The sequence below is a fragment of the Comamonas resistens genome, assembly GCF_030064165.1.
GTDB classification, from domain to species: Bacteria; Pseudomonadota; Gammaproteobacteria; order Burkholderiales; family Burkholderiaceae_C; genus Comamonas; species Comamonas resistens.
Window position 1 is genome coordinate 3,813,272 of sequence record NZ_CP125947.1, and the last position, 55,586, is coordinate 3,868,857.

The 55,586-nt window shown below is 61.5% G+C and carries 53 protein-coding genes, 1 pseudogene and 1 riboswitch (2 of these 55 running past the window's edge); of the genes and pseudogenes, 30 read left to right on the forward strand and 24 right to left on the reverse strand.

Going from position 1 to position 55,586, the window contains the following annotated elements:
• The 6 genes and pseudogenes from QMY55_RS17720 to QMY55_RS17745 all read left to right on the forward strand — a co-directional run.
• Positions 1-108 carry the 3' portion of a helix-turn-helix transcriptional regulator gene (locus tag QMY55_RS17720; RefSeq protein ID WP_283485466.1) on the forward strand. 858 nt of this gene lie to the left of the window's left edge, so only the last 108 of its 966 coding nucleotides appear in the window; its start codon lies beyond the left edge, outside the window; the stop codon is at positions 106-108.
• Positions 109-144: 36 nt separating this feature from the next.
• Positions 145-957, forward strand: coding sequence for a PD-(D/E)XK nuclease family protein (locus QMY55_RS17725; protein WP_283485467.1), 813 nt, complete (start codon positions 145-147; stop codon positions 955-957).
• Positions 958-971: 14 nt separating this feature from the next.
• Positions 972-1,604 (forward strand): hypothetical protein, encoded by a 633-nt coding sequence (locus QMY55_RS17730; protein ID WP_283485468.1) that lies wholly within the window; start codon positions 972-974, stop codon positions 1,602-1,604.
• Between the two features lie 74 nt (positions 1,605-1,678).
• Positions 1,679-2,464, forward strand: a pseudogene (locus QMY55_RS17735) (cell division protein FtsZ); the annotation flags it as partial.
• Positions 2,465-2,489: 25 nt separating this feature from the next.
• Complete coding sequence (locus tag QMY55_RS17740; RefSeq protein WP_283485469.1) at positions 2,490-3,791, forward strand: DUF262 domain-containing protein; 1,302 nt, start codon at positions 2,490-2,492, stop codon at positions 3,789-3,791.
• A complete protein-coding gene (locus QMY55_RS17745; RefSeq protein ID WP_283485470.1) occupies positions 3,788-5,710 on the forward strand; it encodes a DUF262 domain-containing protein in 1,923 nt (640 codons plus the stop codon). Before QMY55_RS17740 ends, QMY55_RS17745 begins: the two co-directional genes overlap by 4 nt.
• Before the next feature lie 50 nt (positions 5,711-5,760).
• Here QMY55_RS17745 and QMY55_RS17750 read toward each other — a convergent pair whose 3' ends face one another.
• The 3 genes from QMY55_RS17750 to QMY55_RS17760 form a co-directional block, all read right to left on the reverse strand.
• Positions 5,761-6,225 carry an FtsZ/tubulin family protein gene (locus tag QMY55_RS17750; RefSeq protein ID WP_283485471.1) on the reverse strand — a complete coding sequence of 155 codons (465 nt, stop codon included), beginning with the start codon at positions 6,223-6,225 and terminating at the stop codon, positions 5,761-5,763.
• A 104-nt stretch (positions 6,226-6,329) separates the two neighbouring features.
• On the reverse strand, positions 6,330-6,530 hold the full coding sequence (locus QMY55_RS17755) for a hypothetical protein (protein ID WP_283485472.1): 201 nt from the start codon (positions 6,528-6,530) through the stop codon (positions 6,330-6,332).
• A gap of 78 nt (positions 6,531-6,608) precedes the next feature.
• Entirely contained in the window at positions 6,609-7,553 is a 945-nt protein-coding gene (locus QMY55_RS17760; protein ID WP_283485473.1) for a LysR family transcriptional regulator, read from the reverse strand.
• Positions 7,554-7,750: 197 nt separating this feature from the next.
• On the opposite strand from QMY55_RS17760, the gene QMY55_RS17765 reads away from it, so the two are divergent.
• The 3 genes from QMY55_RS17765 to QMY55_RS17775 all read left to right on the forward strand — a co-directional run bounded on the left by QMY55_RS17765 (position 7,751) and on the right by QMY55_RS17775 (position 11,532).
• The gene (locus tag QMY55_RS17765; RefSeq protein ID WP_283485474.1) at positions 7,751-8,944 is read left to right on the forward strand and encodes an acyl-CoA dehydrogenase; all 1,194 of its coding nucleotides are present in this window, start codon (positions 7,751-7,753) and stop codon (positions 8,942-8,944) included.
• A 256-nt stretch (positions 8,945-9,200) separates the two neighbouring features.
• Positions 9,201-10,451: a CaiB/BaiF CoA transferase family protein gene (locus QMY55_RS17770; protein ID WP_283485475.1), complete on the forward strand. Its 1,251-nt coding sequence runs from the start codon at positions 9,201-9,203 to the stop codon at positions 10,449-10,451.
• Positions 10,452-10,563: 112 nt separating this feature from the next.
• Positions 10,564-11,532: a tripartite tricarboxylate transporter substrate binding protein BugE gene (locus QMY55_RS17775; RefSeq protein ID WP_283485476.1), complete on the forward strand. Its 969-nt coding sequence runs from the start codon at positions 10,564-10,566 to the stop codon at positions 11,530-11,532.
• Positions 11,533-11,753: 221 nt separating this feature from the next.
• On the opposite strand, the gene QMY55_RS17780 is transcribed toward QMY55_RS17775, so the two are convergent.
• The 3 genes from QMY55_RS17780 to QMY55_RS17790 form a co-directional block, all read right to left on the reverse strand.
• A complete protein-coding gene (locus QMY55_RS17780; RefSeq protein ID WP_283485477.1) occupies positions 11,754-12,971 on the reverse strand; it encodes a sugar transporter in 1,218 nt (405 codons plus the stop codon).
• A 111-nt stretch (positions 12,972-13,082) separates the two neighbouring features.
• Positions 13,083-13,586, reverse strand: a complete 504-nt coding sequence (locus tag QMY55_RS17785) for a DUF2127 domain-containing protein (protein ID WP_283485478.1) — start codon at positions 13,584-13,586, stop codon at positions 13,083-13,085.
• Positions 13,587-13,721: 135 nt separating this feature from the next.
• Positions 13,722-14,381: an NAD(P)-dependent oxidoreductase gene (locus QMY55_RS17790; protein WP_283485479.1), complete on the reverse strand. Its 660-nt coding sequence runs from the start codon at positions 14,379-14,381 to the stop codon at positions 13,722-13,724.
• A 106-nt stretch (positions 14,382-14,487) separates the two neighbouring features.
• Between QMY55_RS17790 and QMY55_RS17795 the strand changes: the two genes are divergently transcribed.
• Positions 14,488-15,405 carry a LysR family transcriptional regulator gene (locus QMY55_RS17795; RefSeq protein ID WP_283485480.1) on the forward strand — a complete coding sequence of 306 codons (918 nt, stop codon included), beginning with the start codon at positions 14,488-14,490 and terminating at the stop codon, positions 15,403-15,405.
• A gap of 163 nt (positions 15,406-15,568) precedes the next feature.
• Here QMY55_RS17795 and QMY55_RS17800 read toward each other — a convergent pair whose 3' ends face one another.
• The gene (locus QMY55_RS17800; protein ID WP_283485481.1) at positions 15,569-16,705 is read right to left on the reverse strand and encodes a branched-chain amino acid ABC transporter substrate-binding protein; all 1,137 of its coding nucleotides are present in this window, start codon (positions 16,703-16,705) and stop codon (positions 15,569-15,571) included.
• Between the two features lie 247 nt (positions 16,706-16,952).
• Positions 16,953-17,495 (reverse strand): 6,7-dimethyl-8-ribityllumazine synthase, encoded by a 543-nt coding sequence (locus QMY55_RS17805; RefSeq protein ID WP_283485482.1) that lies wholly within the window; start codon positions 17,493-17,495, stop codon positions 16,953-16,955.
• Between the two features lie 91 nt (positions 17,496-17,586).
• Positions 17,587-17,755: riboswitch (FMN riboswitch) on the reverse strand.
• Between the two features lie 260 nt (positions 17,756-18,015).
• Here QMY55_RS17805 and QMY55_RS17810 point away from each other — a divergent pair.
• Together QMY55_RS17810 and QMY55_RS17815 are read left to right on the forward strand one after the other, a co-directional pair.
• Complete coding sequence (locus QMY55_RS17810) at positions 18,016-18,537, forward strand: hypothetical protein (RefSeq protein ID WP_283485483.1); 522 nt, start codon at positions 18,016-18,018, stop codon at positions 18,535-18,537.
• A 134-nt stretch (positions 18,538-18,671) separates the two neighbouring features.
• A complete protein-coding gene (locus tag QMY55_RS17815) occupies positions 18,672-19,340 on the forward strand; it encodes a DUF4124 domain-containing protein (protein WP_283485484.1) in 669 nt (222 codons plus the stop codon).
• 92 nt (positions 19,341-19,432) lie between these two features.
• On the opposite strand, the gene QMY55_RS17820 is transcribed toward QMY55_RS17815, so the two are convergent.
• Positions 19,433-20,389 (reverse strand): SDR family oxidoreductase, encoded by a 957-nt coding sequence (locus tag QMY55_RS17820; protein ID WP_283485485.1) that lies wholly within the window; start codon positions 20,387-20,389, stop codon positions 19,433-19,435.
• A 108-nt stretch (positions 20,390-20,497) separates the two neighbouring features.
• Here QMY55_RS17820 and QMY55_RS17825 point away from each other — a divergent pair, with 108 nt between their 5' ends.
• Together QMY55_RS17825 and QMY55_RS17830 are read left to right on the forward strand one after the other, a co-directional pair.
• Positions 20,498-21,544 (forward strand): CDP-6-deoxy-delta-3,4-glucoseen reductase, encoded by a 1,047-nt coding sequence (locus QMY55_RS17825; protein WP_283485486.1) that lies wholly within the window; start codon positions 20,498-20,500, stop codon positions 21,542-21,544.
• Positions 21,545-21,665: 121 nt separating this feature from the next.
• Complete coding sequence (locus QMY55_RS17830; protein ID WP_283485487.1) at positions 21,666-22,634, forward strand: Bug family tripartite tricarboxylate transporter substrate binding protein; 969 nt, start codon at positions 21,666-21,668, stop codon at positions 22,632-22,634.
• A gap of 27 nt (positions 22,635-22,661) precedes the next feature.
• Here the strand turns inward: QMY55_RS17830 and QMY55_RS17835 are convergent, their stop codons facing one another.
• The 5 genes from QMY55_RS17835 to hda form a co-directional block, all read right to left on the reverse strand.
• Positions 22,662-24,119, reverse strand: coding sequence for an ArnT family glycosyltransferase (locus QMY55_RS17835; RefSeq protein WP_283485488.1), 1,458 nt, complete (start codon positions 24,117-24,119; stop codon positions 22,662-22,664).
• 319 nt (positions 24,120-24,438) lie between these two features.
• On the reverse strand, positions 24,439-24,960 hold the full coding sequence (gene folK, locus QMY55_RS17840) for a 2-amino-4-hydroxy-6-hydroxymethyldihydropteridine diphosphokinase (RefSeq protein ID WP_283485489.1): 522 nt from the start codon (positions 24,958-24,960) through the stop codon (positions 24,439-24,441).
• Positions 24,953-26,521 carry a polynucleotide adenylyltransferase PcnB gene (gene pcnB, locus QMY55_RS17845; protein WP_283485490.1) on the reverse strand — a complete coding sequence of 523 codons (1,569 nt, stop codon included), beginning with the start codon at positions 26,519-26,521 and terminating at the stop codon, positions 24,953-24,955. Before pcnB ends, folK begins: the two co-directional genes overlap by 8 nt.
• A complete protein-coding gene (locus QMY55_RS17850) occupies positions 26,518-27,222 on the reverse strand; it encodes an HAD family hydrolase (RefSeq protein ID WP_283485491.1) in 705 nt (234 codons plus the stop codon). The genes pcnB and QMY55_RS17850 overlap by 4 nt, the downstream gene beginning before the upstream one ends.
• 78 nt (positions 27,223-27,300) lie before the next feature.
• Positions 27,301-27,999: a DnaA regulatory inactivator Hda gene (gene hda / locus QMY55_RS17855; RefSeq protein WP_283489004.1), complete on the reverse strand. Its 699-nt coding sequence runs from the start codon at positions 27,997-27,999 to the stop codon at positions 27,301-27,303.
• Positions 28,000-28,356: 357 nt separating this feature from the next.
• On the opposite strand from hda, the gene purM reads away from it, so the two are divergent.
• Both purM and QMY55_RS17865 read left to right on the forward strand, forming a co-directional pair.
• Positions 28,357-29,409, forward strand: coding sequence for a phosphoribosylformylglycinamidine cyclo-ligase (gene purM, locus QMY55_RS17860; RefSeq protein WP_283485492.1), 1,053 nt, complete (start codon positions 28,357-28,359; stop codon positions 29,407-29,409).
• Between the two features lie 36 nt (positions 29,410-29,445).
• Complete coding sequence (locus QMY55_RS17865; protein ID WP_283485493.1) at positions 29,446-30,507, forward strand: AI-2E family transporter; 1,062 nt, start codon at positions 29,446-29,448, stop codon at positions 30,505-30,507.
• A 46-nt stretch (positions 30,508-30,553) separates the two neighbouring features.
• Here QMY55_RS17865 and QMY55_RS17870 read toward each other — a convergent pair whose 3' ends face one another.
• Both QMY55_RS17870 and murJ read right to left on the reverse strand, forming a co-directional pair.
• Entirely contained in the window at positions 30,554-31,402 is an 849-nt protein-coding gene (locus tag QMY55_RS17870; RefSeq protein WP_283485494.1) for a SirB1 family protein, read from the reverse strand.
• A 103-nt stretch (positions 31,403-31,505) separates the two neighbouring features.
• Positions 31,506-33,071 carry a murein biosynthesis integral membrane protein MurJ gene (murJ, locus tag QMY55_RS17875; protein ID WP_283485495.1) on the reverse strand — a complete coding sequence of 522 codons (1,566 nt, stop codon included), beginning with the start codon at positions 33,069-33,071 and terminating at the stop codon, positions 31,506-31,508.
• Positions 33,072-33,303: 232 nt separating this feature from the next.
• On the opposite strand from murJ, the gene rpsT reads away from it, so the two are divergent.
• From rpsT to QMY55_RS17890, 3 genes are all read left to right on the forward strand, one after another.
• Positions 33,304-33,597, forward strand: coding sequence for a 30S ribosomal protein S20 (gene rpsT / locus QMY55_RS17880; protein WP_218240562.1), 294 nt, complete (start codon positions 33,304-33,306; stop codon positions 33,595-33,597).
• A gap of 329 nt (positions 33,598-33,926) precedes the next feature.
• On the forward strand, positions 33,927-35,621 hold the full coding sequence (gene mqo / locus QMY55_RS17885; RefSeq protein ID WP_283485496.1) for a malate dehydrogenase (quinone): 1,695 nt from the start codon (positions 33,927-33,929) through the stop codon (positions 35,619-35,621).
• Between the two features lie 110 nt (positions 35,622-35,731).
• Positions 35,732-37,147: an MATE family efflux transporter gene (locus QMY55_RS17890; RefSeq protein WP_283485497.1), complete on the forward strand. Its 1,416-nt coding sequence runs from the start codon at positions 35,732-35,734 to the stop codon at positions 37,145-37,147.
• Between the two features lie 50 nt (positions 37,148-37,197).
• On the opposite strand, the gene QMY55_RS17895 is transcribed toward QMY55_RS17890, so the two are convergent.
• The 3 genes from QMY55_RS17895 to gabT form a co-directional block, all read right to left on the reverse strand.
• The gene (locus tag QMY55_RS17895; RefSeq protein WP_283485498.1) at positions 37,198-38,676 is read right to left on the reverse strand and encodes an NAD-dependent succinate-semialdehyde dehydrogenase; all 1,479 of its coding nucleotides are present in this window, start codon (positions 38,674-38,676) and stop codon (positions 37,198-37,200) included.
• A 52-nt stretch (positions 38,677-38,728) separates the two neighbouring features.
• Entirely contained in the window at positions 38,729-40,168 is a 1,440-nt protein-coding gene (locus QMY55_RS17900) for an amino acid permease (protein ID WP_283485499.1), read from the reverse strand.
• Positions 40,169-40,275: 107 nt separating this feature from the next.
• A complete protein-coding gene (gene gabT / locus QMY55_RS17905; protein ID WP_283485500.1) occupies positions 40,276-41,595 on the reverse strand; it encodes a 4-aminobutyrate--2-oxoglutarate transaminase in 1,320 nt (439 codons plus the stop codon).
• A gap of 245 nt (positions 41,596-41,840) precedes the next feature.
• On the opposite strand from gabT, the gene QMY55_RS17910 reads away from it, so the two are divergent.
• Positions 41,841-43,265, forward strand: coding sequence for an aminotransferase-like domain-containing protein (locus QMY55_RS17910; protein WP_283485501.1), 1,425 nt, complete (start codon positions 41,841-41,843; stop codon positions 43,263-43,265).
• 4 nt (positions 43,266-43,269) lie between these two features.
• On the opposite strand, the gene QMY55_RS17915 is transcribed toward QMY55_RS17910, so the two are convergent.
• On the reverse strand, positions 43,270-43,590 hold the full coding sequence (locus tag QMY55_RS17915; RefSeq protein ID WP_283485502.1) for a DUF3579 domain-containing protein: 321 nt from the start codon (positions 43,588-43,590) through the stop codon (positions 43,270-43,272).
• Between the two features lie 249 nt (positions 43,591-43,839).
• On the opposite strand from QMY55_RS17915, the gene QMY55_RS17920 reads away from it, so the two are divergent.
• From QMY55_RS17920 to QMY55_RS17935, 4 genes are all read left to right on the forward strand, one after another.
• On the forward strand, positions 43,840-45,036 hold the full coding sequence (locus tag QMY55_RS17920) for an aspartate aminotransferase family protein (protein WP_283485503.1): 1,197 nt from the start codon (positions 43,840-43,842) through the stop codon (positions 45,034-45,036).
• Between the two features lie 20 nt (positions 45,037-45,056).
• Positions 45,057-45,980: an ornithine carbamoyltransferase gene (argF, locus tag QMY55_RS17925; RefSeq protein WP_283489005.1), complete on the forward strand. Its 924-nt coding sequence runs from the start codon at positions 45,057-45,059 to the stop codon at positions 45,978-45,980.
• Between the two features lie 40 nt (positions 45,981-46,020).
• Positions 46,021-46,284 (forward strand): hypothetical protein, encoded by a 264-nt coding sequence (locus QMY55_RS17930; RefSeq protein ID WP_283485504.1) that lies wholly within the window; start codon positions 46,021-46,023, stop codon positions 46,282-46,284.
• A 123-nt stretch (positions 46,285-46,407) separates the two neighbouring features.
• The gene (locus tag QMY55_RS17935) at positions 46,408-46,773 is read left to right on the forward strand and encodes a YkgJ family cysteine cluster protein (RefSeq protein WP_283485505.1); all 366 of its coding nucleotides are present in this window, start codon (positions 46,408-46,410) and stop codon (positions 46,771-46,773) included.
• A gap of 178 nt (positions 46,774-46,951) precedes the next feature.
• On the opposite strand, the gene QMY55_RS17940 is transcribed toward QMY55_RS17935, so the two are convergent.
• The 3 genes from QMY55_RS17940 to QMY55_RS17950 are packed head-to-tail and all read right to left on the reverse strand — an operon-like array spanning position 46,952 to position 49,495.
• Positions 46,952-47,143, reverse strand: coding sequence for a hypothetical protein (locus tag QMY55_RS17940; protein ID WP_283485506.1), 192 nt, complete (start codon positions 47,141-47,143; stop codon positions 46,952-46,954).
• Between the two features lie 28 nt (positions 47,144-47,171).
• Positions 47,172-49,142, reverse strand: coding sequence for a ferrous iron transporter B (gene feoB, locus QMY55_RS17945; protein WP_283485507.1), 1,971 nt, complete (start codon positions 49,140-49,142; stop codon positions 47,172-47,174).
• A gap of 5 nt (positions 49,143-49,147) precedes the next feature.
• Positions 49,148-49,495, reverse strand: a complete 348-nt coding sequence (locus tag QMY55_RS17950) for a FeoA family protein (RefSeq protein ID WP_283485508.1) — start codon at positions 49,493-49,495, stop codon at positions 49,148-49,150.
• Between the two features lie 238 nt (positions 49,496-49,733).
• Here QMY55_RS17950 and QMY55_RS17955 point away from each other — a divergent pair, with 238 nt between their 5' ends.
• Positions 49,734-50,054: a YkgJ family cysteine cluster protein gene (locus QMY55_RS17955; RefSeq protein ID WP_283485509.1), complete on the forward strand. Its 321-nt coding sequence runs from the start codon at positions 49,734-49,736 to the stop codon at positions 50,052-50,054.
• 13 nt (positions 50,055-50,067) lie between these two features.
• On the opposite strand, the gene QMY55_RS17960 is transcribed toward QMY55_RS17955, so the two are convergent.
• The gene (locus tag QMY55_RS17960; protein ID WP_283489006.1) at positions 50,068-50,811 is read right to left on the reverse strand and encodes a Stp1/IreP family PP2C-type Ser/Thr phosphatase; all 744 of its coding nucleotides are present in this window, start codon (positions 50,809-50,811) and stop codon (positions 50,068-50,070) included.
• Positions 50,812-51,083: 272 nt separating this feature from the next.
• Here QMY55_RS17960 and QMY55_RS17965 point away from each other — a divergent pair, with 272 nt between their 5' ends.
• The 5 genes from QMY55_RS17965 to kynU form a co-directional block, all read left to right on the forward strand.
• Positions 51,084-51,713 carry a LysE family translocator gene (locus tag QMY55_RS17965; RefSeq protein WP_283485510.1) on the forward strand — a complete coding sequence of 210 codons (630 nt, stop codon included), beginning with the start codon at positions 51,084-51,086 and terminating at the stop codon, positions 51,711-51,713.
• Positions 51,710-52,522 carry an AraC family transcriptional regulator gene (locus QMY55_RS17970; protein WP_283485511.1) on the forward strand — a complete coding sequence of 271 codons (813 nt, stop codon included), beginning with the start codon at positions 51,710-51,712 and terminating at the stop codon, positions 52,520-52,522. Before QMY55_RS17965 ends, QMY55_RS17970 begins: the two co-directional genes overlap by 4 nt.
• Positions 52,523-52,620: 98 nt before the next feature.
• Positions 52,621-54,000 (forward strand): amino acid permease, encoded by a 1,380-nt coding sequence (locus QMY55_RS17975; protein ID WP_283485512.1) that lies wholly within the window; start codon positions 52,621-52,623, stop codon positions 53,998-54,000.
• Between the two features lie 150 nt (positions 54,001-54,150).
• Positions 54,151-54,783, forward strand: a complete 633-nt coding sequence (kynB, locus tag QMY55_RS17980; protein WP_283485514.1) for an arylformamidase — start codon at positions 54,151-54,153, stop codon at positions 54,781-54,783.
• A gap of 82 nt (positions 54,784-54,865) precedes the next feature.
• A protein-coding gene (gene kynU, locus QMY55_RS17985) for a kynureninase (RefSeq protein WP_283485515.1) crosses the window boundary here: on the forward strand, positions 54,866-55,586 show its 5' portion. The gene runs 587 nt beyond the window's last position; 721 of the gene's 1,308 nt are visible here — the first part of the coding sequence; its start codon is at positions 54,866-54,868; its stop codon lies beyond the right edge, outside the window.

Here is a 55,586-nt window from a genome sequence, read left to right on the forward strand (position 1 = left end):
TGGATGGAGGTCAAGGCCACCGTCGTGGACAGCGCGATGCTGGAATGGTGGCTGCGGGGGTTTGGCGATTCAGTCGATCACGTGAAACGTAGAAAAATCAGAAAGTGATTATTTCAATTCCTCCAATAGATTCAACCCCATAAAATGCAAGCATCACTTCATTCCCTGCAGTATTTTTTCAGCAACTGGCAAGAAATTCGCTCTCCAGTGGAAAAACACAGCTTCACAGAAAATCTGGCCCAATTCTTTCAGCAATTCGACGCCTGCCATCGGCAAGAGACAAAAGCCACGCCGGCGCCACCGCCCGCGCAAAAATCCATTGATACGCAAAAGCTGGCCGATTTTTTCACCGCACTCGAAAAGCCGCTGCAAGCATCGCGCCACAGCGCCATTGCCTTTGACCCTTTGCGCTTGATGAAACTGGGCCGCGACGAAGTGCGCGTGGTCAGCCTGCTTTCTTGGCTGCTGAATCCCCATGGCAGCCACGGCTATGGGCCTGCGCTGCAGCAAGGCTTGCTGGCCCATATTCAGCAGCATATTCCGGCATTCCCCCTCGCTGCCGGAAAACGCTGCCAGGTACGCACAGAAATCAACCTGAATGGCGAAAGCGGTAACCGGGCGGATATCGAAATGGACGCCGATCATTTCTACCTCGTCATCGAAGCCAAGATTGATGCGCTGGAACAACCGAGGCAAGTGGAGCGCTACTGCGAGCAAGCCCAAAAGCGGGCCAGGCAGCATGGCACCCCCTGGGCCGTTGTTTATCTAACGCCCCATGGAGGAAAACCTTCTCATGAGGATGACAGCCTCGTCTGCCTGTCCTGGTATCAATTGAGCCGCATCTTGCAGGAGAGTATGAAAAATCACCAGAACCTCAGAAAAAACGACTTGCTGGCCATACAAGGCAATGCCGACTTCTTTGTCAAAACCTATCTCAATCACATCCGTTCACTTTAACCCAAGGAGAAAAAATGTCTGAAATCAAAAAATCTGGAGAATTCATTCTTAATAATTTTCAAATCTTCAGTGAAGCTGTATATTTTTTTGAAAAGTCCATAAATCCAAAAATATTGAAAGGTATAGATGAATGCGTTGAAGTATTTTCAAATGAAAATTATTGGAATGGAAATTTTCAGTTAGAAGAAAACTTTGATAATTGGCTTCGCCCCCAAAATTGGGAAAATGAAGATGGCCTTGAAGCATATTTTGAAATAAAGAGTACAGAACCTGATGACGATAATGATAATTATTGGGTATCTCTCTTTTGCAATAAATCCAGCAATAACTGCGAAGCAGGTTTCTTCTTTGGCGTAGAAACCAAGCATTTTGGCGGAAAGCGCGCTTGGGATGCTCATATCAAATCGCTCCCAGAAGAACAGAAGATCAGCCTGAAAGAAATCGGCTTCAAGCAGTTCGAAGGCCACTTCTTTCTACCCATCACACTCAGCAACGAAGAGCTGGCAAAAAGCTGGCAAGCAGAAGACCCCTTCACGTCCGACGATGAATGCTTTGAGCCATTACGTGACGCGCTCGAAAAGCTGAAGCAATCCGTCCCCATCTTCGAAGCCATCATGGAAAGCGCCCTGGCGTCGCAAGACTCCTAAGAAGATAGCTGTCAGCGCTTTCTGTACAAGGTCTGGCAGCCTTTTTAAGCATCAATTTCAAACCCAACATTGGCATGACTGAAGCAGAGAATTTCAGCCTGGAAACACAGATCAAGGTCATCGGCATCGGCCATGGCGGCAGCCATGTGGTCGAACACATGCGCGAACGCGGGATGCAAGGCGTGGAATGCATCTGCTTCCATACCAATGCGCAAGCGCTATCGGACAGCCAGGCACAGCTGCAGCAGATCCGTGCCGCCATCGCAGGCACGGATCTGCTGTTCATCACGGCTGGCCTGGATGACGGCGCGGATACGGAGGCTGCTATTGCCATTGCCACTGCGATTGCGCGTGAAGCCAAGGCCATGGGGATTCTGAGCGTCGGCCTGCTCGGCACACCCGATGAGAGTACCGATACAGCTCTGGCCGAACTGCAAGCCCATGTGGACTCTCTGATCGTCACGCCCATCGGCCATCTGCACGGCATCGCCAAGACTGCCGTGGGTGAAATCGCCGCCATCCTCAACGAGCACGGCCATGTGAATGTGGACTTTCAAGATGTCCGCACCGTCATGCGCGAGCCCGGCAGGGCCCTGGTGGGTACAGCCCAGGCCAGCGGCCCGGAGCGCGCTCGCCTTGCCGCCGCTCAAGCCGTGGCAGGCATCAAGCTTTCGGACGCCAAGGCCATGCTGGTGCTGGTCACAGCGGCCAAGGGCAGCCTCAAATTATTCGAATCGCGCCAGGCCATGAGCGTCATCACCGCCAACAGTTTGCCCAGCGCCCATGTCATTTATGGCGCGGCCTACGACGATGCGCTGGGCGACAGCCTCCGCGTGACCGTGGTGGCGACCGGCCTGGCAGGCTGAAAACACCAGGGAAAAACACATGGCAATCAAAGCGGCCGGGGTCAGCGCCATCTGCGTGCAGGATGTACTCGGGCAAAAGCTGCGCATTCCCGAATACCAGCGCCCCTATAGCTGGCGCCCCTCAACGGCCTTGCAGCTGGTGGATGACCTCCAGGATGCGTGGGCCAGAAACCAGGATGCTCCCTACGTGCTGGGTGCGCTCATTCTTTACGAGTGCCGCGACGAGAGGGGCGACTGGCTGGATGTGGTCGATGGCCAGCAAAGGCTGCTGACGCTGCGCATGATCCTGGCGACTCTCCAGTCCGAAGACCTGTTCTCCGTGCTGCCTGCGAATGAGGACAACGAAACGCCGGTGTTCCGGGTATGGCGGGCACTGGGGCACAGACTGGCCGGGCTTGAGGCGGCAGAGAAAAAGAGCCTGCGCGATTTCATCAGCACCCGGTGCCAGTTGGTGCGCATCGTGACCGATGACGTGGACGAGGCCTTCCGCGTGTTCGACTCCCAGAACTATCGCGGCAAGCCGTTGGCGCCCCACGACCTGCTCAAGGCATATCACCTGCGGGAGATGCAGAGTGAATCCGCTGCAATGAAGGCAGCCGTCGTCGAAACCTGGGAGTCCGTACGCGACGAAGACCTCGACAGGCTGTTTTCGACCTTTCTCTACCGCATTGCCCGCTGGTCGCGCGGCAAGAGCGCACCCGGGTTTTCCATCCACGACATAGCCCTGTTCAAGGGCATCTCGCCCCAGGCTCACGATGGCACACTTGCGCCAAGCGAGCGGTATCACCTGGCAGCACAGGCCGCGATGCCTCTACTGACAGCCTGGGTTGCGCCCAGAACCCAGGACAGCCGGGATGCGCAGCGCAGCCGCTTTCAGCTGGATGCACCGCTGATCGCGGGTCGGCCGTTTTTCGAAATGGTGTCGTTCATGCTCGAAGAACTGGCAGCGCTCGAAAAAGAAGTCAAGGAAAGCATTGGCTCATTCGGCCCAACGCAAAGCCGCTATCGGTATGTCTATGAGTTGTTCGCCTCCGCCCTGCTCTATTACACGAACAAGTTCGGCAGCAACGGCTTGGCGCAAGCCCGTGGCAAGTTGTTCGCCTGGGCCTACGCCCTGCGCGTGGCAATGGTTCGCGTGCAATACGTTTCTGCGGATAACTGGGCGCGTGGCAAAGATGATGCAGCCGGATCGCCCTTCGTCCTGCTGCGCAACGCCGTGAAAGAGCAGGCTATTCAACGGCTCTCTGTGGCAGTCAAGCCGTGCCGTCCAGAGCATGAGAAAGAACTCGCGGCCTTCATCGCCAAGGAGAACACGCAATGAGCAAAGACCAGTTACACCCCGAATTGCTCACTGTCAGCGGGCTGTTCGAGCAGGGCGCTATTTACACCGTGCCCATTTATCAGCGCAACTATGCATGGCAGGCCGCGCAGATCGAGCAGCTCATCAGCGATATTCAGGATGCCGTGGCTCACGAGGAAAACGGATATTTCCTGGGCAATCTCGTCGTCACCCCAAAAGGTTCTAGCAACGCCACCCACAGCGGCTTTGAGGTCATTGATGGACAGCAACGGCTCACCACGCTTTATCTGCTGCTGACATTTTTGGAGGCCGATGGCTCCAGCCCCTGTTCCAGCCACAAAGGCCGCCTGCAATATGAATCACGGGCACGGGCCACGGAGGCGCTTCGGCGCGTGGGGCAGGAATCCTCTCTGCGTGCAGGGCAGACACAGGATTCCATGACCGATGAAGACAGCGGAATCCACGCAGGCTTCAACATCATCCAGCAATACATCCGGCAGCATGAAAAGCTCCAGCGGCACAGGTTCGCAGACTTCTTGCGCACCCGGGTGACGCTGGTGCGCGCATCGCTTCCGCCCAAGACCGATCTCAACCGCTATTTCGAGATCATGAATACGCGCGGGCAGCAACTCCAGCAAGTGGACATCGTCAAGGCACGCCTGATGAGTGCGCTGCCCGACCCCGAGCGAGCCACCTTCGCCTGGATCTGGGATGCATGCGCCGATATGGATGCGTATGTGCAAATGTCATTGACCCGTGGGGATACGAGGCTGCGCGACCGCATTTTTGGCGATGACTGGTCCTGGCTGGCACTCACGGACTTCACGGCTCTTCTGGGCGTGCACGCATCAGCCCATGCCAATCCCAACGCGGCCACGTCAAACCTTGCTCTGTCTCTGGACGAAGCCTTGCAAAAATACGCCCATGACGGCAAACCGGAATCCAGCGCAGAGGAAGGTAATGAGCGCTTTCGCTCCACCATCGAATTTCCGGTCTTCCTGCTGCACGTCCTCAAAGTCAAAAACGGCGGCGAGGACGAGGATGAAGCTCAGCTTGACGACAAGCGCCTCATTCAATCATTCACCCAAATTCTCAAGAATGTTCCCGAAGCGCATCGGGCTGAATGGGTGCGGGACTTTGGCTTCACGCTACTCAAATGCCGCAACCTCTTCGACGGTTTCATCCTGAAGCGCCAATTTGCAAGCAGTACCGAGGATGACGAAGGAGACTGGTCACTGCAGCGCCTGAAGAGGAGTGGGTCCAACAGCAAGCCGATGCCTGGTTATGCCCAGGTCTTCCGGCACAGCGACCCGGAGCAAGACAGCGAGCCGGATTCCGATACACGTGACGTGCTGCTTCTCCAGTCCATGCTGCGCATCACCTACACATCGCCACGCACCATGCATTGGATGACCCAAACCCTGCAATGGCTGGCAAAGCAGCCAAGCCCGCAAGCCATTTCCAGTGCCGACCTCGCCCGTTTGTTGAAGCGCTTTGCCCGTGCCAAAGTGGCTGCCACATTTCTGCACGCCAGGGAAAGACCGCAGGAGTTTGGCATTGCCCGCATCGTATTCACCTATCTCGACTATCTGCTCCTGGATGAGAAAACGAAAAGAAATTTCAAGTTTCAGTTCCGCAATTCCATCGAGCATTTCTATCCGCAGCACCCTGACAAGGAGCAGTCAGGTACCCCCGTCTCGGGCGGCAATCTCCATCTTCTGGGCAACCTCGCACTGGTCAGCGTCAGCGCGAACTCGAAGTTCAGCAACAGCCTTCCCAAAGCCAAGGCCGAGAATTTCAGGAACACGATAGAAACGCAAAGCCCCAAGCTCCAACGAATGGCGCAGATCACACTCCGCGAAGGCTGGGGCGACGTACAAGTGGCAAAACATCATGCGGAAATGCTGGCACTGCTTGAGGAGGATATGCAAAAAGAATAGCTACCAGCGCTTGCTACTCAAGCGCAAAGACTCCAACGCTCACCCTGCGCTCATATCACCTCCGATGCGACTGCTGTTTCCAGCTCCCGCAGCAGCAGCGCATCGCACTGCGCGATGCAATCCATCATGGCGCAGTCATCCCCCAAACGCCGGGCCACTTCATCGCCGTGGATGATGACGGTTTCCGACGCATATTTCTGCACGCTATCCAGGGCCTGCAAGGCAGCTGTCCGGCGCCTGCGGCCTTCCCAATCGCAAGGCATGCCTACCAGCACCACGGTATAGAGGCCCGCATCATGGGCCAGACGTGCCAGGGCCGGGGTGGCAGTGGAGCCGGCACGGCCGCCCAGTCCGGCCAGCAAGCAGAGTGCCTTGCACTGCACCAGCCAGGGCATGACGGCCTCGGTACCCGATGCATCGGCATGCAGCAGGATGGAAGGCATTCCCTCAATCCCGGCGATGGTGTTGCGGTCGGTATTGACGGCCAGATGCTGCAGGTTTGGGCGGGATGCCATGGATTGACGGTTAAGCTGCACCAGCTTGCAGCCCGCCCCGCCAATGCCCGCGACGGCAACTCCGCAAGTGCGGCCTTCTTTCGAGGAAACCAGGCGCAGCCGCATCACAGCGTGCGCCTGAGCGAACCGGTGCGAATGTCATAGACCCGCACCTTGCCATCGCCGCAAGTCACAGCCACCTGATCACCCGTGACATTGGCGGATACCGCTCCCTTGTAGCTGCTGCAGCCGATGTTGCGCTTGATGCTGCCCGTGCGGATTTCAAAAATTTTGACGATGTTGTGTTCAATTTTGGCTGTGTACATGCAGGCTCCTTTGCAGGTTGATGGGAGCCCTCAGCGTAAGCACACCTTGCGACAGCTTGTGCCGCAACAGTGCACCTCCTACCCCCGCGCTGGCTGAGCACAGGCCTGCAGCCACTGGCTGAAGGCGCGCAGCGCCGGTGCGGGCACGGCGTCCGCGGCCAGCTCCGGCGTCACCAGGTAATAGGCGCGGTTGCCGCGCAGTGGCTGGGGGCAGGCGACGATGAGATCACCGCGCGCAATCTCCTGCTCGATCAACATGGGCGGGATCAACGCCACGCCCAGGCTCTGGCTGGCAGCCACGGCCAGCATGGAAAACAGTTCGAGCCGCATGCCGTCCAGCGCGCGCGGCGCATCCACGCCCATGACGTCGAACCACTGGCGCCAGCCCTGGGGACGCGTGCTTTGCTGCAGCAGCGGCATCCTGGCAATCACCTCGGGGCCCACCGGCAGCCAGGCGCGGCCCGGGTCGCGCTGCTGGGCCGTGGCCAGCAGTTGCGGGCTGCACACAGGCACGACCTCTTCGTCCATCAACCACTGCGCCTGCACACCGGGCCAGCGCACCACCTGCTCGGGCGTGCCCGCGTAGAGAGCAGCATCGAACACCGTGTCGGCAAACAGGAAAGGCCGGGTCTGCACATCGATATGCACGGTGATGTCGGGGTGCTGCTGTGCCAGCTGCGGCAGGCGCGGCAGCAGCCAGCGCGTGGCGAAAGTGGGCACGGCCGCCAGATTGATGGGGCCGCCCTCGCCCTGATGACTCATCAGATCCAGCGTGTCGCGCTCTAGCCCCTGCAACCAGCGCCCAACCTGGGTGGCGTAATGCCGGCCTGCATCGGTCAGCAGCACGCCATGGCGCGTGCGCTTGAACAGCGTCACGCCCACAAATTCCTCCAGCGCAATGATCTGGCGCGAGACGGCGCTCTGCGTCAATGACAGCTCCTGCGCAGCCTTGGTATAGCTGACATGGCGGGCGGCCGATTCGAAGCAGGCCAGAGCCTGGGTGGAAGGGAGAACTCTGCGCATATCTCTTGTGCTTAAAGCGCATCAATCAACGAAAAAACAACGGGAAAACCCTGAATAGCTCGTTTATACATGCGTTTTCCTCATCCATAGATGATTAATCATCGTTTGCCAGCCCCTGTTCTGCAAACCTAATATGTGTGCAAGCACTCAGGCCGAAATGCGCCTGCAACCCGACACCTTGCATTCAGGAGATGAACATGGCCAATGGCTACCAGTGGGACGACTGCTTCCAGCTCGACCAGCAACTGACCGAAGACGAGCGCATGATCCGCGACGCAGCGCGCGAGTACTGCCAGGACAAGCTCAAGCCCCGCGTGCAAGCCATGTTCCGCAATGAATCGGTGGACATCAGCATCTTCCGCGAGATGGGCGAGCTGGGCCTGCTGGGCCCCACCATTCCCACGCAGTACGGTGGCGCGGGCCTGAACTATGTGAGCTACGGCCTGGTGGCGCGCGAGATCGAGCGCGTGGACTCGGGCTACCGCTCCATGGCCTCGGTGCAATCGTCCCTGGTGATGGTGCCCATCAACGAATTCGGCACCGAAGCCCAGAAGATGAAATACCTGCCCAAGCTGGCTTCGGGCGAGTTCATCGGCTGCTTCGGCCTGACCGAGCCCGACCACGGCTCCGACCCCGGCTCCATGGCCACACGCGCCTACAAGGTCGACGGCGGCTATCGCCTCAAGGGCAACAAGATGTGGATCACCAACAGCCCCGTGGCCGACGTGTTCGTGGTCTGGGCCAAGGAAGTCTCCGAGGACGGCACCGTGGGCCAGATCCGCGGCTTTGTGCTGGAAAAGGGCATGAAGGGCCTGTCCGCGCCTGCCATCCACGGCAAGGTGGGCCTGCGCGCCTCCATCACCGGTGAAATCGTCATGGACGACGTGTTCTGCCCCGAAGAGAATGCCTTCCCCGATGTGCGCGGCCTCAAGGGCCCGTTCACCTGCCTGAACAGCGCCCGCTTCGGCATTGCCTGGGGCGCGCTGGGTGCGGCAGAGGACTGCTGGCACACCGCCCGCCAGTACACGCTGGACCGCAAGCAGTTCGGCCGCCCCCTGGCTGCCAACCAGCTGATCCAGAAAAAGCTGGCCGATATGCAGACTGAAATCACGCTGGGCCTGCAGGCCGCACTGCGCGTGGGCCGCATGAAGGACGAGCACCAGAACGTGATCGAGATCACCTCGCTGATCAAGCGCAACAACTGCGGCAAGTCGCTGGACATCGCCCGCATGGCGCGCGACATGCTGGGCGGCAACGGCATCAGCGACGAGTTCGGCGTGGCCCGCCATCTGGTGAACCTGGAGGTGGTGAACACCTACGAAGGCACGCACGATGTGCATGCGCTGATCCTAGGCCGTTCCCAGACCGGTATCGCGGCGTTTGCGAACTGATAGCTCCCCCTGAGCGGCTGCGCCTAGGCGGCCCCGCCGCTTCCCCCTCTCTCTTCGGGAGGGGGACGGCAGCTTCGCCGCGAGGCGGCTCTTGCTGGCGGCCCTTACCTCGGGGCGATGCCAACCACCGCTATTCATTTGTTAGCTGGTACCGCTTGATTTGTCTGGGTTTTGAATGGCTTTCAGACCAGAGTCCAGACAAATAAAGCGCAAGCAGCTATTTATTTCATTGTTTCGCTTTACCGGGCCCTCCGACATGAACGCATCCACATCCACTCCCACCGGCGCACTGGCAGGCATCAAGGTGCTGGATCTGTCGCGCGTGCTGGCGGGCCCCTGGGCCACGCAGATGCTGGCCGATCTGGGGGCCGATGTGGTCAAGGTGGAGCGCCCTGTTGCTGGCGACGATACGCGCCACTGGGGCCCTCCGTTCCTCAGGGACGATGCGGGCAACGATACGCGCGAGGCCAGCTACTTCACGGCCTGCAACCGCAACAAGCGCAGCCTCACCGTGGACATGGCACACCCCGAAGGCCGGGCACTGCTGCAGCGCATGGCGCAAGAGGCCGATGTGGTGGTGGAGAACTTCAAGACCGGAGGACTCGCGCAATACGGTCTGGACTATGAGAGTCTCAAGGTGTTGAACCCGCGCCTGGTCTATTGCTCCATCACGGGTTTTGGCCAGGACGGCCCCTATGCCGAGCGCGCGGGCTATGACCTCATGGTGCAGGCCATGTGCGGCCTGATGAGCATTACCGGCCATGCCGATGGCGAACCCGGCGGCGGCCCGCTCAAGGTCGGCGTGGCCGTGATCGACGTGTTTACGGGCCTCTATGCCAGCAACGCCATCCTGGCCGCACTCAATGCACGGCACTCCACAGGCGAAGGCCAGTACATAGACATGGCACTGCTGGATGTGGGCATGGCCGTGCTGGCCAATCAGGCCGCCGGCTTTCTGGCCACCGACAAGGCACCAGGCCGCGCAGGCAATATCCACCCCAGCCTCGCTCCCTACCAGGACTTCCCCACGCTGGACGGCAATGTGCTGCTGGCCATAGGCAACGACGGCCAGTTCGCGCGCTTTTGCACGGCCATAGGCCAAGGCAACTGGGCGCAGGATGCACGCTTTGCCACCAACACCGCCCGCGTACAGAACCGCGCCGCGCTGCTGGAGCTGATGAAGCCGCAAATGCTGCTGCGCACCACGGCCGACTGGATTGCGTTGCTCGAAGACAAGGCCGTGCCCTGCGGCCCCATCAACACCGTCGCCCAGGCCTTTGAAGACCCACAGGTCAAGGCGCGCGGCATTCTGAAGACATTGCCGCGCAGCGCGGGGGACGGCATCAGCGCCGTGGCCACGGTGGCCAACCCCATGCGCCTGTCGGGCACCCCCGTCACCTATCGCAGTGCGCCGCCGGCCCTGGGCCAGCACACTGAAGAAGTTCTGCGTGAGTTCGGTCTGGACACAGACAGCATCACCGCGCTGCACCAACAAGGAGTGGTTTGAGGCCATACACCCGGCCAAGACTGCTTCTTCATTCAAGAGGGCTCAAGCCCCGAAAAACTGCAGGCAGCTTTCAAAAAAGCGCACTGCACATCACATTACCAAGGAGACATCGATGTTCAAGTTCACAGCCACCGTGCTGGCCGCCATGGCTTTTTGTGGCGCAGCACAAGCCCAGGCCAGCTATCCCAACAAGCCCATCCGCCTGCTGGTGCCCTTTGCCGCTGGCGGCACCACCGACCTGATTGCCCGCGTCATCGCCGAGCCGCTGAGCAAGGAACTGGGCCAGTCCGTGGTGGTGGAAAACAAGGGCGGCGGCGGCGGCAGCATCGGCGCGGCGGAAACCGCACGCGCCAAGCCCGATGGCTACAACCTGGGCATTGCCACCGTATCCACCACGGCCACCAACCCGGCCATCAACCCCAAGATCCCCTATAACGTCGCCACCGATTTCACGCCCATCGTGAACATCGCCGCCACGCCCAACATCATTGCCGCCAACCCCAAATTTGCGGGCAAGGACTACAAGAGCTTCCTGGCCGAGATCAAGAACAACCCCGGCAAATACTCCTACGCCTCTCCCGGCCAGGGCTCCATCACCCACCTGATGATGGAAATGTTCAAGCTCGAGACCAAGACCGATATGGCCCACGTGCCCTATCGGGGATCGGGCCCGGCGCTCAATGATGCGGTTGCCGGTCAGGTGCCGCTGATTTTTGACAACTTCCCCTCCACCCTGCCCTTCGTCAAGGAAAAGCGCCTGACGGCCATCGTCGTCGCAGCGCCCCAGCGCCTGGCCGTGCTGCCTGATGTGCCCACCTTCAAGGAAATGGGCCTGCCTCAGGTCAACCGCATGGCGTACTACGGCATCGTCGGCCCCAAGAATCTGCCCAAGGAAGTGGTGGACAAGATCAATGCCGCCGTACGCAAGGCCGTACAGGATTCGGCCGTGAAAAAGCGCATCGAGGAAAGCGGCTCCATCATCATGGCCGACACCCCCGAAGCCTTTGCCAAGCAGATGGCCGAGGAGCTGGCCGTCTACAAAAACGTGGTGCAAAAGCAGAACCTGAAGATGGACGATTAAGCATCTTCAGCCTATACAGCGCCCCCGCGCTTGCCCACTTCCTGTGGCCGCAGCCCCTGCGCCGGGCGCTCCCCAAGGGGACCGCTTATTGCCTAGAGGCGGCCCGGCGGCAATACAAAGAAAAAGTCCTCGCAGGTGAATGCCTGCGAGGACTTTTTTCTTGACCGCATCCCATGCACAAGTCAGATGCTCATGCAGCCACGCCGGTATAGCTGAGCAAACTAGGACTTCAAACGGAAGCTCTCGGCCAGCTTCACCATCATGAGCAACCAGAGCGCACCGCCCATGGCTATCAGCAGGCCGCCCACCAGGCCGATATGCGTCATGCCCCACTGCTGGCTGACGATGCTGCCCAGCAGCGCGCCGCCGCCGATGCCGATGTTGAAAATGCCCGAGAACATGGACATGGCGACATCGGTGGCGTCCGGCGCCAGATTCAGCACCTTGGACTGCATGGACAGCGCAAAGCAGATCATGGCAATGCCCCAGACCGAGCTTTGCAGATACAGGCTCCAGACATGTGCGCTGCTCATGACCAGCAGCAACAGGCTCAGTGCCAGCACGGCTATGGCCGTCAGCAGAAAGCCGCGCGGAAAGCGCAGGCCGAACCAGCCGAACAGCACGCTGCCCACAATGCCCATGCCGCCGTACAGCAGCAACACGGCCGTGGTCACATCGCCGGCATGGCCGGCAATATCCTGCACAAAGGGCTCGATATAGCTATAGGCCGTGAACTGGCCGGTAATCACCACCACCAACAGCACATAGATGCCGACCAGGGCCGGACGCCTGAACAGCATGGGTACGCTGGACAGGGAGCCGGCATTCTCGCTGGGCAGCAGCGGCAGCAGCTTGCCCAGCACCAGCATCACCACCGCAGCCACAGCACCAATGGCCAGAAACGTCATGCGCCAGCCCAGCCATTCGCCCACGATGCGGCCCAGCGGAATGCCCAGCACCATGGCCACCGAGGTGCCCGTGGCCAGCAGACTCAGCGCCATGGCCTTCTTGCCCGACGGTGCCACGCGCACGGCCAGCGATGCCGTAATCGACCAGAACACCGCATGCGACAGCGCGATGCCGATGCGGCTGATGACCAGCGACACATAGCTCCATGCCATGCCAGACAGCAGATGGCTGAGCACAAACGCCGCAAAAACGCCCATGAGCAGCTTGCGCCGCTCCACCTTGCGCGTAAGCAGCATGAAGGGCAGCGAGGCCAGCGCCACCACCCAGGCGTAGATGGTCAGCATCAGCCCGACCTGCTCCACCGGCATGCCAAAGCTGGCGCCGATGCTGCTGAGCAGACCGACAGGCACGAACTCGCTGGTGTTGAAGACAAAAGCGCCCAGCGCCAGTGCAATGACGCTAAGCCAGGCCTGGGTATTGGTGCGTGCTGAAGAAGAGGAAATGGAGGAAGAAGCGAAAGGCTCTGTCATGAATGGGCAAACGAATGCAGTGCAGCGCAAAAACGGCCCCCAAAAAGGCCTCAAGCTGCACAAAGCGGAGATTGTGCGCGTGCCCCGTGTCAGTACCGGGGCAGGACGGGCTTATTCCGCAGCGCTGGCAGGGGTGAGGCAACGCGCCGCCACCTCTTTGCGCCGCTGCATCAGACGCGCCAGCAAGACCAGTACCAGCAACAGATTGAAGACCAGCACCAGCACGGCCTGCCAGCTGCTTTTATGCATGACATGGCGGACTTCAAACGGTATGTAGACCGCACTGGCCAGCACGCCAAACCATTCGCCCCAGGATTTGTCCAGCCACAGGCCCCAGGCCTCAATAAAGCGGACCACCGCGTACAAGCCACCCAGCAGCACCAGCGTGTGCACGGGCGTGACATTGAGCCGGTCCACCGCATCCAGCAGCAAAGACGGATAACGCTGATCCGGCGAGAGACCGAAATGCCCGATCAGCTCCATGGCCAGATGGTGCAAATCATGGTGCAGCAGGCTCAGCAGACCAAGCAATGCCATCAAGGCCGCGACGCCCTTGAGGGCCTCGAACAAGGCCATGGTCTTGACGGCAGCGCGAAGCGAAGTCTGAGAGTTCACAGCGGAATCAGGAAAGCGGAAAGCACCACTATATAAAAACGGACAGGAGAACAGGCACTGCGATGGCACTGTTCTCCTGCATCAGAGCCGATCTGAAGGCCTGCGCAGATTCTGGCTGCGGGGCCTTCAAAAAGCTCAATAGGCCACCGTGAAGCGCTCGCGCATATGGCGCCCCTGCTCCAGCGCATCGACCATGGCAACCGCCAGGTCCTGCACCGAAATATCGCCGGGCTGGCCATCGGCCTGCATCAGCGGCTCATCCTTGCCGCTGCGGTAGTTGCCGGTGCGGCCGCTGGCCTGCGCTGCAGAGCCACCATGAAAGCCCACGGCCGGGCTCAGCACGGTCCAGTCCAGGGCCTGCTCTTTTTGCAGCTCGGTATACATATCGCGCGCCGCCGTGGCTCCGGGCTTGATGGCAGCAGGAAAGTCGGGCGAGTCCACCAGTTGCTGACCATTGACATACAGGCTGCCGGCACCGCCCACGACCAGATAGCGCTTGACGCCAGCGGCTTTCACGCCCTCGACGATGGCACGCGATCCACGCATGAAGTCGTCATAGATCTGCGGATTGGTCCAGCCTGCGTTGTAGGCACTGATGACGGCATCCACGCCTGCCACGGCGCGCCTGACCTCGTCGGCATGCAGCACGTCGGCCTTGATGATCTGCACATGCTCGCGCACCGGGAATTTCTCGGGATGGCGCACCAGTACCACCACCTCATGACCGCGCTGCAGCAACTCTTCCAGCAGGCCTGCACCCACAAAACCGGTAGCGCCAATCAATGCAACCTTCATGTTTCACTCCTTGTGTTTCAACAGGGCTAAAGAATAAATCGCGAAAATTGGCAGGAAAACCCCTTGCAGGCACTTTGACCTTGAAGCTGTACTTCAAAATACCACCATGGAAGATTTCAGACGCATGGCCATTTTTGCCGCCGTGGTGCAGCGCGGCACCATGAGTGCGGCAGCCCGCCAGCTCGATATGACGCCCTCGGCCGTCAGCCAGCATATCCGCCAGCTGGAAAAAGAGGCAGGCATCAACCTGCTGCACCGCTCCACCCGCCAGCTCAGCCTGACGGATGCCGGCCAACGCTTTTATGTGCAGTGCGCGGCCATGTGCGAAGCCGCAGACCGCGCCAGTGCCGAGCTGGCGGCAGAGCGCCAGCAACCCAGCGGCGAGCTGCGTCTGTCGGCACCGGCAGGCTTTACCCAGCATGCCGTACCCGCGCTGGGTGACTGGCTGCGCCAGCACCCCGGCTTGCGTCTGCGCCTGCTGATGGATGACAAGCCCATCGATCTGATCGAGGCGCGTGTGGACCTGGCACTGCGCTTCGGTCACCTGCCTGACTCCAGCTGGATCGCCCGGCCGCTGGGCCGCAGCCCCACGGTGCTGTGCGCCGCCCCGCAGTTGCTGGCACAGTTGAGCGAGCTGCCACAGCACCCGCGCGATCTGATGGATCTGCCCTGGCTAGACATGAACCGCAGCGAACCGCCGCAGATCAACGCCCTGTGGCAGCACAGTCCCAGCGGCGAGAGTTTTCAGCTCCAGGTCACGCCCCAGATGAGCAGCAACCATCGCGCTGCCGTGCAGCAGTTCTGCGAAGCCGGCCTGGGCCTGGCCCTGCTGTCTGCCCACGACGTCACTGCCAGCCTGCGCCAGGGAAGGCTGCTGCGCCTGCTGCCGCAATGGGATATGGGCCAGCTCGATATCTGGGCCGTCACCGCCCAGCGCGAGGCACTGAGCGCCAAGGTGCGCCAGGCCATAGAAGTGCTGCGCCAGTACTTTGCCGGGCTGGAAGGCATGCAGCAATCGCTATGAATTTCAAAGCTGTTGGCGCCCGATATTCATAGATTTATCAATGGTACCCATTGAAATATGAGATCCATCCAGCGCCAGAAGCTCCTTTTTCAGAAGCATTCTGGAGTGCGAGCCACAAAAAAGGCCTGCACGAAGGCAGGCCTGTTGTCGAGACAAAGCGCTATCAGTTCAGATCGATAGGCGTCTTGGCGCCGTTGACATAACGGCTCAGCGTATAGCTGGGGTTCTTCATCTCGCCATTTTTCTCGAAGGCGATCCTGGAGGTCACGCCCGAGAAGTCCGACTTCTGCAGGAAGGGGATGTAGACCTTGGGATCCCAGGAGTTGGCACGCTTCATGGCATCGGCCAGCAGCATGGTCGCATCATAGAAATACGGGCTGTAGACCTGGAACTGGCCGGGATACTTGGCGTCATAGCGCTTCTTCCATTCGGTGCCGCCAGGCATCTTGGCAATCGATGCACCGCCGTCGGCACAGACCACGTTCTCCAGCGGCTTGGCGCCCGCAGCCACCTTGGCCAGCTCGGTCACGCAGATGCCGTCGCCGCCGAACATCTTGACATCGTTCATGCCCAGTTGCGCCATCTGGCGCAGCATGGGGCCGGCCTGGCCATACATGCCGCCGTAGAAGATGGCATCGGGCTTCTTGGCCTTGATGGAAGTCAGGATGGCCATGAAGTCCGTGGCCTTGTCATTGGTGAACTCGTTGGCAACGATCTTGATGCCCTGCTTTTCGGCATCTTTCTTGAACACGCTGGCTAGACCTTGGCCATAGGCCGTGCGGTCGTCAATGACGGCCACGTTCTTGAGCTTGAGCGTCTTGGCCGCATAAGTGGCCAGCGCCGCGCCCAGCGCGTTGTCGTTGGCGATCACGCGGTAGGTGGTATTCCAGCCGGGCTTGGTCAGATCGGGGTTGGTGGCCGCGCCCGTGATCATGGGAATGCCGCAGTCCTGAAAGACCTTGGACGAAGGAATCGCCACGCCCGAATTCACAAAAGCCACGGCACCGGCAACCTTGTCGTCGCACAGTTTCTGCGAGGCAGCCGTGCCCTGCTTGGGGTCGGCCACGTCGTCTTCGGCCACCAGCACGAACTTGACCTTTTTTCCGCCGATTTCCGGATTCTTGGCGTTGATGTCCTCGATCGCCATGCGCACGCCGTTTTCATCGTCCTTGCCGAAGTGGGCCTGCGGTCCCGAGACCGGGCCGATGTGGCCGATCTTGATGATCTGCTCCTGGGCCATCACGGCCGTGCCCATGCCTGCCACCACGGTCGCGATACACAACTTGCCAAAATTCTTCATTGCGCACTCCACTCGGTTGAGATAAGCCGCAACCTTATTCTTCGGATGCACCAATTGACAATGGCGCAATCGCCTAGGTACCAGGCTTGCGACACAGGCACAACAATCAGCGTTTTCATGGATCGGCAAGCGCGCCAAGCTGTGCTCAGACGTAAAAAAGCCTCCCAGGCTTGGGGCAGCCCGGTGACCATAAAAAAACGGGGTACCCCATGCCGGGTACCCCGTTCTGACATGCAAAAGGACGGGATCAGGCAGCCTTGGCCTGCAGCAGCGCGTCCACCTTGGCGTGCTGGTCCAGCGTGCTCAGGCAGGCATGGGCCACTTCCACGCCTTTTTTCACAAAGTGCTGACGGAAAAACTCCACATGGTCGCCATGCTCATGGAAGTCGCGCGGCGTCAGTACGGCGGAAAACACGGGCACTTCACTCTCCAGCTGCACGCGCATCAGGCCGTCGATCACGGCTGTCGTCACGAATTCGTGGCGGTAAATACCGCCGTTGACGATCAGGGCCGTGGCGATCACCGCATCAAAACGGCCGCTTTGCGCCAGCTTCTTGGCCAGCAGAGGGATCTCGAAAGCGCCGGGCACGCTGAAGTGGGTGATATTGCCTGCCTGCACGCCCTGGGCCTGCAGCTCAGCCTGCGCGGCGTCGCGTGCCTGGTAGACCACCTCGGTGTGCCAGCTGGCACTGATGATGGCAATGCGGCTGCGGCCTGCCGTGGCTTTCCAGGGCGTACCCTGGGAAGTGGCGTGGGTTTCGAAGTTCATGGAAATAGGGGTCTGATTCATGGTTTGCTATCAAACAAATGGAGCCAATGAATCAGGGCGTGCGCAATGACATCCACCCATGCGGCAGCGCTGCTGCAACAAGGCAAATGCTGCGCGATCTCTTTCATCCGGACTATGACCGTCGGCCCTGGCATCTCACCAGATCTGCTGACCCTGCAGGCCCAGACGGGACTGCAGGCGCTCGCGGGCTGCTGCAGTCCATGCCATGCATGCCTGCAGATACCGCCGGTGGGGAATTGCACCCCGCCCTGAGAACGCTGCTTTGCGGTGAAGGTTCACCACAAGACCGAATCATTCTAGCCACGGTTCGACACAACTTCTGGCAATAGGGTCACGCAGGCGTCAAATCAAAACCTGAGGCAAAACTGGACCCAAGCCATATACTGAAAGCGCAAGCAGCTATCAATAAAAGAGTAAGCTACCCATGCTTCGTCAACCTTGTGGCACCTCCGTGCGTTAAAAAAAGACAAGCCATGGCTGCCGACTGGCAGTTGCGCCGATTTCAAAAGCAAGGACGCCCATGAAAACCCAGGCATTGCAAGCCATTTTTCGTACATCGACCCGCTGGGCAACAGCAGGAGTTTTGGCTGTGCTGTGTACCGCGTGTGTCACCATGGACGAAGGCTATGGTGGCGGATACGGTGGCGGCTATGGCGGGAACTATGGTTACCCTAGCACTCCCATCTATGGCGCACAGCCGGTATACCCCAGCTATGGCTATGACCGCGGCGACTGGGCCGCACGCGAACGCGAGCGGGAACGCATGCAGCGCGAGCGTGAATACAACCAGCAAATGCGCGAGCGTGATCGCCAGGCCCGGGAACGTGACCAATGGCAGCGCCAGCAACAGCGCGATCGCGAGCAACAGAATCGTGATCAACAACGCATGCAGGAGCAGCAGCGCCGCGAATGGGAGCGCCAGCAATCGCAAAACCGCCGTGATCAGGAACAAATGCGTCGGGATCAGGGACGTAACGTACCGGGACAAGAGTGGAAGAGGCAGTGGAGAGTCTCTCCTAACAAGCAGGCAGACGGTGATTGAAGATTCATGGAACCTGACTGCTCCACTGCTGGAGATTCCCCTGTAACCTATTGCATGTGAATTCCAGCCTATCGACATCATGCTAGGAGTCGTCCATGCCAAGGCTTCTCGGGAAAACCTCCCTCAGCATCAACTTGAGCTCCCGTACAACGACGGAAATCGCAGGTGCTTGGCTGATTGCATGCATCCTGTCTGGTGCAAGTCCACATGCATCGGCCCAGGTCATGCGCTGCACAGACACCAAGACCGGCGAGGTGACCTACACCAATGGCCGCTGCATTGACCGCGAGACGGCGACGCAGGTCCAGCCCGCTCAAAGCGCTCAGGAAATTGCTCAGGAGCGCGATGCAGCCGCCAAGGCTCGCCAGCAAAGCCAGGCCCAGATGGCTCGTGACGATGCCCAGCGCCGTCAGCGCGAAGACGCCGAGCGCAAGGAACGCGAAGCTGCGGCCAGAGCCCAGGCCGGCGCCGGCAGCAATCTGGAAAACAGCCCCGCCTGCAGGCAGGCACGGGAACGGTACAACGCCATTCTGGCGGAGGCCGACCCCGATGTTTCCACCTGGGGAGAGCGCAGCCAGGCGGCCCAGGCACAGATGGAGATGAGTTGCCTGGGTGCCACGGCCTATCAGCAGTTGCAGCAGACCCGTGCGCTGCAACCCAATGCCATCAACCGTCCGCAATGGGGCTATGGCCAGACCCGGCCGCCCCTGGTGCGCCCCCTGCCACAGCCACCCGCGAAAATCGTCAATTGCAATGTCTTTCGCTGCTATGACAACCGTGGTGGCGTACACCCGATTCCCTGACTGTTTGCGCCTGCTGAGCGGCGGGAATACCTAGGCGCTTGCCCGCTGCCCTCACTTGGTGTGCACCAGCTTTTCAATTCATGGCGTGTCGTTCAGCTACGCAGGCCTTGCTCCACCGTGGGATAGATCAGTTTCAGGCCCAGCTCCAGCTTGAGCCGCTGATTGCGCAGGCGTCGCGACTCACTCATAAAGCTCAGCAGCGTGGCAGGCAAGTCGGCAGCCGCCTGCTCACGCGAAATGCGTGGAGGCCTGGGCAGGCCATAGAGATCGGCCGCCAGGTCAAAGTAGTCCCCCATCTTCAGCTGCGAGTCGTCGCTGGCGTGATAGATGCGCTGCGGCCTGCCATGCCACAAGGCCTTGAGACAGGCACGGGCCAGGTCTTCCGCATGAATATGGTTGGTGTAGACATCATCCTCGGGCTGCAACACTGCCGTGCCACGCAGCAGCCTGGCACGTGGCGTGCCTCCTTCGCGGTCTGGCGCGTAAATGCCCGGAATGCGCAATATGCTCACACGCATTCCCTGCAGACCTTGCCTTCCTGCACTGCGCATGCCTTGCTCGGCATGCACGCGTCGCCAGGCTCTGGCCGTCGTGGGGGCAGGGCTGCGGGTTTCATCGACCCACTGGCCCCGGCAATCTCCATAGACACCCGAGGTTGAGGCATAGACCAGGCTGCGCGGCCCCCTGCCTCGCCTCAGCGCCATGAGCAAAGCGCTGCTGCGGTCATCTCTCTTCCAGCCATCATCGTCCTCTCCCAGATTGGCAGGCGGCGCCAGATACAGCACTCTGGTTGCGACGCCTGCCAGTCGCCTCAGGCTTTTCGGCTGGTCCAGATCACCCCAGAGCGGATGCAAGGCCTGCATGCGCAGCCCTGGCATGCGCGTTTCATCACGGCTCAGTGCCAGCACCCCGATGGGCTGCCGAGCCGAGGTGTCGCCAAGCAGCCGGCGCGCGATGCGCCGGCCTATATCGCCATAGCCGACGATGAGCACACGTTCGCGACGAAAGCGCGCCGGTAGCGCGCCCAGTGGGCTTTGGTTTGAGGGCAAAATCGGAACCTGCTGCGTAAACGGAATAGAGGGTCATCCACGCTGCTGCGATTGCAGCAACACCGGGTAATGACTGCCAGTTACGCCTTCAAGGATAACCAAAACGTCATGACCGAGATTGCCAACGCTTCGTTTGAAATTACCGTCCAGCCCAGCGGCCGTGCTTTTGCCACTCAGGGCACAGAAACCATTCTGGCCGCAGCCATACGTACCGGCGTAGGCCTGCCCTACGGCTGCAAGGACGGGGCCTGTGGCTCCTGCAAGTGCAAGAAGCTCAGCGGTGTAGTCAGCCACGGCACCCACTCGGACAAGGCACTGACCGCCGAAGAGGAAGCCAGTGGCTATGTGCTGACCTGCTGCGCCACGCCCCGCACCGATGTGGTGCTGGAGTCGCGCCAGGTGACCGATGCCAGCTCTTTTCCCATCAAGAAAATGCCGGTGCGCGTAGCCGCGCTTGAAAAGAAGTCGCCTGATGTAATGCAGTTGCGCCTGCAACTGCCGGCCAGCGAAAAATTCCAGTATCACGCGGGTCAGTATGTGGAATTCATCCTGCGTGATGGCGCCCGCCGCGCCTACTCCATGGCCACGGCGCCCCATGTGCAGGACACGGCTCCGGGTCTGGAACTGCATATCCGCCATATGCCCGGCGGCAAGTTCACCGACCATGTATTCGGCGCCATGAAGGAAAAGGAAATCCTCCGTGTGGAAGGTCCGTTCGGCAGTTTCTTCCTGCGCGAGGACTCGGACAAACCCATTATTTTGCTGGCCTCGGGCACCGGCTTTGCACCCATCAAGGCGCTGATCGAGCATATGCGCCACAAGGGTATCAACCGTCCCGTCACGCTGTACTGGGGTGGTCGCCGCCCTTGCGACCTCTACCACGCCGACTGGATTGCCGAGCACACGGCCTCCATGCCCCAATTCAAGTACGTGCCGGTGGTTTCCGATGCCCTGGCCGAAGACGGCTGGACCGGTCGTACCGGTTTTGTGCACCAGGCAGTACTGGATGACTTTGCCGATCTGTCGGGCTATCAGGTCTATGCCTGCGGCGCGCCCATCGTGGTGGATTCTGCGCGCAGTGCTTATACCAGCCAGCGTGCGCTGCCCGAGGAAGAGTTCTACGCCGACGCCTTCACCTCCGAAGCGGACAAGTAAGCGGCTTGCTGCATCTACCCTGCGGATGAAAATGTCCGAACCTCAGGGTTTACGCGCAAAATTCCTGTTTGAATAACTACCTGCTCCGGCAGGGTTGCATTTTTTTGCACAATAGCCAGCCATGAACCGTAGAAACAGCCTTCTCTCGGTCATGGCGGCCGTCGCTGCCTTGGCCTCTCCCCTCTCCCAGGCCCAAGAACCCATCCGTCTGATCGTGCCCTACGCGCCCGGTGGCCCTCTGGACATCACCTCGCGCGCCCTGGCCGAGCGAGTGCGTGACTCTCTGGGCGTGGTCATCATCGACAACAAGGCGGGTGCCGGCGGCAATATCGGCGCCGACGCCATCGCCAAGGCCAACCCTGACGGCATGACCATTGGCTTGGCAGCGACTGCGACGCACGCCGTCAACCCTTGGCTCTATACCAAGATGCCCTATGACGCGGGCAAGGACTTTGCCGGCATCACCCAAATGGTGCGCGTGCCCAATGTGCTGGTGATGAATGCAGCCAAGGCCGAGCAACTCAAGATCCATAGCGTGGCCGATCTGGTCGCCTATGCCAAGAGCCATCCCGGCAAGCTCAACTACGGCAGCGGTGGCAATGGCTCCGCAGGCCACCTGGCAGGCGAGATGCTCAAGCAGAAGGCAGGCATTTTTGCGCTGCACGTGCCCTACCGTGGCGCCAACCCTGCACAGCTGGCTCTGCTGTCGGGCGAGGTCGATTTCAACATCGACAATCTGGCCGCAGCCGCCCCCAACATCAAGAGCGGCAAGCTGGTGGCCCTGGCGGTGACCTCGCTCAATGCGACGCCCCTGCTGCCCAATGTGCCACCGCTGTCCAAGACCTATCCCGGCTTTGCGATTGACACCTGGTGGGGCCTGGTTGCTCCTGCCGGCACGCCCAAGCCCGTACTGGACAAGCTGAGCAAGGCCTTTAACGAGGCCCTGCAAGCCCCTGAAACCAAGACCCGCTTCAATACCCTGATGGCCGAACCCGTGGGATCCACGCCTGCCGAATTCGACAAGTTCATGGCTGCGGAGCGAGCCAAGTACCAGCCCATCGTCAAAGCCTCCGGCGCCAAGGTGGACTGATAAAAGTAAGCAGGAAACCGGTGCCGGTCACTGGCTTCCTGCCTTTGCGCAGCCCAGCGCCTCGGCTTGCTGCGCGTTGATGTGCCAGAGTACCTGTCCATGGCTGGCCGTCACCTGCTCGGCCTGAGCCAGAAATGGAAAGTCCTTTGGCATTTCGCTGCGTCCAATCAGCCATGCCCCGCCATCCTGGCAAAGGCTGATGCCCACCGACTCCATGGGCAACAATGTGGCCTTGGCCAACACTGGATTGAACGCCGCCGCATCGAGCAACTCCGTACGCCAGTTGTCACGGTGACTCTGCCGCGCATTTTGCCAATCCTCCACAATCTTCACAGGTTGCTTCAACCGGGCATAAAAAGGCAGGTCGTACACATATTCCTTGAGCATATAGACCGGCTCCTGGGGCTTGATCTGCTGCTGCAAGACCAGGCTCAAAGGCTTGGCAGAGTAGCTCTGCTTGACGACTAACGCGCCAACCACGGCCAAACCAATGAGTGCGCTAGCCAGCACCGAAACACTCCACCACCAGCGCGCCCGTTCCGACTGGATGATTTCAAAGGCGAGATCCGCCATCAGCCAGGCCAAGGCAGGCACAGCGGGAATGATGTAACCGATCAGCTTGGACTGCGGTAAAGAAAAGAACAGAACAATGCAAATGACCGTCAGCCCCATCAACAGACGGACATCGGGCAACACTCCATCTGCAGCCCGCCAGTAGCTGCGGGAAAACGCTTTCTTGGTCCAAAACAGGCAAGGCAGACTGCAAACGGCAAGAGCTACCGGATAGAACCAGAACGGCTCGACATTGTTGAAGCCCCCGGACGCAAAGCGCTGGAAATGCTGCACTATGAAGAAGTAGTGCAAAAAACCATCAAACCTTTGCTGCATCAGCACAAACCAAGGAGCAGCAACCAGCAAAAACAGCAACAGGCCGGGCAACGAGATCAACGCCCACAGGCTGCGCCAGCGCCTGCGCACCAGCAGCCACAGAAAAATGACCATGGCTGGCAACACAAAACCAATCAGCCCCTTGGCCAGCACGCCCAACGCGGCCAGCAGATAGGCCAGAAGCAGTGACCTTCGATAGTCCTGGTTCGACTCGAAGCACAGCGCCGTATGGGCCAGGCACAGAATGGTTGCCGTGATACAGCCTGCGACCAGGGTATCCAGATTGGCAAACTGCGCCCCCAGAAAGAACAGTGGCTGCGCCAGCAGGACTGGCACCGTTCGCCCTGCCTTCTCTTCACCACACCAGCGCAAGGTAAAAAGGTATAGCGCATAGGCGCCCAGGACAGCGCCCACCAGAGATCCGGCTCTTGCAGCAAAAGCCGTGTGCCCGGTCAGGGCCAAGGCTGCACCTGAAGTCCAGTAGAACAATGGCGGTTTGTGAAAAAAAGGCAGACCGTTAAGCGTTGGCGTCAACCAGTCTCCAGTAGCCAGCATTTCCCAGGCCACCGATGCATAGCGGCCTTCATCGGGCAGCATCAAGGGTCTGATCCAGGCCGTGCTGCACAAGCAAAGGGCAATGGCGAACAAGACACGCCCCTTGCTCCCAAGCAACGCTTGATATGCCTTAGTCATTTTCACCCTCGCATCCATATGACGAGAGACAGGCGCGACCGCTTCGTTGCCACCGCTTTTTCGACATCCAACACCTCTGCACCCAATCAATATGGGGCGCAGTATTCACTCGGCTCCTGAAAAACAGCTTAATGTGAAAAGGGCCTGAAAGACTGTTCAGCTTTCAGATGGCAAAAAGCCCAAGACACAGAATCTTGGGCTTTTCATAATGAAGCGGGGATCACTATGCTGGCACTTGCTCCTGTCGCCACCATTGCGGCCCTTGGCTACGCACAATGCCTTGGCCCTGCACTTGCTGCAGTTGTGCAGGGGTCACACACTGGGGAGCTATCTCGGCCAGTGGTACCAGCACAAAAGCACGCTCCCACATGCGGGGATGGGGAACGAGCAACTCCGGGGCATCCGACTGCCAGGCACCCCACAGCTCGATATCCAGATCCAGCGTACGTGGTGCATTGCGGTAAGGGCGCTCGCGCCCAGCCTGCAGCTCGATGGCCTGCAGTGCCTGCAGGAATGCCAGAGGAGCTTGCTGCGTCCTGAGCAGGGCCACGGCATTCAGATAGTCCGGCCCCGATGAATCCACAGGCTTGGTGCTGTAGAGCGACGACACCTCAAGCAACTGCGTTCGAGGCAAGGCTGCGATAGCCCGGACGGACCATGCCAGCGTGCCTCTCGCGTCCCCCAGATTGGCGCCCAGGCCAATGGCCACCACATCCGTAGCCAGGCCGGAATGCAGCTCAGTCATTGCCGCCTGCGGCAGGGGTTGCACCGGAAGCAGGTTTGCGACGGCGACGGCGGCGCTTCTTGGGAGCATCGCCTTCAGCCTCTGCTGCGACCTGATCCAGCGGGCTGCTTTCACCCTCCCCCTCGGCCTTTTTCTTTGTCACGCGGTGCACCTTTGGCGCGGCCTGCTGCTGGGCACGCTGGCGGGCACGATGCTCGTCACGCGCCTGCGCGATCAGGTCATCGCGGCGGGCATCATCGGCTTGCGAAAACTCCTGCCACCAACTGGCCAGGCTTTCCTCGACCTCGCCGATATCGGCACGCAGGCGCATGAAGTCAAAACCGGCACGGAAACGCGGCTGTGCCACCATGGAGTAAGGCGTAGCCCCCGTACGCTTGTCAAAGCGCGGCTGCATGACCCAGATCTCGCGCATGTCGGCAGCCAGCTTGCCGCGGCCCGACACATCGCCGATACGCTGCTCGAACACCTCGTCAATCGACTCCTGCAGCGCTGGGAAGGGGTGATAGCCCTTGCCCAGGCGCTTTTCCCAGCCCTGCTTGACGTCCTGCCACAGCACACAGGCCAGCAGGAAGCTGGGAGCCACGGGCTTGCCTTCGGCCACACGGCGGTCGGTATCCATGAGAGCAGCCTGCACAAACGGATGGCCGGCACGCTCCATCACCACGTCCAGCAGCGGATAGATGCCGCGCGACAGACCCAGCTCCTGCAGTTGCGCCACAGAGGCAATCGCATGGCCGGTCTGCAGCAGCTTGAGCATTTCGTCGAACAGACGGCTTTGCGGCACCTCGTTCAGCAGCGGCTCGCATTCCACCAGGGGCTTGGCCGTCTTGGCTTCGAGCTTGAAGCCCTTGCTATTGAGCTTGGCGGCAAAGCGCACGGCACGGATGATGCGCACCGGGTCTTCACGGTAGCGCGTGGCCGGATCGCCGATCATGCGCAACACCTTCTTCTTGGCGTCTGCGATGCCACCGTGATAGTCGACCACGATTTGCGTTTCGGGGTCGTAGTACATCGCATTGATGGTGAAGTCGCGGCGCGTGGCATCCTGATCCTGCGGCCCCCAGACGTTGTCGCGCAGCACGCGGCCGCTGGCGTCCACGGCGTGCTTGAGACCTGCCAGCTGATTCTTGCTGGTGCGCTCATTGCCGCTGACCTGTTCGGCAGCGCTGTTGTCCAGAAAAGCACGGAAGGTGGAGACTTCGATCACCTCGTTTTCACGGCCGCGGCCATAGACCACGTGCACGATGCGAAAACGCTTGCCGATGATGAAGGCACGACGAAACAGGTTCTTGACCTGCTCGGGCGTGGCGTTGGTCGCCACGTCAAAGTCCTTGGGACGCAGGCCCAGCAGCAGATCGCGCACGGCGCCGCCCACGATATAGGCCTCAAAGCCCGAGCGCTTGAGCGTCTGCACCACATCGATGGCACGGCGGTCCACCAGATTCGGGTCTATGCCATGCACCTGAACCGGCACTTCATCACGTTTGCCGAACTTAGGCTTGCGCGAGCGGGGTGCTGCGGGCGCCTTGCCCAGCAGCTTGTCAATAATGGTCTTGATCATGGTGCTTCGCTAAATAGGTCCACGATGCGCCAGCCGCGTTCCTCGGCCAGGGCACGCAAGCGCGCATCGGGGTTGGTCGCCACTGGGTGATCCACTTTTTCAAGCAGCGGCACATCGTTCATGGAATCGCTGTAGAAGGTGGTTTCCACCTCCTCCCAGCGCTGACCGCGCGCGTTCAGCCACTCGGTCATGCGCACCACCTTGCCTTCACGCATATTGGGCACGCCGGCGATCTCGCCAGTAAACCAGCCCTTGTCGTCGCGCACCAGCTCGGTGGCCAGCAGATGCTGCACCCCAAAAGCCTTGGCAATCGGGGCAGTTACAAATTCGTTGGTCGCCGAAGTGATGACCACGGTGTCGCCCGCGTCCAGATGCTTTTGCACCAGCGCTATGGCAGCGGGCTTCATCGCGGGACGAATCACCTCGTCCATGAAGCGCCGATGTGCTGCCATCGATTCGGCCTCGCCACGTTCGACCACGGCGGCCGTGGCAAAGCGCACGTAATCGGGAATATTGAGCCTTCCGGCCAGATAGTCATCAAAAAATGCGTCGTTCTGGCGGCCAAAAGCCTCACGCTCGCACCAGCCAATGGCGATGGAGAACTCACCCCAGCCATGGTCGGAGTCCAGTGGCAGCAAAGTGTGGTCCAGGTCAAACAGCGCAAGCTTAGGCTTGTTCGGCGATTCAGAAGAAGTCGACATGCAAATCCAACAAAAAGTGCCGTGGCATGGCCAAAGCGGGGAGAAAAGCCCTGGACGTCCCAGGCGGAGCGCACAGCCTCACTCGGTTTCCAGCATGGTCTTGAGCAGCGGGATCGTGATGGCGCGCTTGTTGCGCAGGGCAAAACCGTCCAGCATGTCCAGCAGCTGCATCAGCGAACCCAGATCGCGCGAAAAGCGCCTGAGCATGTAATCCATCACTTCATCGCTCAGGAACACACCACGGGCATCGGCCTCCTGACGCAGCACGGCGCGGCGCGCCGGCTCGTCCAGCAGATGCAACTGAAAGACATGACCCCAGCCCAGGCGGGTACGCAGATCCTCACGCAGCTTGAGATCGGCCACGGGCAGTTGCCCGGCAGCCAGCACCCAGCGCGGCAGACCTGTGGCCGGACTGGTGGCATTCACAAACCAGTTGAAGGCACGAGCCTGCTGAAAAGGCGTGTAGATGTCCACATCGTCCATCAGCACCGCCACCCAGCGCTCATCAAACTCCCGCGGAAATGGCGTCTTGGCATCCATCCAGCCCACTGTGGCACCCTGCTCACGCAGCGCCTCGCGCACGGCCTTGAGCAAATGGGTCTTTCCAGATCCGGCCTCGCCCCACAGATAAGTGGGCACTGGCGTTCTTGTCTGCCGCAGCTGACCATCGCCCACCCAATGACGCAAATGGTCGATCAGGGCGGCATTGGGGCCCACGAAAAACCGCGACAGGGTCGGGCCGGGCGCCATGCTGATATCCAGAGCCAGCTGCTTCATCTGCGACATACGCGCAGCGCCCCCTTTCCTGGGCATTCGACAGCCCATGCGGCGAAATCTGGCAGGAGATTCATCAGCATCAATGTGGAAGGTACAAAGCCCGGACGCGCATTCAGATCAGGCCTCGCAGGAATGCAGCAGCGCGATCACTCGGTAACAAAAGTACTAATTTTAGTCTGCGGCGGCGGCCTCCGGTCCCGTCAGGGATGATTTTGCCTAACGCCGATGTTGTCGTGAGGCCATGATTGCCCAGCAAAACCCTTTGGCGCATGCCAAGCGCCCCCCGCTGAACGGACTGGGGCCGTAGAATCCCGGGGTTTCCCGCCCACCCAGGGCGCCCCTGCACCGGATCCATCGATGAGCTCTTCCGCATCCTCCTCTACTCCCATTTCCTACAAAGACGCTGGCGTTGACATCGACGCGGGCGACGCCCTGGTCGAGCGCATCAAGCCGCTGGCCAAGAAGACCATGCGCGAAGGCGTGATGGCAGGCATCGGTGGCTTTGGCGCCCTGTTTGAAGTGCCCAAGCGCTACAAGGAGCCCGTGCTGGTATCCGGCACCGACGGTGTGGGCACCAAGCTGAAGCTGGCTTTCGAGTGGAATATGCACGACACCGTGGGCATCGATCTGGTAGCCATGAGCGTCAACGACGTGCTGGTGCAAGGCGCCGAGCCCCTGTTCTTCCTCGACTATTTCGCCTGCGGCAAGCTGCATGTCGATACCGCCGCTGCCGTGGTGGGTGGCATCGCCAAGGGCTGCGAACTGTCCGGCTGTGCACTGATCGGCGGCGAAACCGCTGAAATGCCCGGCATGTATCCCGACGGTGAATACGACCTGGCAGGTTTCGCTGTCGGCGCCGTGGAAAAGTCCAAGATCCTGTCCGGCCAGAACGTCAAGCCCGGCGATGTGGTACTGGGCCTGGCCTCGCATGGCGTGCACTCCAACGGCTTCTCCTTGGTGCGCAAGTGCATCGAGCGCGCCGAAGCCCAGGGCAGCCTGCCCGAGACTCTGGACGGCAAGCCTTTCAAGGCCGCCATCATGGAACCCACCCGCCTGTACGTGAAGAACGTGCTGGCAGCGCTGGACAAGCACCCCATCAAGGCCCTGGCCCACATCACGGGCGGCGGCCTGCTGGAAAACATTCCCCGCGTGCTGCCCGAAGGCACGGCCGCCCACCTCAAGGCCGGCAGCTGGCCCCAGACCGAGCTGTTTGCCTGGCTGCAAAAGACCGCCGGCATCGATGACATCGAGATGAACCGCACATTTAACAACGGCATCGGCATGGTGGTGGTGGTGGCAGCCGAAGATGCCGAAGCCACAACAGCCACGCTGGCCGAACTGGGCGAGAAGGTCTACACCATCGGCGCCATCACCGAAATCGGCGCCGGCAAGCCGGTTGAAGTGCGCTAATCTAGTTACTTATCGCATCAGCCCTGTTCAGCTTGCATGACGCAGCACCTACCCGCTCCCATCGCTCCCCAGGCTCCAGCACCTTCCAGCAAGGTCATACTGGCAAGCTATTTATTGATGGCGGCGGCGCTGCTGCTGGTCATGCACCAGGGCATTCTTCCGGGACTGCTCTGCGTCTGTGTCGGCTTCCTGCTGACCCGGGCGCTAACCCGATTGCTGAGCCGGGCGGACAAGCGCCCACGCCCTACGGGCGTCCTGCCGCACTGGGCTCAGGTCACGGCAACCGCCATCATCATTCTTGCACCGCTGGCCCTGCTCAGCGGCGCCCTGTCCCATACCCGCACCTACATCACCGAAGCGCCTGCGCAATACAAGGAGCTGCTCGACTATCTGTCCGGAACGGTGCTGGAGTTGCGTGACAAGCTGCCCTCGGACATTGCCGACCAGCTGCCCGAAGGTTCCCAGGAAATCCAGCGCTTTCTGTCCCACTATCTGGCGAACAAGGCCGGCATGCTGGCAAACGCTGGCCGCACCTGGCTGACGGGTCTGCTGTACGCCTATGTGGGCATCATCATCGGCGCACTGGCGGCGGTGCGCCCTGTATCGCTGCGCCGCCCGCCACTGGTGGCCGCATTGCAGCAGCGCATTCTGTATTTCGGCGAGGCATTTCGCCAAATTGTTGCCGCGCAGTTCTGGATTGCCACGTTCAACACGCTGCTGACCGCGCTGTTCCTGCTGTTCGTGCTGCCCATCTGGGATCTGAGCCTGCCCTACACGCCCGCACTGATCACGCTGACCTTTTTCGCCGGCCTGATTCCCATCGTCGGCAATCTGCTGTGCAACACGGTTCTGACCATCGTCGGCCTGTCGGTCTCGCCAGCAGCGGCTGCGGCCTGCCTGGCGTTTCTGATCCTGATTCACAAGGCCGAATATGTGATCAACGCCAAGGTCGTAGGCACGCGCACGCATATGGGCGTGTGGGAACTACTGGCCGTGATGTTCGTGGCCGAATCGGTCTTCGGCCCGGCCGGTCTGGTGGCTGCGCCGCTGTTCTACGCCTATCTCAAGAAAGAGCTGGAAGCGGTCAAGCTGGTCTGAGCCAGTTGCTCGCCAATTGGCGAGCATTCCAGATGCTTTGAAAAATCTATAGCACCTTGCGTAGGCTGTTCATCGTTTTCTGGATGAAACCTATCTCAGACTCAGGTGCAGTCTGCGCATAGCGCTCCAGATCTGCGAGTGCTCTGTCATTCACCCCGCCTTGGGCATAGGCCATGCCCCGCTCGCGCAGCAGCTCCGGCTTCCCGGGCTGCAGCAGCATCAGGCGGTTGATGACCGCCACCAGCATGTCCCAGTCGCGCTGGGACTGATGAATTTCCTGCAGATTGCGCAGCATGCGCTCCACGATGTCACGCGCGCTGGCAGCCTGCAGATACAGGCCCAGAGGCGCAGCTTCCTCGGGCTGGATGCCGGCTTCATCGAGAAAAGGTTGCAGCCGCTCGGCCAGGGCATTGGCCGAATGCGACTCCCCGGTCAGCGGGTCCAGTACCACCTGCCCTTGCGGCAGCAGCACCTTGACCATGAAGTGGCCCGGGAAGCTGATGCCTTCCACCGCCAGATCAAGGCTGCCGGCCAGCTCCAGCCAGACCAGGGCGACGCTGATGGGAATGCCGCGCCGCGTGCCCAGCACATGGTGGATATAGCTGTTGGCCGGGTCGTAGTAGTTGTTGAGGTTGCCGGCAAAGCCCAGCTCGCCATAGAAGAACTTGTTGAGCACGCTGAGCTGGCGCAAAGGATCGGTCTCGCCTGACAGGCGCTGCTGCAGGCGTACCTGCAGCCGGTCCAGTTCGGCCATCACGGCCTGCAGGTCCAGGTCTGGCTCGGCATCCTGGGCGATGCTGATCGCCGCCTCCATCAGCGCAAAGTTTTCATCGCTCTGCACCAGGGAGGCAAAGTACTGCAGGGCCGTGGGGTGCTCATCAATCGTCCAGCTCATAGACGACTTTGTAAGCTGCCTACAACCCCGTGACAAGCGCAATACCCCTGATGCGCAGGCAGAACCTGCGCCAGCCGCTCATTTTTTTGAGGCCCCAGACCGTTTAGCGACGCAAGAGCTGGCGAATATTCAGCCCCGCAATGCGCAGCACGCCAAAGTACAGCACCGCCGCGCCCACCATCATGGCGGCCAGCAGACCTGCACGCAGCAGGCTCTGGCTGCGCAACCCCACCCAGTCGAAATGCTGGCTGCCCCAGAGCAGCAGCACGGCCAGCAGCACACTGGCAGCCAGCACCTGTACGATGAATTTGATCCAGCCCGGCTGAGGCTGATACACGCCGCGGCGCAACAAGCCCGTCAGCAGCCAGGTCGCATTGACCAGCGCCGCCAGACCGATAGACAGAGCCAGCCCCGTGTGCTTGAGCCAGGGCACCAGCACCAGATTCAGCAACTGGGTGATGACCAGCACCACGATGGCGATCTTGACCGGGGTGCGAATGTCCTGGCTGGCGTAGTAGCCGGGTGCCAGCACCTTGATCGCCACCAGACCCAGCAAGCCCGCACCATAGCCCATGAGGGCCAATGCAATCTGGCCCACATCGCTGTCATGCAGCGCTCCGCGATGGAACAGCGTGGCCACCAGAGGTGTCGCAAAGGTCAGCAGACCCACGGCGCAAGGCACGGCCAGCAGCACCACCAGGCGCAACCCCCAATCCAGCATGTTCGAGTAGCGCTGTGCATCGCCCGCCGCCTTGGCAGAGGCCAGCTGCGGCGTCAGCACCACACCCAGGGCCACGCCCAGCAGCGAGGTCGGGAACTCCATCAGACGGTCGGCATAGAACAGCCAGGTCACGCTGCCTGGCGCCATGTACGACGCAATCTGGGTATTGATCATCAGCGAGATCTGGGCCACCCCCACGCCCAGCAGCGCCGGCCCCATCAGCGCCAGAATGCGGCGCACGCCAGCTTCATCCCAGGCCTCGCGAATGGCGGATGGCGAAAAGCCGATGCGCGGCATCAGCGACATGGAGCGCAGCGCAGGAATCTGCACCGCCAGCTGCAGCACGCCACCCAGCATCACGCCGCCCGCCATTGCGTAAATAGGCTCGAGGCCATGCTTTTCCAGCCAGGGCGCTCCCAGCAGGGCCGCCACAATCATGCTGAGATTGAGCAGCACGGGCGTGGCCGCCGGCACGGCAAACTTCTTCCAGGTATTGAGAATGCCCGCCGACAAGGCCACCAGCGACATGAAGCCGATGTAGGGGAACATCCAGCGCGTCATCACCACCGCAGCCTGATAACCCTCAGGCGACTGACGCATGCCGCTGGCCAGCAGCCAGACCAGCACGGGCGCGCCCAGCACCCCCAGCACACATACCACCACCAGGACCCAGAACAACATGGTGGCCACATGGCTGATCAGCTTGTGCGTGGCCTCCTCCCCATGCTGGGTCTTGCTGGCGGCCAGCACCGGCACAAAGGCCTGGCTGAAGGCCCCTTCGGCGAACAGGCGCCGGAAGAGATTGGGAATTCTGAAAGCGACATTGAAGGCATCTGTCAGGGCATTGGCCCCGAACATGGAGGCCATGAGCAGATCGCGCACCAGCCCCGAAATACGGGAGGCCAGCGTCAGAAGGGATACGGTGGAGGCGGCTTTGAACAGTGACACGCAGCGAAGTGTATGCGTTCATGCCAAGCGCTGCAGGCTGATTTGCGGCGCTTTTCACGCTGTAGCAATCCAGCGATCTCAAACCAGACACGGCCCAACACAGAGACATCGAGCAAGGGCCGCCCCGCCGCGAGGATGTCGTCCCCTTAAAGGGGGAAGCGGCAAAGCCGCACAGGGGGTGATACAATCCACGGTTTTGCTGACATCATCCTCAGACACAAGGAAATAAATCATGGCAACTAAAGCCAAAAAGAACCCCCGCCTGGCTTCCGGCCGCAAGCGCGCCCGCCAGAACGTCAAGCTGAACGCTGCGAACACTTCGCTGCGTTCCAAGTACCGTACTGCTGTCAAGAATGTCGAGAAGGCTGTTGTGGCCGGCGACAAGACCAAGGCAGCTGAACTGTTTGCCAAGGCTCAGTCCGTGATCGACACGATCGCCGACAAGGGCATCTTCCACAAGAACAAGGCTGCTCGCGATAAGAGCCGCCTGTCCGCCAAGGTCAAGGCCCTGGCTCTGGCTGCTTAATACCTGCCTCCCTCAAGCACGGATGACCTCGGTCATCTGCCGTTTGTAACGGGTGCGCTGTCAGCAAAAACATCAAAACCGCCTTCGGGCGGTTTTTTTGTTGTCTGCGCCCGACAGGGGTGACTGCTTCATCAAGGCATGTACAGACTCGCCCCACACCTAACACAAAGCGCCCTAATACGAATTGATTAGCGTCAGATTTTGACTTCCCTAGGACAATCCCCAAGTCGGGGAGTCTGATGTCTTTTATAGGACTTGCCCCCCGTATCTTCGCAAAAAGCCTGCCGCCTGCCTGCAGGCTTTTTTTGTCGTCAAGTCTAGAAAAAGTCATGAAAAAGTCGATCAAAGCAGGACTCGGAGCCGTCGCGGCCCTGGTTCTGGCCGCGCTATTGTTTTTATTTTGGCCACTGTTCCCCCGCTCCGTCCCCAAGGCCGAGAACGAACAGCCCGTCGATGTGGTGATGGTCGGTGCCGGCGTGATGAGCACCACGCTGGCCACCTACCTGCAGGAGCTGCAGCCTGACTGGAAGATCGAGGTCTTCGAACGCCTGGACGGCGTGGCCCTGGAAAGCTCCAACGGCTGGAACAACGCCGGCACCGGCCACTCGGGCTTTGCCGAACTCAACTACACGCCACAACTGCCCGACGGCAGCGTGGAAACCAAGCGTGCCATTGGCATTGCCGAGCAGTTCGAGGTGACGCGTCAGTTCTGGGCCCACCAGGTCGGCCGCGGCCACCTGCAGTCGCCCGAGACTTTCGTGAACGCCACGCCTCATATGAGCTTCGTCTGGGGTGATGACAACATCGCCTTCCTCAAGAAGCGCCAACAGGCCCTGGTCCAGAACCCTCTGTTCTACGGCATGGAGTACTCCGAAGACCAGGCACAGATCAAGAAGTGGGCCCCGCTGATGATCGAAGGCCGCGACCCGAGCCAGAAGATCGCCGCCACCTACATGCCATTGGGCACCGACGTGAACCATGGCGTCTGGACCGAGCAGTTGATGGCCTCGCTCCAGAAGGGCCCCAACTTCCAGCTGCACCTGCAAAGCGAAGTCACGGCCCTGCGCCAGAACGCCGACAAGACCTGGAACGTGACCGTGGCCGATCTGGCCAAGGGCGGCCAGGAAAAGACCGTCAAGGCCAAGTTCGTCTTCGTCGGTGCCGGCGGTGCCGCACTCAAGCTGCTGCAGGCCTCGGGCATCCCCGAATCCAAGAACTACGCCGGCTTCCCCGTGGGCGGCCAGTTCCTGGCCATCGAGAACCCCGAGCTGGCCAAGCGCCACGACGTCAAGGCCTACGGCATTGCCTCCACCGGCTCGCCTCCCATGTCCGTGCCCCATCTGGACGCGCGCCAGCTCGACGGCAAGCCCGTGGTGCTGTTCGGCCCCTTTGCACTGGCCACCACCAAGTTCCTCAAGAACGGCTCCTGGTGGGACCTGTTCTCCTCGGTCACCCATGACAATCTGATGGGCATGCTGCGCGTAGGCATCCACAACCTGGACCTGGTCCAGTACCTGATGCAGCAGGCCGAGCTGACCGACGCAGACCGTCAGGCCGTACTGGCCCAGTACTTCCCCGAGGCCAAGCGCGAGGACTGGAAGCTGGTCACCGCCGGCCAGCGTGTGCAGATCATCAAGCGCGACCCTGAAAAAGGCGCCGTGCTGCAGTTCGGCACCGAAATCGTGGGCTCGGAAGACGGCAGCATCGCCGCCCTGCTGGGTGCCTCGCCCGGCGCCTCGACCGCTCCCCACATCATGCTGAACCTGCTCAAGAAGTCCTTCCCCGAGCAGATGGCCAGCAGCGAGTGGAAGGCTCACATCCAGCAGATCGTGCCCTCCTACGGCCGCAAGATCAACGAGGATGCAGCCTATACCAACGAGATCCGCCGCATGACCAGCTCGGCCCTGAAGCTGCCCTATGTGGATGTTCCTGCCGATCTGGGCAAGAAGGCCGAAGCGGCTCCCGCTCCTGCTGCCGCGCCCCAGAACCCCACGCAGCTGAACAAGGAAATGCAGGCGCTCTAAGCCCTGCTCTCCCCGCACCGCCCCGTCGGTGCCCGCCCCGCCGGCCTGTGCCGCGCGGGGTTTTTTCTTGCGGAGCCCGCCGCTTGAGGTTCTGCTACCTCCTTTTCTCCATGCACCAGCCACTGATCCACGCACCGATAGGCCGCGCCCTGCTGCGTTTTTCCCTGCCTCTGTGGGGCGGCTATGTGCTGCAGTCGCTCAATACCTCGGTCAATGCCTTCTGGATCGGGCACTACCTGGGCGAGGCCGCGCTGTCCGCAGCCGTGCATGCCAACAATCTGCTGTTCGTACTGATCGCCTTGGTCTTTGGCATCAGCCAGGCCAGCAATCTGCTGGTAGCCCAGGCCGTGGGTGCGGGTCGCTGGGCCCTGGCGCGCCGCATCACGGGCAGCAGCGCCAGCCTGTTTCTGGGCGCTGCGCTGCTGATGGCAGCTCTGGGCTGGCCGCTGGCCGCCCCCCTGCTGCTCGCCATGGGGGCTGAGCCAGCCACCACAGCCCTGGCCGTTGACTATTTGAGAGTGCTGTTTCTCGCGCTGCCGCCCATGCTGCTGCTGATCTTCGCGGCCGCCGTGCTACGCGGCACGGGCGACAGCCGCACGCCTTTTGTGGCCCTGCTGGCCGTATCCCTGGGCGATGCCCTGCTCAACCCCTTGTTCATCTTCGGCGCCGGCCCCCTGCCAGGCCTTGGCATGGCAGGCTCGGCACTGGCCACCCTGGTGGCCAACAGCCTGGGCCTTGCGGGCCTGCTGGCCTGGCTGCGCTGGCAGCGCCTGCCGCTGTGGATAGGCTGGCGCCAGCGCCGCCATTGGCGGCCTGTGCCTGAGCTGCTGCGCTGCCTGGTCATCAAGGGCCTACCCATGGGCCTGCAGATGCTGGTGGTCTCGCTCAGCCTGGTACTGATGCTGGCCCTGGTCAACGCCCATGGCACCCAGGCTGCGGCCGCCTATAGCGCGGCCCTGCAATTGTGGGCCTATGTGCAGATGCCGGCGATTGCCGTGGCCTCGGCCTGCTCCACCATCGCCGCCCAGAACGTGGGCGCTGGTCACTGGCCCCGCGTGGCCCGCACAACCCGCGCCGGAGTGCTCTGCCACCTGCTGCTTACCGGCTGCTGCGTGGCTCTGGTCCTGGTTTTCGAGCGCCCGGTGCTGGCCCTGTTCCTGCCTGAAGCCAGCGCGGCCCTCGAGCCCGCGCTCCACATCAACCGCATTGTGCTGGGCTCGTTCCTGCTGCTGGGTGTCAGCAACGTGCTCTCGGGCGTGGTGCGCTCCACGGGCGTCGTGCTGGTGCCGCTGGCCATCCTGGCCCTGGCCCTGTGGGGCGTGCGCCTACCCCTGGCTTGGAGACTGCAGCCGCTATGGGGGCTGGACGCGCTGTGGTGGAGCTTTCCGCTCAGCGCCCTGGTGTCCATGCTGCTGTCCCTGGCCTATTACCACTGGGGCTCTTGGCGCCAGGCTAGGCTGCTAAGCATGACCTCGCCCAAGCGGGACGACAGCGCCCATCAGCCATCGGCAACATGCTCGCCATGAGCAAAAAACCGCCCCCGGGCGGTTTTTTCATGCGCAATGCAGCGAGCCGCTCACCGCAGCACATCCCCCATGCACAGGTACTTGATTTCCAGATATTCATCGAGGCCGTGACGCGAGCCTTCACGACCCAGACCCGACTGTTTGACGCCGCCAAAGGGCACATGCTCGGTGGCGATGACGCCGGCATTCACACCGACCATGCCGTACTCCAGCGCCTCCCCCACACGGAAGATGCGCCCCACATCCCGGCTGTAGAAATAGCTGGCCAGACCGAATTCGGTGGCATTGGCCGCATCAATGGCTTGCTGCTCGGTCGCAAAGCGGAAGACAGGCGCCAGCGGACCGAAGGTTTCCTCGCGCGCCACCAGCATGCCGGCATGGGCATCGGCAATGACTGTGGGGGCGAAGAACTGCCCTTGCAGACGCTGACCACCAACCACAATGCGGCCGCCCTTGGCCACGGCGTCATCGATATGACGCTGCACCTTGTCCAGCGCTGCGGGCTCAATCAGCGGACCCTGGGTCACACCGGATTCAAAGCCGTTGCCCACCTTCAGCGTCCGGACTCTGGCAGCAAACAGCTCCACAAAGCGCTCATAAACACCGTCTTGCACATAAATGCGATTGGCGCACACGCAAGTCTGGCCTGCATTGCGGTACTTGCTGGCGACGGCCCCTTCAACGGCAGACTCCAGGTCCGCATCATCGAACACGATGAACGGAGCATTGCCCCCCAGCTCCAGCGCCAGCTTCTTGACCGTGGGCGCGCACTGAGCCATCAGCAGGCGCCCGACTTCGGTGCTACCCGTGAAGCTCAGGTGGCGCACCACATCGCTCTCGCACAGCTGCTTGCCCACGGCAATGCTGCCGGCAGCATCGCTGGTGAGCACATTGAGCACACCGGCAGGGAAACCGGCGCGAGCCGCCAGCTCGGTGACGGCCAAGGCCGTCAGCGGTGTCAACTCGGCAGGTTTGATGACCACGGTGCAACCTGCCGCCAGAGCCGGCGCCACCTTGCGGGTGATCATGGCCAAAGGGAAGTTCCACGGCGTGATGGCCGCACACACACCAATCGGCTGGCGAATCACCAGCAGACGCCGGTTGTTGTCGAACTGAGGCAGGGTTTCGCCATTGCTGCGTTTGGCCTCCTCGGCAAACCATTCGACAAAGCTGGCTCCATAGACCACCTCGCCCTTGGCTTCGGGAAAGGGCTTGCCCTGTTCGGCGGTCATGATGCGGGCGATATCGTCCTGGTGCTGGACCAACAGCTGGAACCAGCGCATCAACACGGCATGGCGCTCCTTGCCCGTCTTGGCTCGCCAGCTCGGCAGCACCGCATTGGCCGCCGCGATGGCCTGCTCGGTCTCCGCAACGCCCAGGCAGGCCACATCGGCCAGATGCTGGCCCGTCGCGGGATCATGCACGGGGAAACGGTTTGAGCCACCAACCCAGTTGCCATCGATATAGGCATCAGTGCGCAGCAGACTGGGATCGCCGAGCAAAGCCAGCGGATTAGGATTCAGTTTCATACAAATAAATGCGAGTGACGGGTAGAAGACAGCAGGTCGGCAGACGATGCACTCAGACCTGCGGTACGAGTGTCGGCAGCGAATCCGCCCTGCTCTTGCGCGTGGCGCACAGTTGCACCCAGATGCCAGCGCACACAATGACCAGCGCGGCAAAGCCCGTAGAGAGCACCAGGGGACGGTATTGATCGACAAACAGCATCACCACCAGCGAGACGACAATGAAGACAATCACCAGATAGGTCAGCCAGGGGAATAGCCACATCTTCAGGCGAATCTCGCGGCCTTCGCTCTCCAGCTTGCGGCGCATCTTGAGCTGGGAGCAGGCCACCACCAGATAGACCAGCATGGCGATCATGCCGGTGCTGTTCATCAGCAGGTCCAGAATGTCTCGGGGGCGCATGGACTCAAAGAAGTTCAGCACGGCCACGGCAACCGCCATCACGCAGGACAGCAGCACCGCATAGACCGGCGTCCCATTGGCACGCGTGCGCTGCAAAATCGCGGGCGCATCGCCACGGCGGGACAGGGAATACAGCATGCGCGAGCAGGTATAGTGCGCCGAGATAAAGCAGCTGCTCACCGAGGTCAGCACCACAAAGCTCATCAGCCACTTGGCGCCGGGTACGCCCAGCAACTCCAGCGTGCGGCGATAAGAGCCGTAGCCTGACTGACCCAGATGCGGATCATTCCAGGGCACCAGGCAGACGATCAGGAAGATGGAGCCGATATAGAACAGGCAGATGCGCCAGACCACGGAATTGGTGGCGCGCACGATCTGCTCAGCAGGGTTCTGAGCCTCGGAGGCCGCGATGGTGACGATCTCCGCCCCCAAAAAAGCGAACATCACGCCTAACAAGGCCACGGCCAGCGAACCGATGCCGTTGGGCATGAAGCCGCCATGTGCGGTGAGAGCACTCCAGCCCCGGGCTTCACCCAGCGGCCAGAGCTTGAGCACGGCCAGTGTGCCCAGAGCGATGAAGGCCGTGATGGCTATCACCTTGATCAGCGCGAACCAGAACTCGAACTCGCCGTAGTTGCGCACCTGCAAAAAATTCACCAGGATCAGCAGCCCCGTCATGATGGCCGTGAACTGGTTGACGCTGATGGCCGGAAACCAGTCATGCAGGATGAGGCCCGCTACATAGGCCTCCCATGCCATCAACAGCGTCCAGAACCACCAGTACAACCAGCCGATGGTGAAACCGGCCCAGCGGCCTATGGCTTTTTCGGCATAGGTGGAAAACGAGCCTGTATCCGGGGAAGACGTAGCCATTTCCCCCAGCATGCGCATGATGAGAATCACCAAAACACCCCCGGCCAGATAGGCCAGCACGGAGGCAGGCCCAGCCTGGGCGATGACACTGCCGGAGCCCACAAACAGGGCGGCACCGATGACGCCGGCAATGGACATCATGGTGAGGTGCCGGGTCTTGAGGGCGCTGCTCAGGGCGTTGCCACCGTCGGGCGGGGATGAGCGGGTATCGGTCTGCATGATGATGTTTGTCTCCATCGTTTTGAACCAAGCCCTGGCGCAGCCAGAGCCCAGGCCAGACACCCATCTGTGGGGCGTCTTGGCCTGTGTTGTGCAGGATTGCCGGCTTATGCCAAGGCCGCTGCCACGCTGTCCGCCAGCAGCGCCAGACCTTCGTCCAATACGGCCATGGGCACGGTCAGCGGCACCAGAATGCGGATCACATTGCCATAGGTCCCGCAGGACAGCAGAATCAGCCCGCGAGCAGCAGCCTCGGCCACGATGCGCTTGGCTGCATCGGCATCGGGGCGCTTTACATCGCCGCCCTGCCCCAGCTCGAACGCCACCATGGCGCCGGGGCCGCGCACATCCACAATGGCGGGGTGGCGTGCAGCCATATCGCGCAGACCGACACGCAGGCGCTCACCCACTTTGCGGGCGCGCTCCAGCAATTGCTCCTGCTCGAACACCTTCAGTACCGCCAGAGCCGCAGCCACGGCCACGGGGCTGCCTGCATAGGTTCCACCCAGGCCGCCCGGGGCCGGTGCATCCATGATGTCGGCGCGTCCCGTAACAGCAGCTAGCGGATAGCCACCGGCAAGGGACTTGGCAGTGGTAATCAGATCCGGGACCACAGGCCACTGCTCGCTGGCGTACCAGGTGCCGGTACGGCCGGCACCAGTTTGCACCTCATCGGCGATGAGCAAAATGCCATGGGCATCGGCAATAGCCTTGAGGCCGGCCACGAATTCCGCAGGTGCGGGGTAGAAGCCACCCTCGCCCTGCACGGGCTCCAGAATGAAGGCCGCGACGCGCTCGGGCTCGATGTCGTACTTGAACAGCGCGCGCACCGAATCCAGCGCGGCCTCAACGCTGACGCCATGCAGGGCATTCGGGTAGAGCGCGTGGTAGATCTCCCCCGGGAAAGGGCCGAAACCCAGCTTGTAGGGCGCCACCTTGCCGGTCAGACCCATGGTGAGGTTGGTGCGACCATGGAAGCTGCCGCCGAAGGCGATGATGCCTGGGCGACGCGTATGGGCGCGGGCGATCTTGACGGCGTTCTCGACAGCTTCGGCTCCCGTGCTCAGCAGCATGGTCTTCTTGACAGCGCTGCCCGGCGCCATGGCATTGAGCTTTTCTGCCAGCTCCACATAGGACTCATAGGCCACGACCTGGAAGCAGGTATGGCTGAAGTTCTCGATCTGGCGCTGCACAGCAGCTGTGATTTCTGGATGAGAGTGACCCGTATTGAGCACCGCAATGCCACCGGCAAAGTCGATATGGCGACGCCCTTCCACATCCCAGATTTCCGAATTGTGAGCATGGCTGATGAAGACCGAATGCGACTGGCTGACGCCACGTGGCAAAGCGTTTTGGCGGCGAGCCATCAAGGTCGCATTGCTGCCCTTGGCGGCGGCTTGGACGAATTCGGGGACCGGATGATTCATGGTGTCTCCAGAGATATGGTGTTGGAAGCTATCGCAGCGACTGCGGCAGGACAGCACCAATGTATGAATCAGATGGCTCGCACACCATGTACAGTTCAGGGGCACTGGCGGCATCACTGTGCTGTATGCCGTTGCTGTACAGGCTAACCCTAGGCCGCTGGCGCACAGAGCCAAGCCAGGGCCTTCAGCGCTGCAATACTCGGAACCCACGGGTACGTTCGCCATGGCCACTGGTTTCTTTTTCGATGCTGAACCTACAAACCGACTCCCCAACGCCTCTGGTGATGCAGATCACCGAAGGCATTCACGCGCTGATCGATGCTCATCAGCTCAAGCCCGGTACCAAGCTGCCCTCCATCCGGGCATTCGCGGCCCAGCATTCGGTCAGCGTATTCACGGTGGTGGAAGCCTATGACCGCCTGGTGGCACAGGGGTTGCTGGTCAGCCGTGCCAATGCCGGTTTTTTCATCAACCGCACAGCGCGAGAGCATGCGGACGACGGCGAAACCAGCGAGCGCGACAAGCCGGTGTTCGACGGCGCCTGGTATCTCAAGCAGATCTTCGAGAACCGGGACTGGCCCATCAAACCCGGCTGTGGCTGGCTGCCCGACGACTGGATGTTTGCCGATGGCGTGCGACGCGGTCTGCGCAAGCTCGCCGCCGAGGGGCTGTCTCTCAGCGGCTATGGCGACCCCATGGGCTTGCCTGCACTGCGTCAGGCAATTTCTTTGCATCTGGAGCAGGATCAGCTCATTCAGTCCACGCCCGCCCAGGTTCTGCTCACCCATGGCTCCAGCCACGGCCTGGATCTGGCCGCCCGCACGCTGGTGCAACCCGGTGATGTGGTGCTGGTCGATGACCCTGGCTACCCGAATCTGATGAGCTTGCTGCGCTCGCTGGGCGCACGACTGGTGGGCGTTCCACGCACGCCAAACGGGTATGACATGCAGGCACTGGAGCAACTGCTGGCCACCGAGCGCCCCAAGGCCTTCTTCACCCAGCCACGCCTGCAAAGCCCGACCTGTACGCGCGCCAGCCTGGCGCAACTGCACCAGATCCTTCAATGGGCCGCCCAGCACGACTTCATGCTGGTGGAAAACGATATCTACGCCGATATGGATGCCGGCCACCAGCCCTCTTTAGCCAGCCTGGACCAGTTGCACCGCGTGATTTATCTTGGCAGCTACTCCAAGATCATCTCGGCCAATTTGCGGGTGGGCTATCTGCTGACCCATCCCCAGTTGGTGCAGCAGCTCGTGCATCTGAAAATGCAGGCGGGCCTGACAAGCTCCGAAGTGGCAGAGCAACTGGTCTACAACGTGATCACGGATGGACGCTGGCGCAAGCATCTGAAATCGCTGCGCGAGCGGCTGGCCCTGGCCCATGACAGCGCGGCACATCGGCTGCAGAGCCTGGGGTTCGAGCTGTATTGCGAACCCCGCGAAGGCATGTACCTATGGGCACGCCACCCTGACCTTGCGGACAGCACAGTTGCTGTAGATGCCGCGGCTCGGCACGGTATTTTGCTGGGGCTGGGGAGATTGTTTGTCGTCGACGACCGGCCGACGGGATGGTTGCGCTTCAATGTCGCTTTTTGCGAGGAAGAGCAGTTGTGGCAATGGCTTGAAGAGTGGCTGGCGGAGGCCAGGTCAGCGACTGCGCGGGCCTGAAGACTCAGGCTTTCTTGACCGGATCAGGGATCAGGCAGGCCTCGGCCACCTGCAGGTCGTTGTCCTTGGCAAAGTTCAGGCAAAAATCCCAGGCCATGGGTTCGTAATCACGCAGATCACGGTTGACCACCACACACTTGACCCCGTTCATCACCGTGGGCACGCACCAGGGGGAATAGCTGAGGTGGCTGCCCTGGCAAGCACCTCCGGGGCGGAACTGGCTCATGACACCGGCCAGTCGCTCGGCCCAGTCACTGGGTCGGAACGTTTTGCCGGCCTGGGTCATACCCAGAATGAACAGTTCTTTGCTGGAGGGGGTAACCATCAATATTCGCCAAAAAATCGGGGGCGACCAGGCGGGATCTCCACCAACATGCCCAATGAATTATTTTATCTCTTATATAAGAGATGGGGTATGCCCAAGGCCGTCATCCCCAGTATGGCGTAGGTTCATTGCATGGCAGCGATGCGCAATGCGCAATGTTGGGGTTATCGGGGGACTCTAGAATCAAGCCTCGCAATTTTCAAGGTGTCGCAAGGCACCGACTACTGTCCTTTTGAGGAGACTTCCGCAATGACCGCTTTCACCGAGGTTGCCCAACCCCATGTGATGACCACCTATGGCCGTGTGCCCATCGCTCTGGAGCGAGGCCAGGGCTGCCGTCTGTGGGACGTCAACGGCAAGGAGTACCTCGACGCGCTGGGCGGCATCGCGGTCAACACGCTCGGGCACAACCACCCCAAGTTCGTGCCCGCCATTCAGGACCAGGTCGCCAAGCTGATCCACTGCTCCAACTACTACAACGTGCCTGGCCAGGAAGAGCTGGCCAAGCTGCTGACCGAGCGCGCGAAGATGGACAGGGCCTTCTTCTGCAGCACCGGCCTGGAGGCCAATGAGGCCGCCATCAAGCTGGCGCGCAAGTACGGCGTGGACAAGGGCATCGCCAATCCCGTGATCGTGGTCTATGACCATGCTTTCCACGGCCGCTCGCTGGGCACCATGAGCGCCACGGCCAACCCCAAGGTGCGCGAAGGCTTCGGTCCCCTGCTGGATGGCTTTATCCGCATTGCGGCCAACGATATCGAAGCGCTGAAGAAAGCCACCGAAGGCAACCCCAACATCGTGGGCGTGATGATGGAGCCCATTCAGGGCGAAGGCGGCTTGCACCCCATGCGCGCCGAATACATGCAGCAGGTGCGCGCCCTGTGCGACGCCAATGACTGGCTGATGATTCTGGACGAGGTTCAGTCCGGCATGGGCCGCACCGGCAAATGGTTTGCTCACCAGTGGGCCGGCATCGTGCCTGATGTGATGTCTCTGGCCAAGGGCCTGGGCTCGGGTGTGCCCGTGGGCGCTCTCGTGGCCAAGGGCAAGGCAGCCGAGGTGTTCAAGCCTGGCAACCACGGCACGACCTTTGGCGGCAACCCCCTGTCCATGCGCGCAGGCATCGAAACCATCCGCATCATGGAAGAGGATGGACTGCTGGAGCACACCACCAAGGTTGGTGCACACTTGAAGGCCAAGCTGCAACAGGAACTGGGCTCTCTGCCAGGCGTGGTGGACGTGCGCGGCGAGGGCCTGATCATCGGGATCGAGCTGAACAAGCCCTGCGGCGTGCTGCTCACCCGTGGCGCCGAAGCCGGCCTGCTGTTCTCCGTGACCGCCGACACCGTGGTCCGCCTGGTGCCGCCGCTGATCATGACCGAAGCCGAGGCCGATGAGGTTGTGGCCCGGCTCCTGCCCCTGGTGCAGCAGTTCCTTGCCGAATGAAAGATTTGTCGATGACAGCCATCAAACACTATCTGCAATTTTCCGACTTCACGGCCGACGAGTACGACTACCTGCTGGCGCGCGCGGCCCTGATCAAGAAGAAATTCAAGGGCTACGAAAAGCACCACACCCTGGTCGACCGCACGCTGGCCATGATCTTCGAGAAGGCCAGTACCCGCACGCGCGTGAGCTTTGAAGCCGGCATGTACCAGCTGGGTGGCTCGGTGGTGCACCTGACCACGGGCGACAGCCAGCTGGGCCGTGCCGAGCCCATCGAGGACAGTGCCCGCGTCATCAGCCGCATGACCGACCTGGTGATGATCCGCACCTTCGGCCAGGAGAAGATCGAGCGCTTTGCCTCTCACTCGCGCGTGCCAGTCATCAACGGCCTGACCAACGAATTCCACCCCTGCCAGATCCTGGCCGACATCTTCACCTTCATCGAGCACCGTGGCTCGATCAAGGGCAAGGTCGTGGCCTGGGTCGGTGACGGCAACAATATGGCCAACACCTGGCTGCAGGCCGCCGATCTGCTGGGCTTTACCGTCCATGTCAGCACGCCCGGCGGCTACGAGGTGGACGAGCAGCTGGCCTTCAACGGCAAGCCCGTCAACCCCGGCTGCTACAAGGTATTCAAAGACCCTCTCGAAGCCTGCAAGGGTGCCGATCTGGTCACCACCGATGTGTGGACCAGCATGGGCTATGAAGCCGAGAACGAGGAGCGCCGCAAGGCCTTTGCCGACTGGTGCGTGGATGCCGAGATGATGGCCTCCGCCCAGAGCGACGCCCTGTTCATGCATTGCCTGCCCGCCCACCGCGGCGAAGAGGTGCAAGCCGAAGTCATCGACGGGCCGCAATCCGTGGTCTGGGACGAGGCCGAAAACCGCATGCATGTGCAAAAGGCTTTGATGGAATACCTGCTGCTGGGCCGCCAGCCAGGCTGATCGCGCCCTCCTGGCTCATCTGCACACCCCTACCACACCCATGCAGCTGAGCCACATCACATCTCCACACCGCCAGCAGGTTCTGCGCCAGCTGGCGGTTTTCTTTTGCCCGCGGCGCCCCGATCTGGGCGATGCGCGCTACGGACACTGCGGCGGCCAGCGCGCCTTGCGCCAGCCCCATATCGCACGCCATACCCGTGTGCCTTCCCATTTCGGGCCGCGCAAGCCATTTGCCGCCCGCGTGCGCGCGCTCTATGTGCGCATCCACACCTTCTATCTGAAGTTTCTTCAAGGCCACACCTAGTGGCCCAGGCCCCGAAGCCGATGCTGCGCCCTGCAACGCCCGGCTTCCTCACCCCTTCCAGCAGCCATCCTCTCCATGAGGAGGATGGCGTGACCGCGATGCCTGAATTCTTGAAGAAACACCATGCCCTCCTCCATCCACCCCTGCCTGACCTGCGGCGTGTGCTGCCAGAACTACCGAGTGGAGTTTTCCATCTACGAGCTTCAATCCATGGGCGGCACCGTCCCGGACGAACTGGCCCATGAAGTGCCCGAGAGGGGCAACCGCGCTCGCATGAACGGCACCGCCACCCATCCCGTGCGCTGCGTGGCGCTGCGCGAGCTGCCCGAGGTCGGCGAGGGCTGCGTGGGCTGCGGCATCTACGAGCAGCGCTCGCGCCCCTGCCGCGACTTCCCGTTTGCGTCCTATGGCTGCCACGACACACGCGCCAAATTCGGACTCCCCGAGCTGGAAGAGGAAGATGTCACGCACTGGCGGGAAGCAGCCTGAGCTATCAAACTTGATAGCTGGTTGCGCATACAGCTTATAGGCTTCAGCTTCAAAATAGCTTGAAACCTAACAATATCAAGCGCCACAAGCTACGGTTTTAAAAGCTAGCACGCACAAAAAAGGCCTGAGGCCCGTTCACGGGGCACTCAGGCCTTTTTCGTTGAGGACGCTTGAACGCTCAGGACTTCTTGGGCGCGCAGCTATCGCCCTCACAGGCACTGCAGCCGCCGCAGCTGCTGCCCTTGGCCACCGGCGCCAGGGCCGGGTGCAGCCTGGCGGCACGCTGTCGCCAGTTGGCGGGCAGATAGCGCCACAGCAAGGAAACAGCAGCCAGAGCCACGATCACCGCCACAATAATTTCTTGCCACATCGTCTTTCCTTTCAATTCACGGCTGGCCTCAACCCCAGCCCAGCGCCACCGCAATGCGGTAGGTCACAAAGGCGCTGAGGTAGGCCAGACCGAACAGATAGCCCAGCATGATCAGCGGATAGCGCCAGCCGTTGGTCTCGCGCTTGACCATGGCCAGGGTGGATATGCACTGGGGCGCAAAGATGAACCACACGAGCAGGGACAAGGCCGTCGCCAGCGACCAGCTGCTGGCAATCAGCGGGCCCAGCTGCTGGGCCATGGCGTCATCGCTGGAAGCAGACAGCGCATACACCGTGCCCAGCGCGCCCACGGCCACCTCACGCGCCGCCATGCCCGGCACCAGGGCAATGGCGATCTGCCAGTTGAAGCCAATGGGCGCCAGCACCACTTCCAGCATGCGGCCCAACTGGCCCGCATAGCTGTAGCGGATGGCGGCTTCCGCACCTTCGGGAGCTGCAGGGTAGCTGGCCAGGAACCACAGCACGATGCTCACCGTCAGGATGATGCCGCCCACGCGGCGCAGGAAGATGAGGGCGCGCTCATACAGGCCCAGGGCCAGACTGCGAATGCTGGGCCAGCGGTAGGCAGGCAGCTCCATCATCAGCGGCGTGCGGGTCTTGTTGGCTCTGAACAGCTTGGCCACCCAAGCAACAGCCATGGCGCTGACAATGCCGCCGATATACAGCGCAAACAGCACCAGCCCCTGCAGGTTGAACAGCCCGCCGACCTGGCGGTCGGGGATGAAGGCCGCGATCAGCAATGCATAGACCGGCAGACGCGCCGAGCAGGTCATCAGCGGCGCAATCATGATGGTCAGCAGGCGGTCGCGCCAGCTGGAAATCGATCGCGTGGCCATGATGCCCGGCACTGCGCAGGCAAAGCTGGACAGCAGCGGAATGAAGGAGCGGCCCGACAGGCCCACCGTGCCCATGATGCGATCCAGCAGGAAGGCCGCACGCGGCAGATAGCCCGAATCCTCGAGCACCAGAATGAAGAAGAACAGAATCAGAATCTGCGGCAGGAACACCAGCACGGCGCCCGTACCTGCAATCACGCCATCGACCAGCAGGCTGCGCAGCACGCCGTCCGGCATGACCTGGGCAACCCACTGACCAAAGCGGGCCACGCCGCCTTCAATGCCCTCCATCAGCGGAGCAGCCCAGCTGAACACGGCCTGGAAGATCAGGAACAGCGTCACCAGCAGCAGCAGCGTGCCCCAGACGGGGTGCAGCACCACGGCATCGATGCGGTCGCCGCGCTGGTTGTCCTGCAGCGGCTCCTGCACGGCCTCATTCATGATGGCCGCCACCTGCTGGTGCAGGCTCAGCAACTGCTCCTTGGCGCCAAGCCCTGCCTTGGGCTGCCAGTGGCCTTCCATGGACGGTGCCTTGAGTGCGCGCGCCTGGTCGCTATCGAGCCAGTTCAGCAGTTCCTTGCCGCCATCCGTGCGCACGCCCACGCTCTCGATCACGGGCAGGCCCAGCGCCTGGCCGAGCTTGACCTTGTCCACCACAATGCCCTGGCGCTTGGCCATATCGCTCATATTGAGCACCAACACCATGGGCAGTCCCAGGGCACGGGCCTCCAGCACCAGACGCAGGTTCAGACGCAGATGGGTGGCATCGGTCACGCAGATCAGCAGCTCGGGCGGTGCCTCGCGCCCATGCAGGCCGCTGACGATGTCGCGGGTGATGCGCTCGTCCTCGCTGTGCGCATGCAGGCTGTAGGTTCCGGGCAGGTCCAGCAGGCGCACACGGCGCTTGCCGGGCGTGCTCAGCCAGCCCTCCTTGCGCTCCACCGTCACGCCGGCGTAGTTGGCCACCTTCTGGCGCGCGCCGGTCAGCAGATTGAACAATGCGGTCTTGCCGCAGTTCGGGTTGCCCAGCAAGGCGGCGCGCAGCGGCGCGTGCGGATCGGCGGCCGCAGAGCCGGCATTCAGGTTCTGGATGGAGATGTTTTGCACTGCAGACTCTAGGGTCGTGGTTTCACGCGCGTTCATGGGGGTTAGGCCTCCAGTGCCACCAGCACCCGCGACGCCTCGTAGCGACGCAGCGCAAAAGTGGCAGAGCCCACGCGCACGGCCAGCGGGTCGGGGCCGGGAAAGCCGGTGGCCACGATGCACACACGCTCACCGGGCAGAAAACCGATTTCCATGAGGCGCAGCATCAGCTCCTGCTCCTCCACATTGGCTGCACTGGCCAGGTCCACCACCAGGGCCGGCTGGTTGACGGACAGCTTGTCGAGGCTGATCGCAGCTCGCGCGCTCACTGGCGACTGGGCGGCCTCAGCCAGGCCATTCGACGCTGATACAGTGGCCGCGCTACCTGGGGCCGAGGACTGCAAGTTACTCATGGCAGCTATTTTATTGAGTTTAATTCTCATTATGGTTAAGACGCCTTCTGAGTCCCAGCAAGCCGAGGTGCCTCCACGCAGATTTTTCGCGCCAACTCCCTCAGAAAGTCTGCGTTTGCACACCTTGCAGCCCCGGCCGGCCGTGTTTCCTTGCAGGGCAGTCGGATTTTTTCAGCGCCATCGCCAAGGCCTCCGCAGCGCAGAGAAAATTCCGCCCCAGTTCTTTTCCGGTCCAACCATGACCCATCCCTGCCTGACCTGCGGTGCCTGCTGCGCATCATTTCGCGTGGATTTCTCCATCCATGAATCTCAGGAACAGGGAGGTCACGTACCGTCCGGCCTGATCGAGGAAGTCACCGCCACCACCTGCCGCATGCGCGGCACGGACTGGGCACGACCACGCTGCGCTGCGCTGGTGGGCAAGGTGGGCGAGAAAGCCTCCTGCGGCATCTATGAGTGGCGCCCCTCGCCGTGCCGGGAATTTGCAGCAGGCTCGGACGCCTGCAATCGCGTGCGTCTGCGCCATGGGCTTCCCGCCCTGGAAACCGGACTGCTCTGAAAAGCAGAGCTGCCTACGCAGGCTGTGAATCGATATCAGCCTCCATCAGCACCACGCTGATGTTGTCCTTGCCTCCTGCCTCATTGGCGCTGGCGATCAGGCGGTGCAGCAACAAAGGCAGTGGCGCCTGTTCGGAGAACAAGTCCTGCAGGCGATCGTCGTCGAGCATGTCGGTCAGCCCGTCCGAGCACAGCATGATGCGGTCCCGCTGCCGCAGCGGCCACAGGTTCAGCTCCGGCTCTATCTCGGGCGTCACCCCCAGAGCCCGCGTGACCAGATGGCTGAAGCGGGAGGCCTTGGCCTGCTGCTCGCTGATCAGGCCTGCGTCAATGTCCTGCTGCACCAGCGAGTGGTCGCGCGTGATGCGCTGCAGCCGCCCTTCGCGCCAGGCGTAGGCGCGTGAATCCCCCAAATGGGCCAGCAGCAGTTGCTGCTGCAGCACCAGCGCCACCACCACGGTCGTGCCCATGCCCTGGCAGCCTGGCGTGGACTGCGCCGCCAGAATGGCCGTATTGGCCATGCGCAATGCATCCACCAGCTCGCACTCTGCAGTCTTGCCCGATGCATCGGCGCCTGGGCCGTGCTGCAGCGCAGCCGTCACCAGATCCACCGCCATGGTGCTGGCAACCTCGCCCGCGTTATAGCCGCCCATGCCGTCCGCCAGAACGGCCACCGGCCAGGGTTCGGCTTTCGGCCGCACGCCCACCGCGTCTTCGTTGTTGCCTCTGCGCAAGCCTATATCCGCGCAGGCGACCATGCGCACGGCAGGCCATGCACGCATAGGGCTGGAAAGTTCGGCGACAGACATGAAAAGTGGACGGAAAAGGCGCTGCGAGAAAAAAGTTTCCAAGCGTAACTCAAGTCATGGCGCCCTCTTGTCTGACAAAGCGCCGTTTTGACAATGTTTGGAGTTCTGCCCCCACCCACCAGGCCTTGACTCGCATTTCCCGTCCATGGCCGCAATTCTGTTCAATACAGCGCGCCCCCGGCCGTACAGACTGCCAGCCGACTTCACTTTCAGGTTGATTCATGTTGTCTTCCCTGCTGGCCATGGCCGGATTTGCGCTGGCGGGCGCCATCACGCCCGGCCCCGTCAATGTGCTGGCTCTGCGCCATGGCTGCGAAAGCTCCAGAAGCATTGCCATGCTGTACGTGCTGGGCGCCAGCCTCAGCTATGCCGCCATCGTCTGGCTCATGGGTCAAGGCGGGCACTGGCTGCTGGGGCAGCCTACGCTGGCGCAATGGGCTCCCCGCCTGTGCGCCGCCTATCTGCTGTGGCTGGCCTGGAAGCTGGCGTGTGCGCCAGCCGTATCGGTCACCTCCGGCTCCGGCGAGGCTCGGACCTCCGCCAGCGCCCGGTCCATGCCCGCTTTTTTGCAAGGGGCGGCCGTGCAGGGCCTCAACCCCAAGGCCTGGCTGGTGGCTCTGTCGGGCGTGGGCATGTTTGTGCTGCCGCTGTCGGCGGCGCAAATGCCGTTGCATATCGCACTGGCGTGGTTTTGCGCGGTGTCGCTCACCGCCTGCCTGCTGGGCGTTGGCTGCTGGGCCACCCTGGGCAGGGCATTGAGCCAATGGCTTGCCACACCTGCGCGCCAGCAAGGCCTGAACCGGATACTGGCGCTGATGCTGGTAATCAGTGTGTTCAGCATGCTGGCATGATGCAAGGCGCCATGCAGCCCTCCATCCATCAGATTCACCGCCACCCGGCCCTGCCCTGGGCCGAGCTGCGCATCAGCCATCAGTCCTGCCATAGCTACCGGCTGCATACCCATGCGCAGTATTCCATTGGCCTGGTGGACAAAGGCGCAACCCTGTTTCACCATGCCCAAGGCCCGGACCGCGTGCGTGCGGGCGGCGTCGTGGTGATGGAGCCCGGTCACTGGCATGCCTGCAATCCGGAGCTGTCCAGGCCCTGGTCCTACCGCATGCTGTTTGTCCAAGCCTCATGGCTGCATGCGCAACTGGGCGTCCAAGCCCTGCACTTTGAGCAGCGCACCATTCACGACGCCGAGGTCTCGCAGCTGGCAGACAAGGTGTGCAGCCCTCTGGGTGCCCATCCAGACCCGCAGGCCGTCGATGCCTACACGCAGACATTGATCCAGCTGCTGCGCCAGCTGGGTACGGCGGCAAGCTCGCAAGCCTCATCAGCCCCGCACAATGCTGCCTACCCTGCTTTGCAGCAGATGCACCGCCACCCTGAAGAAGAAGTCACCATGCAGACCCTGGCAGAGCTTTGCGGCATGAGTCCGACGCGCTTTAGCCGGCACTTCAAGGCTCTCACCGGCGTGACGCCTGGCACCTATCGCCTCAATCTGCGACTCAATGGGGCCAGGCAGCTGCTGGCCCAGGGCGAATCCCTGGCCTGTGCCGCACAGCACATGGGCTTTGCCGACCAGGCCCATATGCAGCGCGCTTTCAAGGCCCATCACGCCATGACGCCAGGCAATTACGCCCACAACTGCAGCTGAGCGGCAAGAATCTGCCGTCACACATCCCCCGGACGGCTGTGGGCTTCCGTCTTTCGCGGGATACTCGCGGCTTGTTTTCAGCGTTCTGCAAATGAGAAATGGCCGATTTTGACAGCATCCAACAACGAGAAACCGGCCTGAGCCAGACACTCAACTCCGCCCAGATGGCCATGATTGCCATTGGCGGCGCCATAGGCACGGGCCTGTTCATGGGCAGTGCTTTTGCCATTGGCGTAGCCGGGCCCAGCGTGATCATCAGCTATGCGATCGGTGCGCTCATCGGCCTGCTGCTCATGGGCTGCCTGGCCGAGATGACCGTGGCCCACCCCACCAGCGGCTCGTTCGGCGCCTATGCCGAGCACTACATCAGTCCGCTGGCCGGCTTCATGGTCCGCTATGCCTACTGGGCCGCCGTGGTTCTGGCCGTGGGCATGGAGGTCACGGCCGTCGGCAAATACATGAAATACTGGTTCCCTGCCGTGGACCAGTGGGTATGGGTCGCACTTTTTTCCATAGCCCTGGCCGCCATCAACGCCACCAGCGTCAAGGCCTTTGGCCAGGTGGAATATGTGTTTTCCATGATCAAGGTGGTGGCCATCGTGGCCTTTATCCTGATCGGCGCCTACGTGATCTTTGGCGCGCGTCCCGAAGGCGTGGGCTTTGCCAACTACACCGTGGGGGGCGGCTTTTTCCCCAACGGCTGGTGGGGCACCTGGGTCGGCGTGATCGTGGCCATCTTCAGCTACCTGAGCCTGGAATCCATTGCGATTGCCGCAGGTGAAGCAGAAAGGCCCAAGCAGGCCGTGACCCTGGCATTTCGCACCACCGTGCTGCGTCTGGTGCTGTTCTATCTGCTGTCCCTGTCCATCATGCTGGCCATCGTTCCCTGGAACCATGCAGGTACGGACAAGAGCCCGTTTGTGAAGGTGATGGAGATTCTCAACATCCCCGGCGCCGCAGGCGTACTCAACTTTGTGGTGCTGCTGGCTTCGCTGTCGGCCATGAACAGCCAGCTCTATGTGACTTCGCGCATGATGTTCAGCCTCTCGCGCGGCGGCTATGCGCCCAGGCCCTTGGGCAAGCTCAACAGCCGCGGCGTGCCCATGGGCGCGATTGCAGTTTCTTGCCTGGGCATGGCCGTGGCCATGGTGCTCAATGTCTGGAAACCCGAGCAATCGCTGGAGCTGATGATGTCGATTGCCATGTTCGGCGCCATGTTTGCCTGGTTCATGGTCTTTGTCACCCACCTGTTCTTCCGCCCGCGCTGGCGGCGTGAACATCCGGGCCAGAAGCTGGAGTTCCGCATGTGGGGCTTTCCCGTCTTCACCCTGCTGGGGGCGCTGCTGATGGCCGGCGTGATCGTGACCACCTTGTTCACCAAGGAGTTCCATACGACAACCCTGGTCGGCGTGCCGTTCCTGGTGGCACTCGTCGTCATCTATGCTCTCTGGTATAGGAAGAAGAAAGTCACCCCCTGAGCGGCTACGCCGCTTCCCCCTCTCTCGCGTTGCTTCGCAATCCGGGAGGGGGACGACACCATCGCTGCGGGGCGGCCCTTGCTTGGTGTCTCTGACCTAGGCCATGTTTTAGCCAGCGCTGCTCCCTTGAATATTCGAAACACCACTGCCATGACACGCCAGATCTGGGATATTTCTCCCGCCATTGCTCCCGCCAGCCCGGTGTTCCCCGGCGATACCCCTTATTCCCAGGAATGGTGCGCCACGATCGGCCCGGGCTGCCCCGTCAATGTCAGCGCCATTCGCATGAGTCCGCATGTGGGCGCGCATGCCGATGCTCCGCTGCACTATGACGCGCAGGGCGCGGCCATTGGTGCTGTGGACCTGGACGCCTTTCTCGGCCCTTGCCGCGTGATTCACGCCATAGATTGCGGTCCGCTGATCGAATGGCAGCATATCGCCCACGCCATCAGCGCCGACCTGCCAGCGCGCGTGCTGGTGCGCACTTACCAGACCGCGCCCACAAGCTGGGACCCCCAGTTGGCCGCCTACGCCCCCGAAACCGTGCAGAAACTGGCCGACCTGGGCGTGAAGCTCATCGGCATAGACACGGCCAGCATCGACCCCGCCAGCAGCAAGACACTGGACAGCCATATGGTGATCCGCCAGCGCGGCCTGCGCGTGCTGGAAAATCTGGTGCTCGACGCCGTGGCCGAAGGCGACTATGAGCTGATTGCGCTACCGCTCAAGCTCACCGAAGCCGATGCATCGCCGGTAAGAGCCGTGCTGCGCGCACTGAATTAGTTTGAAGCAAAAACTGGCTGCAGCGCAGACACAATCAGCGCCAGCAGCTATCAAAAACATAGATCGAGAAACGAGGAAGACGATGACCACCTTGCAAGACTGCCAGGCACTGGATACCCAAGACAAGCTGCGCCCCCTGCGCGATCGCTTTGCCCTGCCTGAGGGCGTGATCTATCTGGACGGCAATTCCCTGGGCGCCCAGCCCAAGGCAGCAGCCGCGCGCGTGGCCGAAGTCGTCACCCAGGAATGGGGCAAGGACCTGATCACCTCGTGGAACAAGGCCGGCTGGATCACCCTGCCCGAACGTCTGGGCAACCAGTTCGCACCCTGGATTGGCGTGGGCGCGGGCGAGCTGGTGTTCACCGACACCACCTCCATCAATCTCTACAAGGTGCTCAGCGCTGCCGCGCGCATCGCCCGCGAAGATGCGCCCGGCCGCAAGAAGCTGATCAGCGAGCGCAGCAACTTCCCCACCGACCTCTATATCGCCCAATCCGTCTGCCAGGAATACGGCCTGGAGCTGGTACTGCTGGAGCCCGAGGAAATCGCTGGCGCACTACAGGCCGATGTGGCGATCTCCATGCTCACCCATGTCAACTATCGCACGGGCGCCATGCACGACATGGCCGCCGTCACGGCCGCGGCCCATGCCAAGGGCATTCTCTGCGTCTGGGATCTGTGCCATAGCGCAGGTGCCGTGCCCGTGGACCTCAAGGGTGCCGATGCCGACTTCGCCGTAGGCTGCAGCTACAAATACCTCAACGGCGGCCCCGGCTCGCCGGCCTTCGTCTGGGCTCATCCGC

Bases quoted from the DNA above. Each gene is read 5' to 3' on its own strand.
- QMY55_RS17725 (WP_283485467.1), top strand. From the start codon at position 145: ATGCAAGCATCACTTCATTCCCTGCAGTATTTTTTCAGCAACTGGCAA.
- QMY55_RS17730 (WP_283485468.1), top strand. From the start codon at position 972: ATGTCTGAAATCAAAAAATCTGGAGAATTCATTCTTAATAATTTTCAA.
- QMY55_RS17740 (WP_283485469.1), top strand. From the start codon at position 2,490: ATGGCAATCAAAGCGGCCGGGGTCAGCGCCATCTGCGTGCAGGATGTA.
- QMY55_RS17745 (WP_283485470.1), top strand. From the start codon at position 3,788: ATGAGCAAAGACCAGTTACACCCCGAATTGCTCACTGTCAGCGGGCTG.
- QMY55_RS17750 (WP_283485471.1), bottom strand. From the start codon at position 6,225: ATGGCATCCCGCCCAAACCTGCAGCATCTGGCCGTCAATACCGACCGC.
- QMY55_RS17755 (WP_283485472.1), bottom strand. From the start codon at position 6,530: ATGTACACAGCCAAAATTGAACACAACATCGTCAAAATTTTTGAAATC.
- QMY55_RS17760 (WP_283485473.1), bottom strand. From the start codon at position 7,553: ATGCGCAGAGTTCTCCCTTCCACCCAGGCTCTGGCCTGCTTCGAATCG.
- QMY55_RS17765 (WP_283485474.1), top strand. From the start codon at position 7,751: ATGGCCAATGGCTACCAGTGGGACGACTGCTTCCAGCTCGACCAGCAA.
- QMY55_RS17770 (WP_283485475.1), top strand. From the start codon at position 9,201: ATGAACGCATCCACATCCACTCCCACCGGCGCACTGGCAGGCATCAAG.
- QMY55_RS17775 (WP_283485476.1), top strand. From the start codon at position 10,564: ATGTTCAAGTTCACAGCCACCGTGCTGGCCGCCATGGCTTTTTGTGGC.
- QMY55_RS17780 (WP_283485477.1), bottom strand. From the start codon at position 12,971: ATGACAGAGCCTTTCGCTTCTTCCTCCATTTCCTCTTCTTCAGCACGC.
- QMY55_RS17790 (WP_283485479.1), bottom strand. From the start codon at position 14,381: ATGAAGGTTGCATTGATTGGCGCTACCGGTTTTGTGGGTGCAGGCCTG.
- QMY55_RS17795 (WP_283485480.1), top strand. From the start codon at position 14,488: ATGGAAGATTTCAGACGCATGGCCATTTTTGCCGCCGTGGTGCAGCGC.
- QMY55_RS17800 (WP_283485481.1), bottom strand. From the start codon at position 16,705: ATGAAGAATTTTGGCAAGTTGTGTATCGCGACCGTGGTGGCAGGCATG.
- QMY55_RS17805 (WP_283485482.1), bottom strand. From the start codon at position 17,495: ATGAATCAGACCCCTATTTCCATGAACTTCGAAACCCACGCCACTTCC.
- QMY55_RS17810 (WP_283485483.1), top strand. From the start codon at position 18,016: ATGAAAACCCAGGCATTGCAAGCCATTTTTCGTACATCGACCCGCTGG.
- QMY55_RS17825 (WP_283485486.1), top strand. From the start codon at position 20,498: ATGACCGAGATTGCCAACGCTTCGTTTGAAATTACCGTCCAGCCCAGC.
- QMY55_RS17830 (WP_283485487.1), top strand. From the start codon at position 21,666: ATGAACCGTAGAAACAGCCTTCTCTCGGTCATGGCGGCCGTCGCTGCC.
- QMY55_RS17835 (WP_283485488.1), bottom strand. From the start codon at position 24,119: ATGCTGCCCGATGAAGGCCGCTATGCATCGGTGGCCTGGGAAATGCTG.
- folK (WP_283485489.1), bottom strand. From the start codon at position 24,960: ATGACTGAGCTGCATTCCGGCCTGGCTACGGATGTGGTGGCCATTGGC.
- pcnB (WP_283485490.1), bottom strand. From the start codon at position 26,521: ATGATCAAGACCATTATTGACAAGCTGCTGGGCAAGGCGCCCGCAGCA.
- QMY55_RS17850 (WP_283485491.1), bottom strand. From the start codon at position 27,222: ATGTCGACTTCTTCTGAATCGCCGAACAAGCCTAAGCTTGCGCTGTTT.
- hda (WP_283489004.1), bottom strand. From the start codon at position 27,999: ATGAAGCAGCTGGCTCTGGATATCAGCATGGCGCCCGGCCCGACCCTG.
- purM (WP_283485492.1), top strand. From the start codon at position 28,357: ATGAGCTCTTCCGCATCCTCCTCTACTCCCATTTCCTACAAAGACGCT.
- QMY55_RS17865 (WP_283485493.1), top strand. From the start codon at position 29,446: ATGACGCAGCACCTACCCGCTCCCATCGCTCCCCAGGCTCCAGCACCT.
- QMY55_RS17870 (WP_283485494.1), bottom strand. From the start codon at position 31,402: ATGAGCTGGACGATTGATGAGCACCCCACGGCCCTGCAGTACTTTGCC.
- rpsT (WP_218240562.1), top strand. From the start codon at position 33,304: ATGGCAACTAAAGCCAAAAAGAACCCCCGCCTGGCTTCCGGCCGCAAG.
- mqo (WP_283485496.1), top strand. From the start codon at position 33,927: ATGAAAAAGTCGATCAAAGCAGGACTCGGAGCCGTCGCGGCCCTGGTT.
- QMY55_RS17890 (WP_283485497.1), top strand. From the start codon at position 35,732: ATGCACCAGCCACTGATCCACGCACCGATAGGCCGCGCCCTGCTGCGT.
- QMY55_RS17895 (WP_283485498.1), bottom strand. From the start codon at position 38,676: ATGAAACTGAATCCTAATCCGCTGGCTTTGCTCGGCGATCCCAGTCTG.
- QMY55_RS17900 (WP_283485499.1), bottom strand. From the start codon at position 40,168: ATGCAGACCGATACCCGCTCATCCCCGCCCGACGGTGGCAACGCCCTG.
- gabT (WP_283485500.1), bottom strand. From the start codon at position 41,595: ATGAATCATCCGGTCCCCGAATTCGTCCAAGCCGCCGCCAAGGGCAGC.
- QMY55_RS17910 (WP_283485501.1), top strand. From the start codon at position 41,841: ATGCTGAACCTACAAACCGACTCCCCAACGCCTCTGGTGATGCAGATC.
- QMY55_RS17915 (WP_283485502.1), bottom strand. From the start codon at position 43,590: ATGGTTACCCCCTCCAGCAAAGAACTGTTCATTCTGGGTATGACCCAG.
- QMY55_RS17920 (WP_283485503.1), top strand. From the start codon at position 43,840: ATGACCGCTTTCACCGAGGTTGCCCAACCCCATGTGATGACCACCTAT.
- QMY55_RS17930 (WP_283485504.1), top strand. From the start codon at position 46,021: ATGCAGCTGAGCCACATCACATCTCCACACCGCCAGCAGGTTCTGCGC.
- QMY55_RS17935 (WP_283485505.1), top strand. From the start codon at position 46,408: ATGCCCTCCTCCATCCACCCCTGCCTGACCTGCGGCGTGTGCTGCCAG.
- QMY55_RS17940 (WP_283485506.1), bottom strand. From the start codon at position 47,143: ATGTGGCAAGAAATTATTGTGGCGGTGATCGTGGCTCTGGCTGCTGTT.
- feoB (WP_283485507.1), bottom strand. From the start codon at position 49,142: ATGAACGCGCGTGAAACCACGACCCTAGAGTCTGCAGTGCAAAACATC.
- QMY55_RS17950 (WP_283485508.1), bottom strand. From the start codon at position 49,495: ATGAGTAACTTGCAGTCCTCGGCCCCAGGTAGCGCGGCCACTGTATCA.
- QMY55_RS17955 (WP_283485509.1), top strand. From the start codon at position 49,734: ATGACCCATCCCTGCCTGACCTGCGGTGCCTGCTGCGCATCATTTCGC.
- QMY55_RS17960 (WP_283489006.1), bottom strand. From the start codon at position 50,811: ATGGTCGCCTGCGCGGATATAGGCTTGCGCAGAGGCAACAACGAAGAC.
- QMY55_RS17965 (WP_283485510.1), top strand. From the start codon at position 51,084: ATGTTGTCTTCCCTGCTGGCCATGGCCGGATTTGCGCTGGCGGGCGCC.
- QMY55_RS17970 (WP_283485511.1), top strand. From the start codon at position 51,710: ATGATGCAAGGCGCCATGCAGCCCTCCATCCATCAGATTCACCGCCAC.
- QMY55_RS17975 (WP_283485512.1), top strand. From the start codon at position 52,621: ATGGCCGATTTTGACAGCATCCAACAACGAGAAACCGGCCTGAGCCAG.
- kynB (WP_283485514.1), top strand. From the start codon at position 54,151: ATGACACGCCAGATCTGGGATATTTCTCCCGCCATTGCTCCCGCCAGC.